This window comes from Duganella guangzhouensis (assembly GCF_009674535.1).
Classification (GTDB): domain Bacteria; phylum Pseudomonadota; class Gammaproteobacteria; order Burkholderiales; family Burkholderiaceae_D; genus Rugamonas; species Rugamonas guangzhouensis.
On sequence record NZ_WKJK01000026.1, the window covers coordinates 1 to 57,671 of the forward strand.

The following is a 57,671-nucleotide window of genomic DNA, read 5'->3' on the forward strand; positions in this document are numbered from 1 at the left end:
TTTGAAGCAGCTCCATCTGGAACTGAAAGAACTCGGCTATGAAGGGTCATACGACCGCGTGGCGGCGTTTGCCAGGCAGTGGAAGGCGGGTCAATTGGAATGGGTCAATTCTGCGAGCAAACGAACAGGTATTTCCCCTGATGCAATCTCTTCATACCACGCGGCGTTATACGCATGATGGGCATCGCCATAGAACCCGCCTAAGCCAGCGCCGATACCCGGAAAGAGTCGACCATAGAATCCGGGGGCGCTATTCATCAAAAACTGAGCGGCAGCATCGTCGTGCCAGACGAGAAGCCTCACCATTACGGGATTTTTTTTCCTGGTGGTGATTTGCTTCAGCAGGTCTCCATAACGTGTTCCAGACTCGGCAGTTCCTCCACGCACAAGTACCATGCCTGGGTCAAATCCCCAAGTAATGATATCCACCGTATGTTCCGCGGCCGTGAGGTCATCGGAAATACGGTGGAAGACGTTTTCCCCGCAAATGATCGGTTCAAGCAAGTTGCCGTGACGCGGATCATAAACGGGATGCGGAACCTTGATGAACCACGGTTGGGCAAGACATTGACAAGGCGTCCCATTGCTCCGGTAGGTCAACTTTTGCTGATACAGCCCCTGATTGCCGTTCATATCGCCCATGCCAGTTCTCCTTTAGACCTTGGTATCGTTATGTGCTGGGTTCATCGTCATCGCTTGCTACGGGATTGGAACGCTGTCTGCTTTGCTCAAGCGAGACATGTTCCTCGGTGAGCGAACCTCCCTCGTTGACATAACCGTGATAACCAATGCTGGCACTGACTTCGTGTTGTTCCTCATGCGGATTTGCGGCGATGTCAAACCGATTGCCGTTCGGGAGTTCAATCTGGTATTCGGACTCCGCTTCCAGATCATGCTGGAAAGTCATATTGCCGTCGTCATCGAAACGTCCCTGCTTTGCCAACGCGCCGTCCTTGTACAGCTTGTATGGCAATCCAGCATTGGAGCGGCCACCTGCAGCTGGATGGCTGTTCAAATGAAAAGTACCGGCGCCATCCAGTTCCTGTTCAGAGGGCTGTATCTCGGCCATATCCATCGTCTTGGGCCCGGTGAAATGATGTTTTGCCGCATGCGAAACGATGTTGCCACCCGTTCCGAACTCGATACCACCTTGCGTGAATTTGGCATAGCTCCCGCCACCATTGATGGTGATTTCTTCCTCCGCGCTGATGTTGATGCTATTGGCTGTCTGAGTAATCTTGAGTTTCGCCAGAATGCTCACACTTTCCGCAAGCGCGCGAACATCGATATCGCCTCCAGCTGCGACAAGACGCATGCCAGCCTTGTGTGCGAACATCCTCAGCCCTTGTCGAACGCTGGCGAAGACGCTTCCCCCACTGGCGATGGACAGATCCTGTCCGGTGGTCAGCGCAGTATGTTTGTCGCTTGCCACGTGCGTACTGCCGCTGGTTGATGTCTCGATACCGCTGGGGCTTGCCAGCACCAGATGCGGTTTGCCAAGCTGCTTAAAATCCCCTTTCGCGCCACTCTGGATCTCTTTGTTCTGGGCCTTGACAACATCAGCCACCATTCCCTGTTCGCCCGCATCTTGCGCTTTCGCGCCTTGCGCCAGTTTTGCTAGCGTTGCGTGTTGATTCTGAGCGGCGTTCAAGCGCTGCAAAGTCTCGCTCAAATCCTTGATGGGTTTCGTTCCTGGTGCACGGCTTTCCGTAGTAATCAACATGCCTTTGTTCGCGCGCGCCACGCCCCAGGCAGTGGTGGCCAATTCCCAACCTTCGCCACGAGACGGGCCGGCGCCATGGGATCTTGGGCCGGTGATGAAGCCAAGATTCAGCTGCGACTCGTCATGGTCACTGGCCAGCTGTGCGCTGATCTGCCCTTCCGTATCATCCAGCCGCAACTGATTGGCGCGGCCGCCATTTATTTCGCGACTTTTGATGCCAGAGAGGTAGCGGTTGCCGGGAAGATTCCCGGCCTTGCTGAGTGCCGCGGGCTGCGCCTGTTCGTTATAGAGCTGGGCCACGATCACTGGTTTGTCCGGGTCCCCGCCAAGGAACGCGACCAGCACCTCGCTTCCTATTCGCGGAAGGCCAAGCGTGCCGGATTGCGCCATGGCGCCAGGGCCGTTGCCCGCCCAGTTGGTTGCTACACGTATCCAAGCAGAGTCAGTTTCGGTATCGGAAGCACCCACACCTGCGGCTTCCTCGTGGTCTGCAATACGGGTACTGGGAAATCGGATTTTTACACGGCCTAGCTGGTCGCAGTGAACTTCTTCGCCTTTCGGCCCAACAACGATGGCGCTTTGCATTTGTGCTTGCGGCACATCCACGCGCGGATCGAAGGCGGGAACGATGGGGACGCCGCGTCGTACTGCGGTGAACTGGATGTGCATGCGCAATGGGCCGGTGGCCACCTTGTCTGCGGAGTGCTCCAGCATTTGCTGTTCGGCTGCGCTATGTATCCACCGGCTGTGCTTGAACAGGCGTTCGACGCGGGCGGCTAGGGCTTTAGGCAGATTGTTCTGCGCCGTGACTTGCAGGCACGTTACGACAAAATCCCGCTCTTCAAGCGGATGCTGGTCCACTTCCGGATGCTCGGCCAACGTGAAGTATTCTCCAGCGCACAAATCGCGTACGCTGCCTTCGCCGTGGAAGCATTTGGATTCATAGTCATGCCGCTTCATGCGCAGCTGGCCGAGGCGAAGCAGATCTTCGTTGTCGTCGCCGGCGTGGGGGGACAGCACTTGGTAATCATCCAGCGTGGCGGCCAGTTCGTTGCCGTTGATGCCTTGGTCTACACTGCTGGTGACCTCCATCATCATGAAGTCCCGGCCCTGCGGATTCATGTAGTCCCAGCTATGGCGCGTGACCATGCCTGGCTGCAGACTGCGTACCGCGCTCCAGGAGGTGATGGTATCGCGCTCTTCGGTGGCGTTGTCGCGGTGGTAGCGGATAGTGCCGGCGACGTTCTGGCGCAGGCTGTCGGCGTTGTTGAACAGGACCAGCGTGTGCCCATTCTCGTCGGCGCGGATGTACCAGCCGATGCCGCGTCGCTTGAGCAGACGGCGGATGAAGGCGGCATCCGATTCGTTGTACTGCATGGTGAATTCGCGCTTGGGGTAGGTGCGCTGGCTGAACGCCTCGTCGGTCTCGTGCTTGAAGCAGATGCCCAGCACCGGGCTTTTCTGCCGCCATTCGTTGAGAATGCGCTGGACGATTTCCACCTCGTCCATATTGCGGAACACGCGTGTGTTGGTGCGCTTTTCCAGTATCGCCAATGCGTCGCGCAGTACCAGTTGGTAGCTTGCCAGGCCACCGTCGCTGTCGCCGGAGCTGGCTTCGGTGACGATGCCGCTGACGTGACGCAGGTCGCCGCGGTCGGTGACGAATTCCAGCGTAGCCGACACGGCGATCATCTGCTTCAAGGGTAGCTGGACGTTGGCGGAGACGCACAGCACACGGTATTCAATGCCGCCGCAGATGGCCTCCGATCCGAATACGCGTTGCGGTAGCAGCATGTCGTCATTAAAGCCGCCGGGCAGGTCGAGACGCAGTCGTATCGGCCGGTTGTCGGTGATAAGTTCCTTGGCCATGGCCATGAAGCCGAAGAAGTCGCTTTCCACATTCGCTCCTTAACAACGAGGTAGTCGACGCAGTATCAAGCCGCGCAAGCTTCACATCATGTCATCGCGGATTTTTCGATTCTTGAGCTTGCGCAATCTTAGGTATGCAGCAGATACATCAACTCAGCGCAGTCCCGCATGGCTGGTTCGCTGAGCAGCCTGGCATCGACACCCAATCTGCTGGTGCCGTTCAGGCTCACGCCGCGCATGTCCTGCGCGCGCTGGACCAGATGGATTTCCCAGGTCATGCCCACGCCGCAGTGCAGTTCCAGCATCGCCTGCAGATGTAGCGCACTGGTGTGGCCGGGCAGGAAGCGTTGATAGCGATCCTTGTCCAACGGGCCGATACGCAGGCGCGCGCGCTGGTCGCAGTTGTAGGTGCGAGCGCCGAGCATGATGCCGCCATCCAGATCGACATTGGCCTTACCTAACTGCGCCTGATCCTCCGCAGGCATTTCGCTCCACTCGCCCACCAGCTGCTGCACTTCGACCGGAACGCCGAAGTATTCGGAATACATGCCGGCCAGCTGCGGTGCGGAGACGGTGCGGCTGCGGATCTGCATGGCGTAGAAGGCCAGTGTTTCGCGGTCTATCATTTCGTCGCTGACGTGGGTGCCGGCCAGCGCGTTCAGCATGTCGAGGAATTCGTCTTCAATGCATTCCGGACGATGCCGCTGCCACGCTTCGTAAAACATCTCCACAGCGCGGTGCGACAGCATGTCCATGAAGGCGCGCGGGCCGCCGTCGTTATGGTCTCGCTCATGCCGCGCGATGCGTTCTGAGTAGTGCAGCGGCAGCGCGCCCTGGCTGCCCAGCAGGCCGATGAAGGCCGGCGTGATGCGCACGCCACTTTCATCAGCGCTGAGGTTTTCAATCTGATTCGGCGGGAAGCTCATCGCCAGCCGATTGCGGAAGCGCGCGTCATCCGGACGCCATTGCCGCACCAGCCGCACCGCCTGAAAGAATTCAAAGCGTTGCGGGTGCTCCAGCAGTTGGCCGATCAGGCCAGCGTCAATGCGCCGTTGCGAGGTGGGCATCGCAGCAGTTCCTTTCCGCTCACGTGGGACAGCACCACCAGCCGCGTAAAGCTGTTCAGATGCACGTGCAGCGCTAGCAGGTGATCCAGTATCTGCGCGAACGCGTGGACGCCCACGCCGGCATACGCCTCTTCGTCCAGCGACACCCGCACCTCGATGCCGCGCAGGTAGGCGTTACCTTGCGCCTGTCGTATCCACGCCGTGGCCGGATGGTGCGACAGTGCGGTGATACCGTCGATCAGCCGTTGCGACACCATGCTGTCCTGCTGCGCGTACAGCCGCAGCATGGCGGTCAACGCCGGCAGTCCCTCCTGCGTCAGCGAGCGATGATTCAACGCCAGATGCGCGATCAAGCCCCATTGCCGCCGGCCTTCGTTGGCCAGGCGGTACGACAGCGTCGGCCGCTGCAGCATGCGGATGGGGAAGTTGCCAACCGGGCTTTCAGTACTCAGATCGCCGGCGGCACGGCCGTACTGCAGACCATGCGGCAGATTGCGATTGGTGCAGGTGAGTCGTACCGAGGCGGTGCCGCTGTCGCTGCGTAGCGGCGAAAAGTCGCGGTCCACCAGCGTGAGCGAATATTCGTGGCCGGCGGCCATCAGGTCTTCGCGCTCGGCCAGCCAGTATTGGCCTTTTCTGCTTTCCGCTTCGCCATGACGCAGCGAGTAGTAGGGAAAGAATTCCGTCACCGCGCTACCCTCGGCGGTTTTGCGCACCATCTGCACGCTGTCGATGCTGTAGATGTCGCTGGCGCCACCGGGCATTTCGTCGGCCATCAGCGGATAGCTGCTGCGGGTGTGGGTGACGCGGATCGGCGTGGCCGGTTGCGGGAACAGGTTGACGATGGGTGTGCAGCCCAGTAGCAGATTGTCAGCGCCAAGTGTTCGGAGGATGCGCGCGACCGGCATGTCGGGACGTACGTCACGCAGCAGCAGGCGTAAGGTCAACTGCGTACAGCCTTGCGGGCAGGCAGCGATCAAAGCGGCGAGGTCGATGTCGACGAAATCGAATTTCTCGGGGAAGGCGAAGTATTCGCTCAGCAGCCGATAGGCGCCGTGTTCGGATGGTGCGGCGGGCAGCAGCGCTTCGTCCGCAGACAGGCCGGCGGGCGACAGCGGAACGCGCTCCAGCATGCACCACTGGCCATCGGCTTCCACGCAGGCGCAAGCGGTTTGCATGAACATCGCGTCGCGCAGGGCGGCGCGCAGCGACGCTTCGCCGTCGATATAGACACGTAGCGTGGGCAAACCGATGGCGTCCAGGCCGCGCACGGCGGCGGTACTGGCGATGTTGATGCTGATGGCGGCGCCGGCATCCAGCGGCAGCGTCAATGTGGGCGGTGTTTGCGGATAGGGTTCGAAGCGCACCGCGCTGATAGTGAGCGGCGCCACCACCGTATCGTAGACCGTACGGAAGCGGCAGGTCACGGCGCCCTGCCCCAGGGCTTTCAGCGTCGCACCGCGCGGCAGCACGCTGGTGGTGCTGATTTCGTTGGCACGGGCATCACTGTAATCGAGGCGTGCGATCGAGCAGGAAGGAATCGGGCGCAGATAATGAGGATACAACATGCCCAACAGCGCTTCGGTGAAGTGGGCGTAACCATCATCAAGCAAGCGCGCGACGCGGGCGTTGAGGAAGGCGGAGGACTGAATCAGGCGTTCAACGTGGGGATCGGCGCAGGTTTCGCCGCGCATCTGCAGGCTACCGGCGAGCTTGGGATAGCGTCCCGCAAACTCGGCGCCGGCGCGCCGCAGCAGGCTCAACTCGCGCTCATAGTAGGGCAGCAGTTTTTCCATCGGTGGCATCCCTCGGGAAGCACGGCCCGGAACGGGCAGCGCGAGTTCCCGATGATGTCACGATGCGTTGCTCACTTCTTGAGCTTACGCAACTAGCCAGTGATGCGATCCCAGCCCTCTTTCACCGCCGCCTTGAACTTGTCCCAGGTCGATTGCGGGTACTGCTTTTCCCAGCTGCTGCGCAGTTCCGGCTCGACATCATTCCATTCCTTGTCGCGGTAGCCGGGATTGCCGGCCAGCGACTGGGCGTGGCGGTAGGCCGGATCAAACTCCTGGTAGGTGCCGCCGGTGTACGACAGCGTCTTTTCCCAGTGCGAGCGGAAGTAGTCGTCGTCGGCCTGGTCGTCATTGCCGCGCAGGATGCGCAGCGTGTCTTCGTTGGCCTCGCCCTTCGGGTAGATGCGCATGCCGCTGCGCTGCACGGTGTTCTGGATGTCGGCCACCGCCTCGGCCGCCGGCGGCACGGTGCCGCTGGTCACCGAACCGCGCTGCAGCGAGCCCGGTGCCTGCACCACCTGTTCGGAGCGCGCGAACACCACCGCGTCCTCGCGCGGGCGGATGCCGTGCTGTTCCGGCGCGCTGTGCTGGGCCGCGCCCACGCTGGTCTGCAGCAGGCCGGCACGCAGCACGTCGGCCGCGCCCCAGCCGCTGGCGCGCCACATGGTTTCGTGTTCGTCGATGTCGATCGGGTTGAAGTCTTCGATCAGGTCGGCGGCGCGCTCGGCCGCGTCCAGCGTGGCGGTTTCCAGCGCCAGCACGGTGTGGCCGCGGTTCAGCGCTTCGGCGTACACGTGCTGGTCGGCGTGGTCTCGCCCTATCATCTGGCTGAACATCTGCTTGATGGTGCCGAGGATGGATTCGTCGTCGTTGATGCGCGCAGTGCCCGCCACGCTGCCTGAATCGTGGACCTTGATGCTGTCGCTGTCATAGCCATGGTGGATCAGTTCGTCCTTGGCATGGTTGGCCTCGGCTCGGGTTTCAAATACGGCTGCCAGAGTGTGGGTCATGATGTGCTCCTGGAGAAAGACGTATGGGTCGGTGATCGGCTCAGTCTACGGTGTTGGCCACGAATCCAGCGCCCGCTTGCCCGGGGGAAAACTCGACAGGACGGTGGCGGCGGCTACACCGGTAGCATGCCACAAATTGCGGCCGATTCCCGTGCGTAGTGCCACATAGCCGCACGCTATAATGCAACTCATGCGATCTCTTCTTACCTATCTACCGCTGTTGATGTCCCTGTATGCCGCCGCCGCGCTGGCCGCGCAGGGGGAGCTGGTCATGCTGGCGCCGGTCGATCAGGCGATGCCGATCGCGCGCATCCAGAATGGCGCCATCGCCGGCGGCATCGTCAAGGATTTTGGCGACGCGCTGGCGCAGCGCCTGGGCCGCCGCGCGGTCTATCTGAGCGCCGACAGCCCGGAAGTGACGCCAGCGCTCAGCAGCGGCCGCGCCGATGCGATGTGCTATGTGATGCCGTTCTGGATCGACGGCGACTACAACTGGAGCCCGCCGCTGTTCCCGGACGCCGAGATGATCGCCGCGCGCCACGACATGCCGCACCTGCGCTCGCTGAAGGACTTGCGCGACAAGCAGGTCGGCACGGTCACGCAATACCGCTACCAGCGCGTGGAGCTGGTGCTGGGCACGCGCTTTCGCCGCGTCGACGCGCCCAATATGGAGGCCAACATCCAGCAGATGCTGGCCGGTAAAGTGCCCTACACCATGATCAGCGAAGCCACGCTGAACTATCTGCACCGCGTGACGCCGGAGCTCAAGGTGCGCGCCGACCTGGTGTTCTCGGCCTACAAGGCGCAGTGCGCGTTCTCGCAGAAATCGGCGATTCCGTTTGCCGACATCAGCCGCGCCATCGACACGCTGGTCAAGGATGGCAGCGTGGACCAGATCCTGGCGCGCTACCGCTAGCATTTCACATTCGGAAATTTTTGACCTGGATCAATGTTTCCGCTGCGCCGCATCAATAGACTTCCCTACGTTACTTAACGACGACAAAGAGGGAAGTAAAATGAGTAAGTCTGTAGCAGCAGTCCTGGCAGCCCTGACCCTGATGAGCGGCAGCGCGTTTGCCGAAGAAAGCCCGTGGCTGGTGCGCGTGCGCGCCGTGCACATCGACACCGCCGACAAATCCGACCCGGTGGGCGGCACCGGCGCCGCCGACCGCATCCACGTCAGCAACAAGACCATACCGGATGTCGACATCTCCTACTTCTTCACGCCCAACATCGCGACCGAGCTGGTGCTGACCTATCCGCAAAAGCACGACGTCACGCTGGACGGCACCAGCATCGGCAGCATCAAGCACCTGCCGCCAACGCTGACGGTGCAATACCATTTCATGCCGGAAGCCACGTTCCGTCCGTACGTCGGCGCCGGCATCAACTACACCACCTTCTCCAAGGTCAACCTGCTGGGCGGCGCGGCCAGCCTGGAGCATGACAGCTTCGGCCTGGCGCTGCAGGCTGGTGCCGACGTCGCGATCGACAAGCACTGGTCGCTCAACTTCGACATCAAAAAAGTGCAGATCCGCAGCGACGTGCTGGCTGGCGGCGCCAAGATCAGCCGGGTAAAAGTCGATCCAGTCTTGCTGGGCGTGGGTATCGGCTACCGCTTCTAGGGCGTGGCCGGGCGCGTGGGGCGCTATAATGTTTCCAGATCGATAGCAACGAATGGATAGCCCCATGCGCAAGATTGCGATACTCCTGATGCCCCTGCTGCTGGCCGCCTGCGTGGATGACTCCGCGTCCTACTATGCGGACGGGCCGGTTGGCAATCATGCGCTGACCATCCACCGGGCGCAAAAGCATTTCTGGAGCAGCGAAAGCAAGGTCGAGCTGATCATGCAGCGCCTGCCCGACTGCCTGCGCCGCATCGAGCTGACCGAGATGCCGGCCGATGAAGTGGAAATCGAACTGCTATCCGGCGGCAACAATGTCTGGACCCTGCGCGCCGGGCAAGAAACGTGGCAAGTCGAAACCCAAACCTGCACCCAATATGCCGACGTCAAAGGCGATGGTGGCGAGCTGATGGGCGTATTCCGTCCCGACGGCGACAAATTCGTCTACGAAGCCGCCGTCATCGAAACCGTCCCCGCCGACACCAAATAAATCAGCGGAAACGCGACACCAGTGCCGCCAGGCGGGCGGCTTGTTCTTGCATGCTGCCGGCTGCTGCGGCGGCTTGTTCCACCAGCGCGGCATTTTGCTGTGTCACTGAATCCATTTCGGTGATCGCCATGTTGACGTGGCCGATGCCAGTGCTCTGCTCGCTGGAGGCGGCGCTGATGGCGGACATGATCTGCGTTACATTGGCCACGCTGGCCACCACCTGGTCCATGGTGGTGCCGGCCTCGGCCACCAGCGCGCTGCCGGCGCCGATGCTGTCCACCGAGGCGTTGATCAGTTCCTTGATCTCGCGCGCCGCCGCCGCCGACCGTTGCGCCAGGTTGCGCACTTCGGACGCCACCACCGCGAAACCACGCCCCTGCTCGCCCGCGCGTGCCGCTTCCACCGCCGCGTTCAGGGCCAGGATGTTGGTCTGGAACGCAATCCCATCGATAACGCTGATGATGTCGACAATCCGCGTCGCCGAGGCGTTGATGGTGTCCATGGTCTGCACCACCTGCGACACCACCTTGCCGCCGCGCGCGGCCACTTCGGACGCCGATTGCACCAGCCGGTTGGCCTGCAGCGCGTTGTCGGCGTTCTGGTTGACGGTCGAGGTCAGCTGTTCCATCGAGGCCGCCGTTTCTTCCAGCGAACTGGCCTGCGACTCGGTGCGCGCCGACAAGTCCATATTGCCGGAGGCGATTTCGCTCGACGCGGTGGCGATGGTGTCGGCGCTCAGGCGGATTTCACCGATGGTTGCCGCCAGCCGCTGCTGCATGGTCTGCACCGCGCGCAGGATGCTGCCGGTGTCGGCATCGTGGATCTTGACGTCGACACCGAGGTCGCCATCGGCAATCGCCTGGGTGATGGTGCGCACGTATTCGGGGTCGGCGCCAATGGTATGGCGCAAGCTCTTGTTGACCGTGCCAACGATCAGCCACAGCAGCGCGCACACCAGCGCCAGCCAGCCGGCCGAACTCAGCAGCGAGGCGCGGAAGGCGGCGTCAATATCATCGGTGTAGACACCGGTCACCACGTCCCAGTCCCACGGCGCGTAGTGCACCACGCGGCTCAGCTTGGGCACCGCTTCCTGCGAGCCCGGCCGCGACCAGTAGTAATTGACGAAGCCGCCGCCCTCGGGCAGCGCGCCGGTGGCGGCAATCGCGCGGTAGACGTAGGTGCCCTTGGGGTCTTTGAGGTCGACCAGATCCTTGCCATTGTTTTCCGGCTTGATCGGATGCATGACGGTGCGGGTGCCGCTGCTGATGGTGAAGTAGCCATCCTTGCCGTAGCGCAGGCCACGGATCAGATCCAGCGCCTGCTTTTGCGCCTCCTCCTTGCTCAGCGCGCCGGCGGTGGCCTTGTCGCCGTATTGCTTGACGATGTTCAGCACCAACTCGTCCAGATTGCGCAGGTCGGCGCTGCGCTCTTCAATGCGCACGGCGCGGGTCTGGAAGGTTTCGAACACAAAGATCGCGGTGATGCAGAGCAGACTGCAAATCAGCGGCACCCATAGCTTCTGCTTGAACGAGAGCTTGTTCATGGGAAGGTCTCCATATTGTTTTATGGAAATAAGCATACGCCCAAAACCCGCGCCATGCGCCATTCACCGCGCGTAAACGGCGGACGGGCGAGGTGATTCGACCTCGCCCGTCTGTAAATTACGACACTGACTTGCTTAATGGGTGTTGCTGTCCTGCGCTTGCTGCTTGGCGGCCAGTTGTTGCGCCTGGACGTCGGCGCTGCGGGTTTGCGACTGGCGGGCGGCCATGTAGGCGACATCCTGGTAAGCATCGTTGATGTCCAGCAGGCCGGCCTTGCGGGCGGCGATGACTTCGGCTTTCACCTGTTCACGGGTCAGGGTGCTGGTGCTGTTGTTGCGGAACGCCTGGTCGAAAGCGGCTTCGCTGGTATCGGCGGCAAAGGTGCTGCCGGCGGCAACGAACAGGGCGGCGGCGGCGAAAAGGGCTTTGGTGTTCATGGTGATGCTCCTCAAAGAAGTCTGCGATGAAGTCATCTTAGTATTAAAAAAGTTGATAAAAAAGCGCAATTATCGGCACAAACCCATCGGCAAATCCGATCCTTTCTGACTTGCTGTTCTAAAGCAACTAAATGTGTCAGAATTATGCTTTCATAATTTGCAACTCATTCGTGCCATGAAACTGTTCCTGACCACCGCGCTGCTGGCCTGGTGCGCCTGCGAGGCCCACGCGGGCGCGATCGATGGCGCCACGCTGCTGGAACAGATCGGCACGCTGGCGTCGGACGAGTTTGAAGGACGGGCGCCGGCCAGCAACGGCGAAACCGTCACCATCGAATATCTGCAGCAGCAATTCAAAAAACTGGGGCTGGAGCCGGGCAATCCGGATGGCAGCTATCTGCAGACCGTGCCGCTGGTCGGCATCTCCAGCCATCCCACGCTGAGCTACAGCGGCAAGGATGGCCAGCGCATCCAACTCAAGTTTGGCGACGACTACATCGCCTGGACCACGCGCGCCGAGCCGCAACTGGAAGTGGCCGATTCCGAACTGGTGTTTGTCGGCTACGGCATCCAGGCGCCGGAATACAAATGGGATGATTACAAGGGCGCCGACCTCAAAGGCAAGACGCTGGTCATGCTGATCAACGATCCGCCGGTGGCCGATCCCAAGCGGCCGCGCCAGCTGGACCCGGCTGTGTTCGGCGGTAACGCCATCACCTGGTATGGGCGCTGGAACTACAAATTCGACATCGCCGCCAAGCTGGGCGCGGCGGCGGTGCTGATCGTGCACGACACCAAGGCGGCCGGCTATCCGTACGAAGTGGTGGTCAATAGCTGGGGCCGGGAAAACTTCGCGCTGCACAGCAAGCAGCCCGATCCGCTGATGCCGGCGCTGGGCGGCTGGCTGCAGCACGAGCGCGCCAGCGAACTGTTCAAGGCGGCCGGACTGGATCTGCACGAACTGCAGCAGCAGGCCGCGTCGCGCGGCTTCAAACCGGTGCCGCTCGGAATCAAGCTCAACCTGTCAACGCTGAACGCGCTGCGGCCGATCGAATCGCACAACGTGGTGGCGCGCATTGCCGGCAGCGATCCGCAGCTGAAAAACGAAGTCGTGGTGTACAGCGCGCACTGGGACCATTTCGGCGTCGACGACAGCCTGCCGGGGCCGCGCACGCAGCAAATCTTCCACGGCGCGGTCGACAACGCCAGCGGCGTCGCCGGCCTGCTGCAGATCGCCCAGGCCTACAAAGCGCTGCCGACGCCGCCCAAGCGCAGCATCCTGTTCCTGGCCACCACCGCGCAGGAGCGCGGGCTGCTGGGGGCGCAATACTACGCGCGGCATCCGCTCTACCCGCTGAGCAAGACCGTGCTCAACATCAACATCGACGGCCTCAACCTGTGGGGCCGCAACCGCGAGGTTGGCCTCAGCGGCATGGGCAAATCGACGGCGGACGAGCTGGTGATCGCGGCGGCGGCCAAGCAAGGGCGCGTGGTCAAGCCCGACAGCAACGCCGGTTCCGGCAGCTACTACCGAGGCGACCAGATCGAATTTGCGCGGGCCGGCGTACCGACCATCTACCTGCGCAACAGCAGCGCCAAGCAGCTGAGCTACATCGCGCACCAGTACCACACCATCAACGACGTGGTCCAGCCCAACTGGAACACCGCCGGCGCGCTGGACGACCTGCACCTGCTATTCCAGGCCGGCTACCAGGCCGCCCAAGCCAAAGACGCGCCCCAGTGGAAACCCGGCGCCGAATTCCGCCGCTAATCCGGGGTCAATCCTCCCAAACCTACACGGGCTCTACCGTAGCGGAACGCTACGGTAGAGCCCGTGTAGGTTTGGGAGGATTGACCCCGGTTACAAAGCGTTGAGGAGGGCTGTGGTGTGGGGGCCGGTGGTGGTGTTCAGCTTGGGGGCCAGCTTTTTGAGCTGGGCCTGGTTGCGCTGTTGGTGGGCGTCGGCGCCGGCGGCGTGGATGTCGGTCAGCAGGCCAGCGGCGGCGGCTTCGATGCGGGCGCTGTCTTGCGGCGTCAGGTCGATCACGCTGCTCAGATAGGTGACGCCCCATTGCAGGCGGGTCGCCGGTCCTGTCGATGCTTGCCAGGCGCGGCTGTACCAGTCCAGCACACCGGCGCTGTCGCTACGGCGCTTGGCGCTGGCCGCCAGGCTCAGCATGAAGTAGTACGGGGAATGCGAACGTGGCAGTTCGGACAGCAGTAGTTGTTCGGCTTGCGCCGCCAGGCCGGCGTCGTTCAGCGCGCTGACGGCGGTGTTGACCAGGGTGTGGCGCTGGTAGGGATCGCTGGCTTCGGCCAGGGCTTCTTCTACCCGGGCGCGTACCTGCTCTTGCAAGCCTTGCGATGGCGCCAGCAGGCGCGCCAGCCGCATTTGCAGCCGTACCGCCATCAGGCGATCGGAGGCGCTTAGCCAGAAGTCGTCGGCCCATTGTGCGGCCAAACGGCCCAGCGCGGCCGCTAGTTCTTCGCGCCGGCTGGCGATTTTGATCAGGATCAAGCCGCTGTTGTTGAAGATGTCCAGGTTGGCCCGCGCCAGCCGCGCGTCGCTCAGCAGCGCCAGCAGGCTGTCGCCATCGGCCTGGCCGGCGGCCAGTGCGGCGTGCAGGTTCAAACGCGCGGCGGCGTCCGATGCGCCTGCGCTGGCTGCGGTGGATGCCAGCGCGGCCAAGGTCGGCGCCAGCGCGCGTTGGCCCAGCAACTGGCCTTCGTCGGTATCCCAGGAGTAGTGGCTCAGCAAGGACCATTCGGCGGCGCTTAAAGCGCGGGTGCCGCTCAACGCGGCGTCCAGCGCGGCGGCGGCCGAGGAGCCGGCCGCGTGCACGGTCAGTGCGGTGTCGAAGGCGGCATCGAACAGTTCGCCATCCAGTTCGCACGGCAGGCGGGTGATTTCGCCGCCATCCGGCGTGTACAGCACCAGCGTCGGGTAGCTGCGCAGCCGCAAGCGCGCGGCCAGCGCCTGGGCGCAGGCACTATCGCCGTCGAGGTGGTAGCACAGCACGGCGTCGCTGCGGCGCGCGAAGTCGTCACGGGCGAAAAGGTCGCCCTTGACGCGGTTGCACGGCGGACACCATGCCGCGCCCCAGTACAGGAACAACGGACGCTGCTGCGCGCGCGCCTGCGCCAGTGCGGCGTCCAGCTCGCCGCTCAGCCATGCGATTGCCGCCATCGTCCTTTAATCCCTGGCCAGCGCCAGGAATTCGGTGCGCATCGCCAGGTTGGGCTGCAGTTCGCCCAGCATGGCGGAGGTGACAGTTTCTTCGCCCGGGGTGCGGATGCCGCGGCTCTCCATGCACAGGTGGCGGCATTTGACGACCACGCCCACCGCTTTCGGTTCCAGCACTTCCATCAGCGCGTTGGCGATTTGCATGGTCATGCGTTCCTGCACCTGCAGGCGCTTGGAGAAGCAGTCGACCAGGCGGGTCAGCTTGGACAGGCCGACGATTTTGCCATTCGGGATGTAGCCGATGGTGGCTTTGCCGAAGAACGGCGCCAGGTGGTGCTCGCAGTGGCTGTACACCGGGATGTTGCGCACGATGATGAATTCGTTGTACTGCTCGGCGCCGTCTTCAAACGCCTTCAGCAGGTCGACCGGATTCTGGCCATAGCCCGAGGTCCAGTGTTCCCACGCCTTGGCCACGCGCTTCGGGGTTTCCAGCAGGCCCGGACGATCCGGGTCTTCGCCTATGCTGGCGATCAGTCGGCGCCAGTCGTTTTCGGTAAATTCTTGGGACATGATGAAAGACCTTTTTTTAATTTGCCCGACAGTATATCGGACCTGACCGCCTACCGCTTGGGCCGGTGGGCATCGATCAGCCGCGCCGCGATCGAGACCTGGACCGGCAGGTCGGGCCATTCGTCATCCACGCCAAACCAGCGGGCGTCGGCAATTTCGCTCGGATCGATGCGGATTTCGCCGTCCAGGTAGTCGGCGGTATAGGCAATCATCAGGGAATGCGGGAACGGCCACGACTGGCTGCCGAAGTATTGCAGATTGTGCACCCGCAAGCCAACCTCCTCGAACACTTCGCGGTGGATCGCTTCTTCCACCGATTCGCCGGCCTCCAGGAAGCCGGCCAGCGCGGTGTAGCGCTTGTACGGCGAGTTGGTGTGCATGGCCAGCAGCACTTGCTCCCCCTTGCGCACCAGCACCATCATGGCCGGCGAGATGCGCGGATAGGCGCTGTGCCCGCAATGCGGGCATTTGTAGCAGCGCTCGCCCTCGACCCGCTGCAGCGCGGTGGCGCAGACGCCGCAATAACGATGGGTGCGCGCCCATTCGGCGATCTGGACGGCGCGCCCGGCCAGGCCGAGAAAACCGTCATCCACCGCACCGAACAGGCTGCGCAGGCCGTGATAGCTTAGGTCGGCCGCCGGCAGCTCCGGCTGCTCCACCCATGCAACTTGGTAATACCGCCCCTCCCACATGCCGAGCGGGTGAATCTGTTCCGGCGCCAGCTTGAGCGCCGCCAGTTCCGTTGCCGTGGGTAAATTAAGTGTAGTGTTGCGTAAAAGCAACTCAGCACGATGGAACACAAACGTCAGCGGATCGGGGTGATCCAGCGGCCGTATCGCCGGCTGAAAGGTGGCGGGAGTTTGCAGCATAGCCGTAGGAATAAAGGGTTAATGCGATACAGCATCTTACAGTGTTTCCGGATTAGTTATTTTTCAGCTCCGGATTAATGACCGGCGGATGACAAAATGAGCGCTAAGTCATTGTTTTCAGGCCAAGAATTGGCACCCTTTTAACCCGTTTTTTTACTGGTTCACTCCGAATGGCGGTACTATATATTTCCGCTGGGAGATATTTAATATGGCAACTACGATTACCGACCTGACTACCGATCAAATCCAGGCGCTGACCAATGCGCAGGTTACGGCCCTGACCACGGCGGATGCCGCGGCCATGACCACGCTGCAAATGTCGGTGCTCAGCCCCGATCAGTTAAGCGCCCTCGGTACGGCGCAGTTGCGTGCGTTAAGCACTCCCACGCTGCAAGCGATCAGCACGCTGCAGCTCAGCACAGGACTTTCCACCAAGCAAGTCGCAGCGCTGACCACCGGCCAGTTCGCCAGCCTGACCACCAGCCAGCTGACCGCCGGCCTGAATTCCGATCAGTTCAGCGCGCTGACCACCGCCCAGCTCAGCATGCTGACGCTGGCGCAGATGGGCATCATTGAAACCCAGGACATCGCCGCGCTGCGCACCGCCCAGCTGGTGTCGCTGAGCCCGGACCTGATCCACGTGATGAAGACCCAGCAGATCCAGGCCCTCACCACCGCCCAGACCGCCGCACTGAAGACCAGCCAGATCGTCGCCTTCACCACCGCCCAGGTCGCCAGCCTGACCACCGACGACGTCAACGCACTCACCACGCAGCAGCTGAACACGCTGGACGCCAGCCAGCTGGCGGCCCTGAGCGCCAGCCAGATCGCCGCGCTGAGCAGCAAGCAGACCACCGGCCTGTCGACGATTCAGATCGGCCTGCTCGGCACCAGCCAGATCGCCGCCCTCGGCAGCGACGGCTTCAGCCTGCTGAAGACCAGCCAGATCGCCGCCCTGACCAACCAGCAGTTCAAGGCACTCAATAGCGACCAGATCATCGCCCTCACCACCGCCCAGGCGGTGGCGCTGACGCCGGCCCAGCTGTCGCAAATGTCGGCCGCCCAGCTGGCGGCGATGGAGCTGGTGGACCTGGCCGCGCTGAAGAGCCAGCAGATCCAGGTACTCGGCACCGATGCCACCGCCGCGCTCGGCACCGCCCAGGTGGCGGCGCTGACCACGGCCCAGATCACCTTCCTGCTGAACACCCAGCTGCAGTCGCTCAATAGCGACCAGATCGTGGCGCTCAGCACCCAGCAGGCCGCCGCGCTGACCACGATCCAGATCCAGGCGCTCAGCAACAGCCAGCTGGCCGCGATGGAAACCATCGACGTCGCCGCCCTCAAAACCTCGCAGCTGAACGCGCTCAGCAACAGCCAGCTGAACGCGCTGGGCACGGCCCAGATCGTCGCATTGACCACCCAGCAAGCCACCAACCTCAGCGTCGCGCTGGTGGGCGCGCTCAGCACCGCCCAGGTGGCGGCGCTGGAACTGGCCGACCTGGTGGCGCTGAAATCGCAGCAAATCGCCGCCCTCAGCACCGGCGGCATCGCCGCGCTGAGCACCGATCAGGTGGCCACGCTGACCACGCAACAGATCGCCGCGCTGACCGCAACCCAGTTGACGACCCTCAGCACCAACCAGATCGTCGCCCTCAGTCCGCAACAAGCGGCGGCGCTGACCACGCTGCAGATGCAATCGCTCAGCAACAGCCAACTGGCGGCAATCGAGCTGGTCGATCTGGCCGCGCTGAAGACGTCGCAGCTGAACGCCCTGAACAGCAGCCAGCTGAACGCGCTGGGCACGGCCCAGATCGTCGCGCTGACCACCCAGCAAGCCACCAACCTGAGCGTCGCGCTGGTGGGCGCGCTCAGCACCGCCCAGGTGGCGGCGCTGGAACTGGCCGACCTGGTCGCGCTGAAATCGCAGCAGATCGCCGCGCTCAGCAGCGCCGGCGTGGCCGCGCTCGGCACCGACCAGATCGCCGCGCTGACCACGCAACAAGTGGCCGCGCTGCAAAGCGTCCAGTTGGCCGCGCTCAGCACCGACCAGATCGCCGTGCTGTCGGTCGCGCAAGCCTATGCGCTGGGCACCGCCCAGGTGGCATTGCTGTCGACCGCGCAAGTGGCCGCGCTGACCATCGCCAGCCTGGCCGGCCTGAAAACCTCGCAGATCGCCGCCCTGGGCAGCGCCGCCATCGCCGCCCTCACCAGCGACCAGATCGTCGCGCTGACCACCGCCCAGGCCGGCGCACTGAGCTCGCTGCAACTGGCCGCGCTCAGCAGCACCCAACTGGCGGCGCTGGAACTGGTCGACCTGGCCGCGCTGAAAACCGCCCAGCTGGGTGGCCTCAGCACCGCCAATGTGGCCGCCCTCAGCACCGACCAGATCGCCGCGCTGACCACCGCCCAGACGTCGACCCTGGCCACGCGCCAGCTGGCCGCGTTGAGCACCGACCAGATCGTTGCGCTGACCACGGCCCAGGCCACCACGCTGACCACGGCGGAAGTCGCCGCGCTCAGCACCGACCAGATCGCCGCGCTGGAAGTGCGCGACCTGGCCGTCTTCAAGACCGCCCAGATTACCGCCCTCAGCACCGCCCAGCTGGTGGCGCTGGGCACCGCCCAGATCGGCGGCCTGAGCTCGCAGCAAGTCGCCGCGCTGACCATCCAGCAAGTGGCCGCGCTCAGCAGCGACCAGGTGCTGGCGATGCAATCGGCCGCGCTGGCCGCGCTCAAATCGCAGCAGGTAGCCGCGCTCAGCAACGCCAACGTCAACATCCTCAGCACCGCGCAAGTGGCGGCGCTGAGCACCGCCGTGCTGAATTCGTTCACCACCGCCCAGATCGCCTCGCTGACCACCGACCAGATTGTTGCCCTCGGCACGCTGCAGGCCAGCACGCTGGCCACGCGCTCGATCGCCGCGCTGACTTCGGACCAGATCAACGCGCTGGAAGTGACGGATCTGGCCGCGCTGAAAACCGCGCAAATCGCCGCCCTCAGCACCGCCCAGTTGAGCGCGCTGAACAGCGCGCAAATCATCGGCCTGGGCACCCAGCAGGTGGCCGCGCTCAGCACCGCGCAAGTGGCCGCGCTCAGCACCGACCAGGTGTCCGTGATGGAAACCCGCGACCTCGCCGCGCTGAATTCGCTGCAGGCGGCCGCGCTCGGCAACAATGCCGTGGCCGCGCTGACCACCACCCAGATCGCCGCGCTGACCACCACCGTGCTGAGCAACCTCGGCACCGCCCAGATTGCCGCGCTGACCAGCGACCAGATCGTCGCGCTGACCACCGCGCAAACCAGCCTGCTGGCGACGCGCCAGATCGCCGCGCTCGGCAGCGACCAGCTGAACGCACTGGAATCGCGCGACTTTGCCGCGCTGAAGTCGCAGCAGATCGCCGCCCTCGGCACCAACCAAGTGAGCGCGCTCGGCACCACCCAGACCGCCGCGCTGACGTCGCAACAAGTGGCCGCCCTGAGCGTCCAGCAAGTCGCGACGCTGGACGCCGGCCAGTTGGCCGCGCTGCAGACCGCCGCCCTGGCCGCGCTGCAAACCCGCCAGGTGATCGCGCTGACCACCGACGCCGTGGCCGCCCTCACCACCACGCAATTCGCGGCGCTGAGCTCCACCGTGCTGAGTTCGCTCACCACGGCCCAGATCGCCGCACTGAGCACCGACCAGATCGTCGCGCTGACCACCGCCCAGGGCGGCATGCTGAGCACGCGCGACATCGCCGCGCTGTCGACCGATCAGCTGAACGCGCTGGAAACGCGCGACCTGGCGGCACTGAAAACCGCGCAGATCGCCGCCATCGGCAGCGCCCAGTTGAGCGCGCTGGCCACCGGCCAGATCGCCGCCTTCGCCAGCCAGCAAGTGGCCGCGCTGACCAGCCAGCAGCTGGCGGCGCTGACCGCCGGCCAACTGGCCGCGCTGCCGAGCGCCAGCCTGGCCGCGCTGCAATCGCAACAAGTGGGTTCGCTCAGCACCGACGCCATCGCCGCCCTCACCACCGCCCAGATCGCCGCGCTGACCACCTCCGTGCTGAGCAACCTGAGCACGCTGCAAGTGAGCGCGCTCGGCACCGACCAGATCGTCGCCATCACCACCGCCCAGGCCGCCGCACTGGCGACGCGTGAAATCGCCGCGCTCAATAGCGACCAGATCGCCGCGCTGCAGACCGCCGACTTTGCCGCCCTGAAAACCAGCCAGACCGTGGCGCTGGGCACCAGCCAGATCGCCGCCCTCACCACCGCCCAGGCGGCGGTGCTGACCTCGCTGCAGGCCGCCAATCTGAGCACCCAGCAAGTGGCCGCGCTCAGCAGCGACCAGACCGCCGCGCTGCAAACCGCCGCGCTGGCCGCGCTGCAATCGCGCCAGGTCATCGCCCTCAACAGCGACGCCGTGGCCGCCCTCACCACCACCCAGGTGGCCAGCCTGACCACCAGCGTGCTGGCCTCGCTGACCACCGCCCAGGCCGCCGCGCTGAACTCGGACCAGATCGTCGCGCTGACCACGCTGCAAGTCGGCGTGCTGACCACGCGCGACCTGGCCGCGCTGTCCACCAACCAGGTGGCGGCGCTGGAAACCAACGACTTCGCCGCGCTGAAAACCGCGCAAATCACCGCGCTCACCTCGGACCAGATCGCCGCGCTCACCACCGCCCAGATCGTCGCGCTGACCACCGCCCAGGCCGCCGCGCTGACCCAGGTGCAGCTGAACGCGCTGACCACCGACCAGCTGGCCGCGATGGAAACCCAGGACTTTGCCGCGCTGCGCACCAGCCAGCTGCTGGGCCTGGGCACCAAGACCATCGCCCTGCTGACGCCGGTCCAATTGGCGTCGCTGAAAACCGAACAGATCGCACAATTCAGCTCGGAGCAGATCCAGGTGCTGAGCAGCGCCCAGCTGCAGGCGCTGACCACGCTGCAAGTGAACGCCCTCAGCACCGCCCAGGTCGGCTACCTGCTGACCCAGCAAGTGGCGGTGTTGACCACCGCCGACTGGGCCGCGCTGAAAACCAGTCAGTTGAACGCGCTCAGCACCACCCAGCTGGCCGCCGTCACCAGCGACCAGATCGTGGCGCTGACCACGCTGCAAGCTTCCAATCTCAGCACGCGCCAGGTGGCCGCGCTGTCCAGCGACCAGTTGAACGCGCTGCAAACCGTGGACCTGACCGCGCTGACCACGACCCAGGTGCTGGCCCTGTCCAGCGACCAGTTGGTCGCGCTGGACACCAGCCAGCTGGCGGCACTGGCCACGCGCCAGCTGGCCGCGCTGAGCACCGCGCAAGTGCAGGCGCTGAGCACCGACCAGATCGTCGCGCTGACCACCGCGCAAGCCAACAACCTGGCCACCCAGCAGATCGCCGCGCTGTCCAGCGACCAGTTGCAAGCGTTTGAAACAATCGACCTGGCTGCGCTCAGCACGCGCCAGTTGAGCGCGCTGTCCAGCGACCAGCTGGATGCGCTCAGCACCGACCAGATCGTCGCGCTGAGCTCGCAACAAATCAACAGCCTGAGCTCGCGCCAGCTGGCATCGCTGACCACCGACCAGATCGCCGCGATTGAAACCCGTGACGTGCTGGCGCTGCAAACGGCGCAAGTGGCCGCGCTCGGCAGCGACAGCCTGAACGCGCTCAGCAGCAATCAGTTGCTGGCACTGAACTCGGCCCAGCTGGCCGCGATCGGCACCGCCACGCTGCGCGCGCTCGGCACCGAACAGATCGCCGCGCTGAACTCGGTCCAGGTCAGCCTGCTGCTGACCCAGCAGATCGCCGCGTTCGGCAGCGACCAGTTGGCCGCGCTCGGCACGCTGGACCTGTCGGCGCTGCGCACCGCGCAAGTGGCGGCGCTGGACACCGCCCAGATCGCCAGCCTCGGCACCGATCAAGTGGTGGCGCTGACCACCCAGCAAGTGGCCGCGCTCAGCAGCCGTCAATTGGCCGCGTTCGGCAGCGATCAGCTGCAGGCGCTGGAAACGCGCGACCTGGTCGCGCTGCAAACCCTGCAGATCGCCAGCCTCGGCAGCAACAGCCTGAACGCGCTCAGCAGCAACCAGTTCCAGGCCCTGACCACCGCTCAGCTGGCCGCGCTGAGCACCGCCCAGTTGCGCGCGCTCGATACCGACCACATCGTTGCACTCAGCACGCTGCAAGCCGGCGCGCTGACCACCGCCCTGATCGCCGCGTTGAGCAGCGACCAGCTGGCGGCGCTGGAAACCATCGACCTGGCCCAGCTTAAAACCCAGCAACTGGCCGCGCTCAGCACCGCGCAAGTCAGCCTGCTCAGCACCGACCAGATCGTCGCGCTGGGCACCCAGCAGTTCGCCGCGCTCAACAGCAAACAGCTGGGCGCGCTTGGCAGCGACCAGGCGGCCGCGATCGAAACCCGCGATGTCGTGATGCTGCAGACCAGCCAGATCGTCGGCCTGGGATCGGACAGCCTGAACGCGTTCGGCAGCGACCAGGTGCGCGCGCTGACCTCGGCCCAGGTGGCCGCGCTCAGCACCAGCCAGGTGCACGCGCTGGGCACCGACCAGATCGCCGCGCTGAGCAGCCTGCAGACACCTAATCTGACCACCGCGCAAATCAGCGTGCTGACCAGCGACCAGCTGGCCGCGCTGCCGACGGTCGACCTGGCCGTGCTGAAAACGGCGCAGGTGGCCGCGCTCAGCACCACCCAGATCAGCCAGCTCAGCACCGACCAGATCGTCGCGCTGACCACCCAGCAGATCGCCAACCTGAGCAGCAAGCAAATCGCCGCCCTCAGCAGCGACCAGATCGCCGCGATTGAAACCCGCGACATCATCGCGCTGCCGACCGCGCAGATCGCCGGCCTGAATGCCAGCAGCCTGAACGCGCTGGGCACGGCGCTGTTCCAGGCCCTCACCACCGCCCAGATCGCCGCGCTGAGCACCAGCCAGCTGCGCGCGCTGGACACCAGCCAGATCATCGCCCTGACCACGCTGCAAGCCGGCGCCCTGACCAGCAACCAGGTCGGCGCGCTCACCAGCGACCAGTTGGCGGTCTTTGAAACCAACGACCTGGCTCAGCTCAAAACCCAGCAACTGGCCGCGCTCAGCACCCTGCAGATCAGCCTGCTCAGCACCGACCAGATCGTTGCGCTCGGCACCCAGCAATACCAGGGCTTGAGCAGCAAGCAACTGGGCGCGCTGACCAGCGACCAGTTTGTCGCGCTGGAAACCCGCGACCTGGCCGTGCTCAGCACCGCGCAGATCGCCGGCCTCAGCGTCGCCGACCTCAGCCTGCTCAGCACCAAACAGCTGGCGGCGCTGTCGCTGGCCCAGCTGACGGCGTTCAGCACGGCGCAGATCCGCGCGCTTGGCACCGACCAGATCGTCGCCCTCAGCACCGCGCAAGCCAACAGCCTGACCACCGCGCAAATGGCCGCCCTCACCAGCGACCAGGTGGCCGCGCTGGAAACCGTCGACCTGAGCGCGATGAAATCGTCGCAGGTGGCGGCACTCAGCACCGACCAGATCGGCGTACTGAGCACGGCGCACATCGTCGCCCTGACCTCGCAGCAGCTGGCCGGCCTCAGCACCAAACAGCTGGCCGCCTTCGACACCGACCAGATCGCCGCGATTGAAACCCGCGACCTGATCGCGCTACAGAGCGCGCAGATCGCCAGCCTCAGCACCATCGACCTCAACGCCCTGACCACCCAGCAAATGCTGGCGCTGACCACGCTGCAACTGAGCGCCATCGGCAGCGCCCAGTTCGGCGCGCTGGACACCGCCCACATCGCCGCGCTGAGCTCGACCCAGGTCAGCTTCCTGCTGGCGGCCCAGGTTGGCGCGCTGAGCAGCGACCAGTTGGCCGTGCTGAGCACCGCCGACATCGCCGCCCTCAAAACCCAGCACATCGCCGCCCTCAGCACCGCCCAGATCAGCGAACTGAGCACCACGCAAATCGTCGCCCTGGTATCGCAACAGCTGAACGCGATGAGCAGCCGCCAGCTGGCCGCCCTCAGCACCGACCAGATCGCCGCGATTGAAACCCGCGACCTGACGCTGATGCTGAGCGCCCAGATCGGCAGCCTGGCCAGCGACAGCCTGGCCGCGCTGACCACCGCCCAGGTGCAAGCCTTGACCACCGCCCAGCTGTCGGCGCTGGGCACCAGCCAGTTCCGCGCCTTCGACAGCGCCCAGATCGCCGCCCTCAGCACCCAGCAGGCAAACAGCCTCAGCGTGACCCAGCTGGCCGCGCTCAGCAGCGACCAGTTGCGCGCGATCAGCACGCTCGACCTGTCGATCCTGAAAACCAGCCAGTTGGCCGCCCTCGGCACGGCCCAGATCAGCCAGCTGACCTCGGCCCAGATCGTCGGCCTGACCACGGCGCAGTACACCAATCTGAGCACCCAGCAAGTTGCCGCGCTGACCACCGACCAGCTGGTCGCGCTGGAAGTGATCGACCTGGCCGCGCTCAAATCAGCCCAGCTGAACGCGCTGGGCAGCGAGGGCTTGAACGTGCTCAGCACCACCCAGCTGCAGGGGCTGACCACCTACCAGCTGAACACGCTCACCAGCGCCAACCTGCAAAGCCTGTCGACCCGCTACATCGCCGCGCTGACCGCCACCCAGGCCACGCTGCTGGCAACCGCGCAGATCCCGCTGTTGACCAGCACCCAGCTGGGCGCGCTGCCGACCGACCTGCTGACGCTGATGACCACCCAGCAGATCGCCGCGCTGAGCAGCGTCCAGGTGGCCGAGCTGAGCACCGCGCAAGTGGTGGCGCTGAACACCGCCCAAGTCGGCAATCTCGGCACCCAGCAAGTGGCCGCCCTGACCAGCGACCAGCTGAACGCGATGGAAACGCGCGATCTGGCGATGCTGAAAACCACCCAGATCGCCGCGCTGTCGACCAGCGCCATCGCCAACCTCAGCACCTTCCAGGCCGAGCGCCTGGGCAGTCAGCAAGTCGGCGCCCTGACCACCGCCCAGATCGTGGCGCTGGGCACGGCACAACTGCGCACCTTCGCCACGGCCGACATCAGCCAGCTGAAGACGCAGCAAATCAGCAATCTCAGCAGCGACCAGCTGAACGCCCTGTTGAGCGAGCAATTCCGCGTGCTCAATTCGACCCAGCTGGGCGCGTTGGGCACCACCCAGTTCCAAGCGCTGGGCAGCACCCAGATCGCCGCGCTGACCACGCTGCAAGCCACCTTCCTCAGCAGCGACCAGTTGCAGGCGCTGACCGCCAGCCAGCTGGCGGCGCTGGAAACCGAAGATCTGACCGCGCTGAAGACCGCCCAGATCGCGGTGCTGGAAACCAGCCAGATCGCCCTGCTCAGCAGCGACCAGATCGTGGCCTTGAACACCGCCCAGGTCACCAGCCTCAGCACCAGCCAGCTGAGCGCCTTCAGCAGCAGCCAAATCCAGGCGCTGGAAACCCGCGACCTGGCCGCGCTGAAAACCGCCACCCTGCAAGCGCTGAGCAGCGCCTGGCTGGACGCCATCAGCACCAGCCAGCTGCAAACCATGACCACGGCCCAGTTGGCCGGGCTGACCACGGCCCAGCTCAACAGCCTGCTGACCGCGCAGTTCGCCGCGCTGACCACGCTGCAAATGAGCAACCTGGCCACCACCCAGATCGCCAGCCTGGCCAGCACCCAATTGGCCGCGCTGACCTCGGATGAACTGGGCGCGCTGAAAACCGCGCAGATCAACGCCCTCGGCACCGCCCAGATCGTACAGCTGCGCACCGACCAGATCGCCGCGCTGAAACCGAGCCAGGTCGGCTCGATGTCGACCACCCAGCTGGCCTCGTTGAGCTCGACCCAGGTGGCGGCACTGAGCACCGCCGACTTTGCCGTGCTCAGCACCGCTCAACTGGCCGCGCTGGGCAATCTGGGCAATCTCAGTACCGACCAGATCCAGGCCCTCACCACGGCCCAGATCGCCGGCCTGACGACCACCCAGATCGCCAGCCTGAACACCGCGCAAATCGTCGCCCTGACCACGCAGCAAGCCGGCGCGCTCAACACCGACGATATCGCCACGCTGAGCAGCAGCCAGCTGCAGGCGCTGGAATTGGTCGACCTGGCCGCGCTGAAAACCGCGCAGGTGACCGCCCTGACCAGCGGCCAGATCGGCCAACTGTCCAGCGACCAGATCCAGGCGCTGACCAGCAACCAGTTCGGCGCCCTCCTGACCCAGCAGATCGCCGCCTTCAGCACCGCCCAGATCCAGGCCGTGCTGACCCAGGACATCGCCGCACTGAAGACCGCGCAAATGGCGGCGCTCAGCAGCGACCAGCTGCAGGCGCTGGTGCTGGAACAGGTGCAGGCGCTGTTTGCCTCGCAGCTGAACGCACTCAGCAGCGCGCAACTGCAAGCCTTGACCACCGACCAGATCGTCGAACTGAGCACCCAGCAGTTCGCCAACCTCAGCACCACCCAGATCGCCGCGCTCAGCACGGCGCAACTGCGCGTGATCGAGCTGGACGACTTTGCCGCGCTGAAAACTGCGCAGATCGCCGTCCTCAGCACCAATCAGATCCAGGCCCTGACCTGGGAGCGCTTCCTGGTGCTGACCACCGCGCAGGCGCAGGCGCTGAGCAGCGACCAGCTGAACGCACTGACCAGCGACCAGTTGCGCACCCTGGCCACCGACGACCTGGCCGCGCTGAGCACCACCCAGATCGCCAGCCTCAGCAGCACTCAACTGAACACCCTGTTCGATTACCAGTTGCAGAGCCTGGGATCGGCCCAGCTGGGCGCGCTGACCAGCACCCAGTTGCAGGCGCTGAGCAGCGACCAGATCATCAACCTCAGCACGCAGCAGTTCGGCATGCTGACCACGGCCCAGATCGCGCTGCTGACCACCGCGCAGCTGAGCAACATCGAGCTGCAAGACCTGGCCGCGCTGAAGACCACGCAAATCCAGGCGCTCACCAGCACGCAGCTGAACGCGCTGTCGGCCGACCGCATCGCCGCCCTGACCACGCAACAAGTGCAGGCACTGACCACCGTCCAACTGAGCACGCTCAGCACCGACCAGGTGCAGGGTCTGGAAACCGACGACCTCAACGCGCTGAAGAGCAACCAGTTGCAATCGCTCAGCAGCACCCAGCTGAACGCGCTGAGCGCCGGCCAGGTACAAGGCCTGAGCTCGACCCAGCTGAACAGCCTGAGCACGGCGCAATTCCACGCCCTGGGCAGCGATCAGATCATCGATCTCAGCACCATCCAGATCACCCAGCTGGCCACCGCCCAGCTGGCCGCGCTCAGCTCCAGCCAGCTGGCCGCGCTGGAACTGGAAGACCTGGCGGCGCTGCTGACCAGCCAGCTCGCATCGCTGACCACGCTGCAGATCAGCGAACTCGACCTGGCCCACATCGGCGCCCTGACCACGCTGCAAGCCAGCGCGCTGGCCACCGTCCAGCTGGCCGCACTGAGCACCAGCCAGTTCCAGGCGCTCGGCACCGACGCGCTGGAAGCGCTGAAAACCGCGCAGATCGCCGCGCTGACCACCGCCCAGCTGGCGTCGCTGACCAACACCCAGCTGCAGCACCTGAGCAGCGACCAGATCGAAGCGCTGACCTCGACCCAGGCACGCGCGCTGACCACCAGCCAGATCGCGGCCCTGACCTCGACCCAGCTGGACGGCATGAGCACGCGCGCCGTGAGCGCGTTGAGCAGCAGCCAGATCGCCGCCATCAGCACCGACAACTTCACCACCCTGGGCACGGCGCAGATTGCCGCGCTGAGCGCCAGCCAGTTCGGCGCCATCACCACGGTGCAGATCGTGGCGCTCAGCAGTGACCAGGCCGCCTCGCTGAGCACGGCGCAGATCGCCGCGCTGACCAGCGCCCAGCTGGACGCGCTGGAAACCCGCGACCTGATCGCGCTGAAAACCACGCAAATCGCCGCCATCACCACCGCCAACGTAGCGGCGCTGACCACCGACCTGCTGGCCGCGCTGACCACCGTCCAGGTGTCCAGCCTCGGCAGCGACCAGATCGCCGCGCTGCAAGCCGGCCAGGTGGCGGCGTTGACCAGCGACCAGGTCGTCACGCTGAACTCGGCACAGATCGCCGCCATCGGCACCGACCAGATCGGCTCGCTGAGCACCGACGACTTCGTCGCGCTGCGCAGCAACCAGCTGGCCGCGCTCAGCACCGCGCAGTTCGCCGCGCTGAGCAGCGATCAGTTGAACGCGCTGTCGACCAGCGCCTTCACCGCGCTGACCACGGCCATGCTGAATTCGCTGACCGCCAGTCAGTTCGCCCAGTTGAACACGGCGCAAATCGGCGCCCTCACCTCGACCCAGGCCGGCGCGTTGAGCACCGACCAGCTGCAAGCGCTGACGACCGACCAGTTCGCCGTGCTGAACACCAGCGCGGTGCGCAACCTGAGTTCCGACCAGATCGGCGTGCTGACGCTCGACCAGATCGTCGCGCTGAGCACGCTGCAAGTGCGGGCGCTGACCAGCACCCAGCTGGGCGGCCTGCTGAGCGACCAGATCGCCGCGCTGGAAACCATCGACCTGGCGGCGCTGACCACCGCCCAGTTCAACCTGCTGAGCAGCGACCAGCTGCAAGCGCTGCTGACCGGCCAGTTCGCGTCGCTGTCGACCGCGCAAATCAGCACCCTGACCACCGACCAGCTGAGCGCCGGCATCAACACCGACCAGATCGTCGCATTGACCACCGCGCAGGCAGCGGCACTGTCCACCAAGCAGGTGGCGGCGCTGACCACCGACCAGATCGGCGCGCTGGAAACCATCGACCTGGCCTCGCTCAGCACCAAGCAAATCGTCGCCCTCACCAGCGACCAGATCGCCGCGCTGAGCAGCGATCAGCTGAACGCGCTGACCACGGCTGAATTCGCCGCGCTGAGCACCGCGCAGCTGAGCCTGGGCCTGAGCACCGACCAGCTGATCGCGCTGGACAGCAACCATCTCAACGCACTGAGCACCAGCCAGCTGGTGTACGGCCTGAGCGCGGCGGCGATTGCCGCCCTCACCACCGACCAGATCGCCGCGCTGCGCACCGCGCTGCTGAGCGCGCTGGCCTCGGCCCAGGTGGCGGCGCTGACCAGCGACCAGATCATCGCGCTGAGCACCGCCCAGGCCGCCAGCCTGAGCACCCAGCAAGTGGCCGCGCTGACCACCGACCAGGTGGCGGCGCTGGAAACCATCGACCTGGCCGCGCTGAGCACCAAACAGATCGTCGCCATCGGCAGCGATCAGGTCGCCGCGCTCAGCAGCGACCAGCTGAACGCACTGACCACCGCCGAATTCGCCGCGCTGACCACCGCGCAGCTGAGCCTGGGTCTGAGCAGTGCCCAGCTGGCATCACTGGACAGCAACCACATCAGCGCCTTCACCACCAACCAGCTGGTGTACGGCCTGAGCGTGGCGGCCATCGCCGCCCTCACCACGGACCAGATCGCCGCGCTGCGCACCGCGCAGACCAGCGCGCTGGCGACGCTGCAAATCCAGGCCCTGAGCAGCGACCAGATCGTGGCGCTGACCAGCGACCAGGCCGCCACGCTGACCACCCAGCAAGTGGCGGCGCTGAGCGCGACCCAGGTGGCCGCGCTGGAAACCGTCGACCTGTCCGCCTTCAGCACCAAACAGATGGTGGCGCTGAGTAACGACCAGGTCGCCGCGCTGACCACCGACCAGTTGAACGGCCTCACCACCGCCGAGTTCGCAGCGCTGACCACCGCGCAGCTGAGCAACGGCCTGAGCGTGACCCAACTGGCCGCGCTGGACAGCAACCACATCAGCGCGCTGAGCACCGCGCAACTGGTGTACGGCATCAGCGCCAACGTCGCCTCGCTCACCACCGACCAGATCGCCGCGCTGCGCACCGCGCAAACCAGCGCGCTGGCGACGCTGCAACTGCAAGCCTTGACCACCGACCAGATCGTGGCGCTGAGCACCGACCAGGCCTCCACCCTCAGCACCCAGCAGATCGCGGCGCTGACCGACAGCCAGTTGGGCGCCATCGAAACCGTCGACATCAACGCCCTCAGCACCCGTCAGCTGAACGCGCTCAGCGCGGCCCAGCTCGGCGTACTGGGGACCCAGCAGCTGAACGCGCTGGGCACCACCCAGTTCGCCACGCTGGGCACCAGCCAGCTGGCCAACGGCCTGAACGCGACCCAGGCCGCCGCGCTCGATAGCGACCACATCGCCGCGTTGACCACCGCCCAGATCGCCTACGGCATCAGCCTGGGCGCGCTGGCCGCGCTCACCAGCGACCAGATCCAGGCGCTGCGCACCGCGCAAATCGTCGCCCTGACCACGCTGCAGGCGCAATCGCTCAGCACCGACCAGATCGCCGCATTGCTGCCGGCGCAGATGACCGGCCTGTCGACCAACCAGATGCCGGTGCTGACCGCCGACCAGCTGGCCGCGATGAGCACCGACCAGATCGCCGCGCTGGACACCCAGGACGTTGGCGCGCTGAGCGCCGGCCAGTTCATCGGCCTGTCCACCGCACAAACGGTGGCGCTGACCACGGCGCAGATCCGCGGCCTCAAAACCGCCCAGATCGCCGCCATCGACGGCACCCAGATCGGCGTCTTCACCAATGACCAGCTGCAAGCGCTGAGCACCCAGCAAGCCGCCGCGCTCAGCGTGACGGCGGTGGTATCGCTGTCCACCGACCAGCTGGGCGTGCTGACCACGGCCGACGTCGCCGCGCTGGGCACGCTGCAGATCGCCAGCCTGGCGGTCAACCAGCTGGGCGGCCTCAACACCGACCAGATCCAGGCGCTGACCAGCGCCCAACTGGGCGCGATGACCGCCGATCAGCTGTACGCCTTCAGCACCAGCCAGATCGCCGCGCTGCGCACCACCCAGGTCGGCTACCTGACCACCACCCAGCTGGCGGCGCTGTCCAACAGCCAGGTGCAGGCACTGACCACCGACCAGATCGCCTCGATCAAGCTGAGCCAGATCACCGCGCTGACCATCGACCAGATCGGCGTACTCGGTTCCGACCAGCTGCAAGCGCTGACCACGGCGCAGATCCAGACCCTGTCGATCACCCAGCTGACCGCGCTGACCAGCACCCAGGCCAGCGAACTGACCACCACCCAGATCGCGGCGCTGAAGAACTCGCAGTTGGGCGCGCTCGACGCGACCCAGATCTACGGCTTCAGCACCGACCAGCTGGCCGCGCTGAGCACCAGCCAGCTCGGTTCGCTGACCAACGCCCAGATCGGCTACCTGTCGACCGACCAGATCGCCGGCTTGACCACCGACCAGATCGCCGGCCTGAAAACCAGCCAGCTGATCGTGTTCACCAACACCCAGCTGCAAGCGTTGACCACCACCCAGGTCGGCGCGCTGGCCACCGCCGGCCTCACCTCGCTGACCGTGGCGCAGGCCGACGCCTTCAGCGCCGCCCAAGTGGCGGCGATGACGGTGACCCAGACCATGGCGCTGAACTCGTCGTCGATCAACTACGCCACCCCGCTGATCCTCGACCTGAATGGCGACGGCGTACAAACCCAGAGCATCACCGCCGGCGTGCAGTTTGATATCAACGCCGATGGCCAGAAAGTGGCCACCGGCTGGGTCGACAGCAACGACGGCCTGCTGGCCATGGACCGCAACGGCGACGGCGTCATCAACGACGGTAGCGAACTGTTCGGCAGCGCCACCAAGCTGGCCGACGGCAGCACCGCCAAAGACGGCTACGCCGCGCTGGCCGCGCTGGACACCAACGGCGACGGCGTCATCGACGCCAAAGACGACGCCTTCAGCGCACTGCGTGTGTGGGTCGACAGCAACTCCGATGGCATCAGCGAAACTGGCGAACTGAAAACGCTGGACCAGCTGGGCATCGCCTCGATCAGCGTCAAAGCCACCGCCACGCTGACCCAGCAGAACGGCAACATCATCGGCCTGACCTCGACCTACAGCAGCACCGACGGCAGCGTGCACACCAGTGCCGACGCCTGGTTCCTGGCGCAAAGCACAACGTCCACTGCCACGTTGCAACAGCAAGTCAGCAGCCTGAGTGCCGCCATGACCAGCTTTGCCACCGCGGTAGCGACCAGTGCGGCACAAACGCAACAAACGCTGACGCCATCGGCCGAAGCGCACGCTGCCGCCGCGCCGGGCGCCACCTTGGCCGACGCCCTCAAGCAATACCAGCACGCCCAAGGCTTGCAAGGCGCCACCGCCACACTGACCGGCAAACAAAGCTTCGACGAGCACACCAGCAGCAACTGGTTCGCCGTACCGAAGCGCTAAAAAACCGGCGCAAAACCCGGGGGCTATCCTCCCAATCACACACGAGCTGAACCGCTACACGGTTCAGCTCGTGTGTGATTGGGAGGATTGACCCCGGATTTGGGTCTTGCTCCAGAGCCAAAAGTTGCCCCTCGTCCTGCTACAAAAAGGTATGATAGGGCTCGGACTGATTCAACTTTATGCTCTGCTATGACCCCACAAGCACCTGCAGCACCCGCCCCCACCGATAACAGCCCACTGGGCTCCATCATGGCGATGGCCGCCAGGGGCCAGTTGGCGATCGCCGATCTGTTCGGCGCCGCCGCCGTCCTGCAGGAAAGCGGCCAGCTTCCCGCCGCCATCGCCCTGTATCGCGCCTGGATCGATCACACGCCGTCGCCGCTGGTGTATGCGGCCTGCTTCAACCTGGCGGTGGTGCTGTCCTCCGCCGGCGACGATACTGGCGCCGAAGCGGTGCTGCGCAAGGCGATCGCGCAAAATCCGCATTTCGTCGAAGCCCGTCTGAATCTCGGCACGCTGCTGGAACGCACCGGCCGCGCGGACCTGGCGCTGGCGACCTGGAAGGCCATCCTGTCCGACCCGATCGAACCGGATGTCAAGTCCAACCACCAGCTCTACATCCAGACCCTGAACAATCTGGGCCGCCTGCTGGAAATCCAGAAGCGCTACCCGGAAGCCGAAGCGATGCTGGCCAACAGCCTGCGCGTCGATCCGCAACAGGCCAATGTGATGACGCACTGGGTCCACCTGCGCCAGAAGCAGTGCGAATGGCCGATCTACAGCGGCCTGGAACACATCTCGGTCGCCACCATGATGGAAGGCACCTCGGCGCTGGCCATGCTCAGCGCCTCCGCCGATCCGGCCCAGCAGCTGGCCGCCGCGCGCCGCTTCGTCTCCGAGAAAATCAACGCCGCCGTGGCGCCGCTGACCGGCCAGCATGGCTACGGCCACCAGCGCCTGCGCATCGGCTATCTGTCGTCGGACTTCTGCTCGCACGCGGTGTCGATCCTGACCGCCGAGCTGTATGAGCTGCACGACCGCAGCAAGTTCGAGGTCTACGCCTTCAGCTGGAGCCGCGAGGACGGTTCGCCGATCCGCGCCCGCGTGGTCAAGGCCATGGACCACTACATCCGCATCGACAAGATGAACGACGAGCAGGCCGCGCGCACCATCCGTGCCCACGAAATCGACATCCTGGTCGACCTGCACGGCCTGACCCTGGGCGCGCGCCCGCAGATCCTGGCCTACCGCCCGGCGCCGGTGCAGCTGACCTATCTCGGCTTCCCCGGCAGCACCGGCCTACCCGGCGTCGATTACGTGATCTCGGACGATTTCCTGATCACGCCCGAAATGGAGCCCTTCTTCACCGAGAAGCCGCTGCACCTGCCGGACTGCTTCCAGATCAACGACCGCCAGCGCGCCATCGCGCCGACGCCTACCCGCGCCTCGGTCAACCTGCCGGAAGACGCTTTCGTCTTCTGCTCGTTCAATAACAACTTCAAGTTCACGCCCGACCTGTTCGCGGTGTGGATGAACATCCTGCGCCGCGTGCCGAACAGCGTGCTGTGGCTGGTGGCCGATTATCCGGAAGTGCGCGAGAACCTGTGGCGCCACGCCGAGCAGGCCGGCATCGACCGCAAGCGCATCCTGTTCAACACCCGCGCGGTGCCGGCCGAATACCTGGCGCGCTACCAGCTGGCCGACCTGTTCCTGGACACCTTCCCGTTCAACGCCGGCACCACCGCCAGCGACGCGCTGTGGGCCGGCCTGCCGCTGCTGACCTGCTCCGGCCAGACCTTCTCGTCGCGCATGGCGGGCAGCCTGCTGCGCGCGGTCGATCTGCCGCAGCTGATCACCTTCAATTTCGAAGATTACGAAGAGAAAGCGGTGGAACTGGCCGCCAACCCGCAGCGCATCGCCGCGATGAAACGCCAGCTGATCGCCAACCGCATGACTTGCGCGCTGTTCGACAGCCCGCGCTTCGTGCGCAATATGGAGGCGGCGCTGCAGAAGGTGGCCAAGCCGGCCGCGCCGCGCCTGGCCGCGCCGGCGCACGCGGTGCATCCGCAGGAGCCGTCGCAGCCGGTCGAACCGGTGCGCATCGACCAGATCCCGATCGTTACCGTGTCCTACAACGCGCCGGACCTGATCGAGGCGCTGCTGCGCACCCTGCGTCAGTTCTACACCAACCGCGTGTACGTGATCGACGGTTCGAATCCGGACGTGGCCGAGAATATCCGCGCCATCACCGATCAATACGACAACGTCGAGTTCATCCCGTTCGGTTACAACATCCATCATGGTCCCGGCCTGTCGTGGGCGATCAACCATCTGGGCCTGTCGGGCGAGGTGCTGTTCCTCGACTCCGATGTCGAGATCCTGAAAGCCGGCTTCCTGGAATCGCTCCATCAGCATCTGCGCCCCGGCATGTACGGCGTCGGCAATGTGCAGCGCGTGAACGAGCAGGGTTACGACCAGCCGCAGGACGGTGCGGTGCGCTACCTGCACCCGGCCTGCATGCTGACCAATATCGAGGTGGTGCGCCAGTGGCCGATGCCGATCAAGCACGGCGCGCCGCTGATCCCGGCCATGCTGGCGATCCACGCCGCCGGTGCCCATCACCTGATCGACATCGTGCAGTGGGTGCACGAGGACTTCGCGCAGGAACCCAAGCGCCACTTCATCAAGCATGACTGGCAGGGCACCGTGATCCGCACCGGCGGCTATCACTACGATCTGCCTAGCGCCACCACCACCGTCAATGCCGACCTGCTGCACTTCATGCCGCTGGATGCGCGCAAGATCGTGGAAGTGGGCTGCAAGGACGGCACCTTCGCCAAGGCCTACAAGCAGCGCAACCCTATCGTCAACTACACCGGCATCGAGGCCGATCCAGCGCAGGCGCAGGCCGCGCGCCCGCATTGCGACTTCGTGTTCAACGACGATATCGAACATGCCGGCCCGGATTTCTGGGACCATGTGCGCAACGCCGATTGCTGGGTGATGGACGAAACCCTGGAACAGATGGACGATCCGTGGGACATGCTGCAAAAGATCCGCACCAATATCGCCCCCGGCGGCAAGATCGTGGTCACGATCCGCAACTTCCAGCACTGGGGCATCCAGGCGCGCCTCAACGCCGGCGATCTGCGTTACGGCAGCAGCGGCCTGGAAAAGCACCGCAAGCGCATCTTCACGCGCGGCGCCATGCTGGAGATGCTGCAGCTGTCGGGCTTCCAGATCAGCGGCGGCAGCGCCCGCATCATCGACGAACCGGCGCGCGAGAAGTATCTGCCGGCGATCCGCCTGATGGCGGGTGCCAGCGGCATCGATCCGGTGGTGGCGGTGGAAGACGCGCTGCCATGGCAGTACATCATGACCGCGGTCGCGGCTTAATCAGCATTTACGGACCTTTAGATGATCTATCCAAAAGTCAGCATCATTATCCCGTCGTACAAACCGCAGCATTTCGAGATGTGTTTGCGCTCGGCCATCGGCCAGACCTATTCCAACACCGAGATCCTGGTCAGCGACAACTGCCCGACCGAGGAAATCCGCGACGTCTGCGCGCGCTATGCCGGCAATGGCGTGATCTACCAGCGCTCCAGCGTCTACCGCGAGCAGAACGTCAATGCCGCGCTGGCCGGCGCCAAGGGCGAGTACATCAAGCCGCTGTTCGACGACGACCTGCTGCACCCGTTTTGCATCGAGCGCATGGTGGCCGCGATTCATACCCGCGCCGACATCGAGATGGTGTTCTCGGCCTCGCAGGTGATCAACGCCGACAACGAACGCATCGAAACCCGCCGCCCGTATGAAGCCAGTGGCACCCTGAGCGGCCACGATGTGCATCGCCGTTCGGTGCTGCGCATGGAGAATTTCATCGGCGAGTTCACCACCATCCTGTTCCGCCGCCAGAAGATGTGGGACATCGGCCTGCACCGCCTGTTCAAGATGGGCGACCACGATTTCCAGACCGGCCTGGCCGACCTGATCGCATATCTGAACCTGTGCAAGGACGCTTCGATGTTCTACATCGACGAGGAGTTGACCTACTTCCGCAAGGACCCGCGCCTGCAGTCGAACTCCAACCCGACCTCGAATCCCTTCTTCGGCAACTGCTTCTCGGATTACATCGACCTGCTGCGCGTGTCGCACGACGCCGGCGTGATCAGCACCGAGGAATACCTGTCGATGCATGGCCAGGTGGAGGGCGTAACGGCCAACCTCAATCACTACTTCCCGCAGATCGGCGAAGCGCGCCAGCGCTACCTGACCAAGCTGGCGGGACTGGTGCCTGCGGGAGACGGCAATGTCAACGCTTGATAACTGCCGGCTGATCGACCTGCCCAAGTTCCACGACCCGCGCGGCAATCTGTCGGTGATCGAGGGCGGGCAGCACGTCCCGTTCGACATCAAGCGCGTGTACTACCTGTACGACGTGCCGGGCGGTTCCTCGCGCGCCGGCCATGGCCACCTGGAGCTGCAGCAGTTCTTCATCGCCATGTCCGGCAGCTTCGACATCATTGTCGACGATGGCTACAATCGCAAAAAAATCCACCTCAACCGGTCCTACTACGGTCTGTACGTGCCGGGCATGATGTGGCGCGAGGTGGAGAACTTCTCGTCGGGCGGCGTGTGCCTGGTGCTGGCCTCGACCCACTACGACCCATCCGACTACTATTTCGACTACGACGAATTCGTGCAGGCGGCGCGCCGCCATCATCCCGAATAAAGCACCATGAAGAACGCTCAACTCACCAGCTTTTACGAACGTTTCGGCGCCGGCGACGGCGTGTTCTATCTCGGCCACGCCTCGGTGCTGGCGGTTTTGGGCGGCAAGAAGATCCTGTTCGACCCGATCGTGCTGTCCAAGCCTTACGGCAACGCCTGGGTGTTCTACCCGCAGCAGATCATCGATCCACGCTGGTACGAAGTGGACGCGGTGGTGGTATCGCACATCCATCAGGACCACTATGACCTGCACTTCCTGCGCGAGCTGAAGCCGGACGTGAAGATCTTCATCGTCGGCGAGCGCCCCAGCTTCGAAGCCGACATCCGCGAAAAGGCCGGCCGCGCAGTGACCGTGCTGCCGCCGGAAACCGAAAACGAGATTTTCCCCGGCGTGAAACTGTACGCGGTCAATCACGAGACCAATGGTATCGATTCCTCGGCCATCGTCTACAACGAACGCTTCTGCGTCTACCACGGCAACGACAACTACCTGCAGCCGGAGTCGATGCGCAAGTTCACGCGGATTAATCCGCACATCAACGTCGCCTGCATCCCGTACGCCTACATTCACTGGTATCCGTTCCTGATGGAGTACGACGACGATGCGCATGGCAAGGCGCACAAGGAACGCGAGCGCGCGCGCCTGGTCAACCACTACATGGACGACTTCCTCAACAACGTCGAGATCCTGAATCCGGACGTGGCGGTCCCGTTCGGCGCCAACCTGCTGATCGACGACGGCAATATGCGCTCGGAGATCAACCTGGCGGTGCAAACGCCGGTCGAATTGACCGACTACGCGCGCCGCGCGCGTCCGGACACCGGCCAGCGCGTGCAACCGATGCTGGCCGGCGATTACTACGGCCTCGGTCCGAATGGCGCCGAGATGACCATCGCCCGCAGCTACGACGCGGAAGAATACCGCGACGAGGCGCAGCTGTTCCTGGCCGCGCGTCCGCAGAAGAGCGCCAGCGTGGACGGCCCGGCGGTCGACCTCCCGCAATTCCTGCATGACCTGAACGCGCGGCTGGCAGGCTGCGGCGCGCCGATCGACAACATCGTGCGCATGGACCTGGACTATCGCGGTGGCCGCGTGCAGATCGAAATCGACTGTCTGAATTATCAGGCGCGCGCGGTCGACCAGTTCACGGACGGCCGTCCGTTCCACCACTTCAAACTGGACCAGGTAGCGTCGTCCGACTGGCTGAATGGCGACCGCTTCGAAGAAATCATCGGCACCCGCCGCTTCACCGTCAAGCGCGTGCCGGACCTGTATCTGCCGGATCTTCTGCGTCTGCTGAATACGGTGTTTTAAACCATAGGATTCATCATGAGCGTTCCCTTCCTCGACCTCAAAGCAATCAACCTGGCGCAAGGCGCCGAACTGGAAGCCGCCTTCAAGCGCGTGCTGAACTCCGGCTGGTACATCCTGGGCGCCGAAACCGCCGCCTTCGAAGCCAGCTTCGCCGAATACTGCGGCAGCGCGCACGGCATCGGCGTCGCCAACGGCCTGGATGCGATCTTCCTGATCCTGAAAGGCTATGGCATCGGCCCCGGCGACGAAGTGATCGTCCCATCCAACACCTTCATCGCCACCTGGCTGGCGGTCAGCCACTGCGGCGCCAAGCCGGTGCCGGTGGAGCCGGTGGAAGGCACTTACAACCTCGATCCGGCAAAAGTGGAAGCGGCTGTTACCGCCAACACCAAAGCCATCATCGCGGTGCACCTGTATGGCCAGCCGGCCGACATGGCGCCGCTGAAGGAGATCGCCAAACGGCGCGGCCTGAAGCTGATTGAAGACGCGGCGCAGGCACACGGCGCGCGTTATCACGGCGGTGTCGCTGGCCAGTTGGGCGACGCGGCGGCCTTCAGCTTCTACCCCGGTAAAAATCTCGGCGCGCTGGGCGACGGCGGTGCCGTCACCACCAGCGACGACGCGCTGGCGGAACGCATCCGCACCTATCGTAACTACGGCTCCAAGATCAAGTACTACAACGACGTCCCCGGCTACAACTCGCGCCTGGACGAACTGCAGGCCGCGCTGCTGGCGGTGAAACTCACCACGCTGGACGCCGGCAACGAACAACGCCGCGCGGTAGCTGCCTATTACCAACAGCACCTGGCCGGCATCGACGGCCTGACGCTGCCGGTGATTCCATCGTGGGCTGAACCGGTATGGCATCTGTACGTGGTGCGTCACGCGCAGCGCGACCGCCTGGCCAAGAAACTGGCGGAAAAACAGATCGGCACCATCGTGCATTATCCGGTGCCACCGCATCTGCAGCCGGCGTATGCCGACATGGGCTACAAGGAAGGCGACTTCCCGATTGCGGAAGCGATCCACCGCGAGGTACTGAGCCTGCCGGTATCGCCGACCATGACGCTGGATGATGCGGCCGAAGTGGTGGCGGGTGTGAAAGCCGCGCTGGCGGAGCTGGCAGGTTAAAAATGAGTACCCCGCAGTTCCGCAAGCCGCGCGCAGTGCGCGGCCGGCAGCTGGTCTTCCGCGACGCCGCCGTGGCCGACGCGGAATTCATCCTGGCCTTGCGCACGGATGAAAAGAAAGGCGAATTCCTGTCCGCCACCGCACCCGACGTGCAAGCGCAGCGTGATTGGCTGGCGCGCTACGCGACGGACGATCAGCAGATCTACTTCATCATTTGCAAACTGGATGGCACGCCGGTTGGCACCGTACGGCTGTACGACCAGCGCGGTGACTCGTTCTGCTGGGGATCGTGGATCAAAAGCGATGGCGCGCCGAGCGGCTTCGGCGTCGAGTCGGCGCTGATGGTGTACGACTTCGCGCTGCAAATCGGCTTTCAGCGTTCGCACTTCGACGTCCGCAAAGGCAATACATCCGTCATCCAGTTCCACGAACGCCTCGGCGCCGTGCAAGTAGGCGAGACCGACGACGATAACCTCTACGAAATGAGCAACGCCGCCATCAAGACAGCGCTGCAACACTACCGCAAATACCTGCCCGACGGCGCGGCCATCGAGTTCTGATTACTCGCGGCGGATTTTTTTCTGGCGCGCGCTGTGCAGCGGACCTTCGGCCAGCACTACTTTCGCCGGCACCTTGAACGGCGCCAGATGCGCCAGACATTCGTGGCGAATGCGCTTCTTCAGGCTTTCCACCGTCTCCGGCGTGTTGACCACGATCTTGGCGACCACGATGTTACCGAGCAGCGCGTGCTTCTCGCCAAACACCGCCACGTCCTGCACGTTATCCATCTCCAGGATCACGCTCTCAACTTCGGACGGATAGACCTTCTGCCCAGCCACGTTGATCAGATCCGTCACGCGGCCCAGGATGCGGAAGTAATCGCCATCCACCTCCACCTGATCCTGCGTGTTGAACCAGCCATCCGCATCAAACTCGGACGGCGCATTGAGATAACCCACCATCGCGTACTGCGATTTAATCCACAACACGCCATCCACCACCTTGGTCTGGAAGCCTTCGCCACCAACGCGCACCCACAGCGAACCATCCTCGCGCGACTGCGAACGCAGCACGCCTACCTCGGACAAGCCATAGGTCTGCAGCAGATCCACACCAGGGAACTGCGCGCGCACGCGATCCAGCGTCGATTGCGGCATCACTTCGGTGCCGTAGGTGATGCGCTTCAACGACGACAGGTCGTACTTGTTCTGCAAATGCGACGCCATCATCAACGTCAGGAACGACGGCGTGGCCGGCAGCAGCTCCACCTTGTACTTCTCGATCGCGGCGCAGATATTGGCCACCGAACGGTCGGCCACCGTCACCACCGTGCCCAGGCTGGAGGTGATCGCCAGAATGGTGTTAATGCCGCCGAAATGGTCGATCATCAGGAACGGTATCGCAACAACCGGGCTACGCTGCTTGCGGAACTTCTCCGCCACCTGGTTGAAGTCGTGCAGAATGCCTTTCGGCTTGCCGGTCGAACCGGACGAGAACAGCACCATGCCGGGCGTGCCGCGCTGGCGGAATTCGTTCAGCAGCGCGTTATCGCTCTTCAGGCCACGATGGGTGATGGTGGCGTCGCGGCCGGCCGCGTCAAACTCCACATACCATTCGCAGCCGGAGACGGCCAGCGCCACCGATTCTTCCACCACAGAGGTGCGGGTCAGCGGAATCACGATGCTGCCATTGCGGCCCAGCGCCATGATCATGCAGAACACTTCCGGCGAATAGTCGCCCAGTATCACCACAGTGTCGCCACGCTGGATGCCGGCGCTCTGCACGCGCTGGTAAAAGTCATCTATCGATGCGACCACGCCGCCGTAGCTGACTTCACGGCCTTCGTGGATGAAGGCGATGCGCTCGGGCGCGGTCTGGAATCGTTCGATCAGCCATTCCATGGTCAGACTCCCAGGTCGTTCAGCACCAGCTTGATCAGTTTGTAGGAGGTGATGTTACCGGCGTCTTCGTCGGGAATGGTCACCTTGAATTCCTCTTCCAGCGCCAGCACCAGGTTCATATGGCGCAGCGAGTCCCAGGTCGGCACATTGTCCATGCTGGAGTCTTCGTTGATCGTGGCAGCATCCACGTTCAGCATGGTGGCCATTACTTGTTTCAGTGCGTCTTCATTCAACATAAGTCATCTCTATCCATGGATTGGGGGGAGCGGCGAAATCCGCCGCGGCGATGGCGTATCTTTGCACGCCTTCGCTGTTTGTTTCGTGCAGGGTCATGCCCAGACGGGCGTAGAAGTCCTGCACTTGTGCGTTCTTTGCGCTCGGGATGAATTCCGCGCGCAGTTCGGTGCAGCCGCGCTGCACCGCGTCGGCGACGATGCGCGGCCAGATGCCGGTTTCGACGCCACGGCCGATGACGCGGCAGCTCATCAAAAAGTTTTCGACGTTGGCGGTGGCGCCTTCGTAGTGAATCACCGCCACGCCGGTCAGGCCGGCATTGCCGAATTTGTCGCTGACCACCAGCGAGTAGACGGCATGCGTGTCACTGTCCATCATCTGCTCGATCTCTGCCACGCTGTAGCGGCGCGTGGTGAGGTTGAACTGGTTGGACTTCTGCGACAGTTCGCTGATGCGGCCCGCGCTGGCGCGCGCGTTGCGCGTCAGTTCGACCTTGAGTTCCAGCGATGCCAGGTATTCTTCCTGCGAGCTGAATTGCGCTTTCAGTTCTTCGGCGCCGGCGCGCTGGCGGTATTGCTCGGTTTTGCCTTTGCTGTCGGCGGCGATGCCGCCGGCCAGGAACAGCGATTTGATCTCGGCCACCACGCGCGGATAGTCGGACAGCGTGGTCGGCACCTGCACGGTTTTCACCATCGGCAGTTGCTGGCGCACGGCTTCGCATTCGAACGAGGAGTCGTCCAGGAAGATGATGCTGTCCAGGCCCACGTTGAGCTCTTTTGCCAACGCGCGCAGGTTGGATGGCTTGTCTTCCCAGTTGACCTTTTTGACGACGATCTGCGCGTCCTTTAGAACCATGTCGGGATGCTTGCTCAACACTTCGTCGACGTCGGCCGGGTTGTTCTTGGTGACCAGCGCCAGCAGGATGCCCTGGCGTTCCAGCGCGGCGAATTCCTGCTGCATGCGCCAGAAGATGTTGCCGGGGTAGTCGTACGGTCCGAGCTTGATGCCGTTCAGCAGATCCTCGCCGATCACGCCGCCCCACAGGGTGTTGTCGCAATCCAGCGCCAGCACTTTATAGAAATGAGCGCCGAAGCCGCGCGCGGCGGCGGCGATGCGGCGCGCCAGTTCGTTCATGTAGACGCCGGTGTACGGGGCTTTGCTGCGGAAGTAAAAGCGCGCGTCGAACGCGGCGTTCTGGCCGACTGTGCGCACGATGTCTTCGGTGTCCAGCACACGGATGTTCGCGTACGCGGCGGCTTCCTCGCGCAGCGCGGCGTTGAAGCGCGCCAGCACCAGCGTGACAGCATCCTGCCCGCTAGCCTCGGTGGCGCTGCCCATGCGGTGGAAGGTGCCCAGGTAGATCGTTGGCACGGCGCGCGCTTTGTCGAACACCATGCGGTAGCGCTGGCGGATTTCGGCTTCCTTGGCATCGATGATGGCCGGGTCCAGGCTTTCCAGCTGGGCTTCGAATGATGGCAGCAGGTTGTCGAAGAATGGCAGCAGCACGATTTGCTCGACGCCTGCTTGCGTGAACAGGTCGATGTCACCGATTGGATCGTCGTAATTGCCGGCCACCAGATCGATCTTCGCGCCATTCAGCAGGCCGTGCTTGCGCAGGTAGATGTTCAGCAGGTCGACCGTGGCGGAAGATGACACGCCGATCTTCACCGTGCGCGGTTGCGCTTCCTTCTCCAGCGTGTTGACGGCCTGCGTCAGCTGCATCATCGTGCTGTCTGGCTTCGCCAGCACCGCCAGCGCGGCGTCGCGTGGCGAAACAGCCGGCGGGGCGGCGGATTCCGCCGGCGAGGTCGACGCCATCGCTGGCGTGGTGCCGCTGGCCGGGGCCGATGGTGTCGCCGTCGTCGGATTGGTCGCGCTCATCGCATCGCCATCCCGCCGTTGACGGCGATGGTGTCGCCGGTGATGAAGCCGGCGTCGTCGGACACGAGGTAGGCTACGGCGGCGGCAACGTCGGTCGGCTTGGCCAGGCGACGCAATGGCGTCTGGCGCGCGATCATCAGCTGCGCTTTTTCCGGAATATCGCCAATCAGCGTGGTTTCGCACATCCCTGGCGACACGCAGTTCACTGTGATGCCCTGCGGCCCCAGCTCGGCGGCCATGTAATTGGAGAACACCTGCAACGCCCCCTTGGCCATCGCGTATCCAGTCCACGTAACGGACGGCGGACCATCCAGCACCTGCGACGTAATGTTCACAATGCGGCCCCATTTGCGCGCGCCCATCTCCGGCACCACCGCGCTGGTCATCAGGAACGCGCCTTTTACTTGCACGTCCATCTGCTGCTGCACATCGTCCCAGCCGGTCGCACCAAACGGCTTCGGATTGATGCGCGGCGACGCGTTATTCACCAGCACACTGACCGCGCCAAACGCCTTCACCGCCGCCGCAAACAGCGCCTGCGCGCCCGCCTCGGTGGCGATATCCGCCTGCACCGCCAACGCCCGCCCGCGACGGCCCACGCCAGCCGCAGCGGCGCCGCCGGCCACCGCCGCACTGGCGGCCGAGTTGATCTCCGCAACGATTTGCGCCGCGCGATCCGCCTGGCCGCGATAATTCACCACCACATCAAAGCCATCCGCCGCCAGCCGCTGACAAATCGCCTTGCCGATGCCGCCGGCACCGCCGGTCACAATCGCCACGCGCGGGCGCGCATCGACAGCGGGTGCCGCCTCCGGCTCCGCCGCCACCAGCACCTTCACCTTGCCGACACCGGTCAAGATCAACTGCTGGTTCTGATTCACGATCCGCGTATCCAGCTCCAGCAAACGCTCGCGCTCATGCTTCTTCACCACCGTCGCGCTGATGGTCAGCACATCGCCCAAGCGCACCGGCAGCAGAAACTCCATATTCTGCGACACCCACAGCGCACCCGTGCCAGGCAGCTTGGTCCCGATCACCGTCGAGATGAACGAAGCGCCCAGCATGCCATGCACCACGATATCCTTGAACGCCGTGGTCTCCGCATAAGCGCGATCCACGTGCAGCGGATTATCATCGCCCGTCATCTCGACGAACTTGCGCACGTCGGCTTCGGTAATGTGCTTGGTCAGCGTCTGCGTCTCGCCAACCTGAATCGCATCAAAGTCCTTGAACATCACGCCGCCTTCCGCACCGGCATATGCCAGCGCCACACCGAAGCACCAAAGTTAAAGCCCGCGCCCACGGCAGCCAGCACCACCAGCTGACCATCCTTCATCAGCCCCTTGGATACCGCCTCGCTCAGCGCGATCCCCACAGAAGCCGCGCCGGTATTGCCGATCTCCTGCACATTGGTGAACGTCTTCTCCATGCCATAACCCATCTTGCGAACCACATACTCAATCATGTTCAGATTCGCCTGATGGAACACCAGGAACTCCACCTCTTTAGGATCGATACCGCTCTTGGCGCACGCCTTGCGGATCACCGTCGGCAGATGCGTAATCGCCTGCTTCCAGGTCGCGATACCATTCATCTCCATGTAATCGACCGCAGGGTCCCAGGCGCGGTCCTTGGAACCGAAGCTGGAACCACCGCCGCGCATACGCACCGCCTCAAAGTTCGAGCTATCGGTATGGAAGGCCGACGCCATGATGCCCTTGCCCTTCTCGGTGCGCGTCAGCACCGCCGCGCCAGCGCCATCGCTCATGTAAATCGCCGAGCTCACGTCCGCGCGGTTGATGTAGCGCGAATTCAGCTCCACGCCAATCACCAGCGCATTGCGCACAGTCGGGTCAACCAGCATGCGGTCCGACGCCACCGTCAAGCCGGTGACAAAGCCGGCGCAATTGGCCTGCACGTCAAAGATCTGCGCGTGCGGCGCCTTCAGCAGCATCTGCACCTTGGCCGACACCGGCGGGAAAATATAATCACCCGAGAACGTGCACACCACGATCAGGTCCACCTCATCGGCCGGAATGCCCGCCATGTCGAGCGCGTTCTGCGCCGCCTTGGCCGCGTAATCCGACGCCGAGTCCTCCGGCCGCGCCAGATAACGGCGCTTGATGCCGGTCTTCTCCATGATCCATTCCGGACCGACTTCCAGATTCGCGCACAGCGTCTCGTTATCCTCGATCAGGTCGGGCAAATGGTGGCCAACGCCGGCGATGGCGACGCCGCTATCGATAGTCATAGTTCTACAGCCTTCGTTTCAGTGGAATGGGACAAGCCCAGGAATTCAAGCAGCGCGCGATTGGTCGCGCGCACTTCCGCGCCGCTGGCGCAACCGCCATGGCCCGGATAGACAATGCGCTCGGCCGTCAACATCGGCCACAGCGCCAGGATGGATTGCTTCAGGATTTCGGGTTGCTCACCCGGCAGATGCGACAGGCCCACGCCGCGCGTGTAAATCGTATCGCCGGTGAACAGCGCGCTGCCCAATTCAATGATGCACGACCCCGGCGTATGACCGGGCGCGCCATGAAACGTCAGCGCATGGCCAGCGACATCAATGGATTCGCCACTGGCCACCGCCGTCACCTCGGTCGGCTGCTCAATGCGCGACGCCAGCTTGAAGGCCATCAGCAAAAAGTTGGACGCCTTCAGCAGCTTACGGTCGGCGCCATGCAGATACACCGGCACGCCGTGCTTCTTCTGGAAGAACGCGGCCGAACCGGCATGATCGAAATGGCCGTGGGTGCAGAACACGGCGGTCGGCGTCAGCGCCAGCTCCTGCATCGCCGCATCGATGGCGGCCGGATCGAGCCCGCCGTCGATCAGCACACAGCGGCCATCGCCGATGCCGCAAATATAGGCATTGGAAGGGAATTCGCCGCTGGTCACTCGCCAAACGTCGCCGCCGCCCCAGTGACCGACCGGCGCCAGCATGTTAGTTGACTCCACCCAGGAACACAGTCTGCGCCGTGATCTGCGCCGAACGCTCGGCGGCGAAGAAGTCGATCACGTTGAGAATATCGTCTTCCTTCGACATGCGCGGCACCGGCAGGCCGGCGATGATGGCATCGATCTTGTCGCGCGGGAGCTGCGCCAGCATATCGCTTTCAATCGCGTTGATGCCCAGCGTATTGCAGGTCACGTTCATGGTCGCGAACTCCTTGGCCATGACGTTGGCCAGCGTCGACAAACCGGCCTTGCAGGCGGCGTACATCGAATCGCCGATCGGCTCCAGCGACGCCGCCATCGAACCGATGTTGATGATGCGGCCCCACTTCCGCTTGCGCATCATCTTGGCCGCTTCGCGCGACACCATGAAGGGTCCCAGCAAATTCACGTTGACCATCGCCTGCGCGGCGGCCGGCGGCATGATCATCGAATACTGCGAGGTCAGCACGGCGGCGTTGTTCACCACGATCTGGATCGAATCGGTCACCTGCTTCAGCGCCGCGAAGCCCTTGATGACGGACTCGGTGTCACCCACGTCCACCTCGAAGTGGTGGTAGTTGGGATGATCGATCGAACCGGCGCCACGGGCAAAGCCAATCACCTTGTCGGCGCCGTTGTTCAGGAAGTGCTCGGCGATGGCCTTGCCGACGCCACGACGGCTGCCGGTCACCAACACCACCTTGCCCGCGTACAGACCTTCGCTCATCATCAGCCCTCGTTCACCAGGATCATGATGTAGTTGAGCAGGGTCTGCACGTCATCGAACGGCGAGATTTCCTGGCTCATGGCGCGGTCGTCGGTCAGGCTGATGCTGCGGCCCAGCGCGGTCGACACATCACCTTCGACGTCCACGATCACCGACACCAGCGCCAGCGAATCCAGCGTGGCGTTGGGTCCGAACAGTGGCGTGGTCGGGCCGGCTTCGAACTTCTCGTCGTCGCCCAGTTCGTCGTTCAGGTTCTGCAAAGCGCGCAGAATGATTTCCAGCACATTCTCTTTAGTCAACATCAAAATCTTCCTTGGGGGGTTATGCGTTCAAGCGTGGGCGCGGCGGGCGGCAGTGATCAGGGCGTTCATGCGGGGATAGGAAACGCTGCGGGCTTCGTCCACCAGCAGACCGAGAATCACGGCGTCCTGCCATTTGCCGTCGATGAAGTAATGGCTGCGCATGCGGCCCTCTTCCTTCATGCCCAGATACTTCTGCCACTTCACCATCAGCGGATTGCCGGAGGCAACGGTGCCGTGCAGGCGGATCAGGTCCAGCTGATCGAAGGCGAATTCGTACAGCAGCTTCATCGCCTCGACCGCCGCCGGCACGCCTTTGGCGGCTTCCTCGTCACCGATCAGGAAACGGCCGGTTTCGGCGTGACGATTGACCTTGTTGATGCCGACCAGCGACAGCATGCCGATGGCGCGGCCATCCTTCAATTCGATGATGAAATTATATTCGGAGCCCGGACGGCTCGCAATCCAGGCGGCCTGCTGTTCGACCGTGGCGGCGCCGGCGTTGAGCAGGCGGGCGCGGTCGGCCTGGCGCCAGGCGAAAGTCTGGGCGGCGTCGTCGACGCGCATCATGCGCAGCGTGACAAATTCACCTTCCAGTTTGACTGTATCGTTCACGTAAGCTCCGCAGTATCGGCATGTTGTTAATGCGGACAAACTTTACCATAAGCGCAGGGGCTTGCGGTCCGGAAAACAGGGGTGTGTTGACCGCTCTGTCTTTTTACCCACAAGGGGCGGTTGTGCACGGTACAATCGGCGCATCTTATTCCGCAAGGCAGCTTGAATGGACAATCCGCGCGCACCAGCATCGACCCCGTCCCTGGACGATTGGCGCCGCGCGGCCGCCCGCTCCGCGCCCGGCGGCGATGCCGCGCGCCTGGATACCCCGCAGGCCGACGATATCACGCTGAAAGCCCTGTACACGGCGGCCGACCTGGATGGTCTGCCGCACACCGACACCTTGCCCGGCTTCGCGCCCTTTGTGCGCGGGCCGCAAGCCACCATGTACGCGGCGCGGCCGTGGACCATCCGCCAGTACGCCGGCTTTTCCACCGCCGCCGAATCCAACGCCTTCTATCGCCGCACGCTGGCCGGCGGCGGCCAGGGCGTGTCGGTGGCGTTCGACCTGGCCACCCATCGCGGCTACGATTCCGACCATCCGCGCGTCAAGGGCGATGTCGGCAAGGCCGGCGTGGCGGTCGATTCGGTCGAGGACATGAAGATCCTGTTCGACGGCATCGCGCTCGACAAGGTATCGGTATCGATGACCATGAATGGCGCGGTGCTGCCGGTATTGGCCGGCTACATTGTCGCCGCCGAGGAGTCGGGCGTGGCGCCGGAACAACTGTCCGGTACCATACAGAACGACATCCTGAAGGAATTCATGGTGCGGAATACGTACATCTATCCGCCCGAGCCATCGATGCGCATCGTCGCCGACATCATTGCCTACACGGCACAGCACATGCCGAAGTTCAATTCGGTGTCGATTTCCGGCTATCACATGCAGGAAGCCGGCGCCACGCCGGCGCTGGAGCTGGGCCTGACGCTGGCCGACGGCATGGAATACGTGCGCACCGCCATCAACAAGGGCATGGACGTGGATGACTTTGCCGGCCGGCTGTCGTTCTTCTTTGGCGTCGGCATGAACTTCTATCTGGAAGTGGCCAAGCTGCGCGCGGCGCGCCTGCTGTGGTGCCGCATCATGCAGGACTTTGGCGCCAAGTCGCAGAAATCGCTGATGCTGCGCACCCACTGCCAGACTTCCGGCTGGTCGCTGACGGTGCAAGACCCCTACAACAACGTGGTGCGCACCACGGTGGAGGCGATGGCGGCGGTGTTTGGCGGCACCCAGTCGCTGCACACCAACTCGCTGGACGAGGCGATCGCGCTGCCGTCCGAGTTTGCGGCGCGCATCGCCCGCAACACCCAGTTGATTTTGCAGGAGGAGACCCAGATCACCAACGTCATCGATCCATGGGCCGGTTCCTACATGATGGAAAAGCTGACCCAGGATGTAGCCGATCAGGCCTGGGCCATCATCCAGGAAGTGGAGCAGATGGGCGGCATGACGCAGGCCGTGGGCTCGGGCTGGGCCAAGCTGAAGATCGAGGCGGCGGCGGCGGTCAAGCAGGCGCGCATCGATTCCGGAAAGGATGTGATCGTGGGCGTCAACAAATACCAGAGCGGCATTGAGGATCAGGTCGAGGCGCGCGAGATCGACAACACGGCGGTGCGCGAGCAGCAGATCGCGCGGCTGGCGGCGATCCGCGCCGCGCGTGATCAGGATGCGGTTGGCGCCGCGCTGGCCGAACTGGGCGTGGCGGCGTACGAAGGCCATGGCAATCTGCTGGAGCTGGCGGTGCGCGCCACCCGTCTGCGCGCCACCGTGGGCGAGATTTCGGATGCGCTGGAACAGGCGTGGGGACGGCATCGCGCCACCAGCCAGAGCGTGTCCGGCGTGTACGCGGCCGGTTTGGCCGATGACGAAAACTGGACACGTTTGCGCGCCGAAGTCGAACAGTTCGCGGTCGAACAGGGACGCCGGCCGCGCATCATGGTCGCCAAGCTGGGGCAGGATGGGCATGACCGTGGCGCGCGCGTGGTCGGTTCGGCGTTTGCCGATCTGGGCTTCGACGTCGACCTCGGGCCGCTGTTCCAGACGCCGCAGGAAGCCGCGCGCCAGGCCATCGAGAACGATGTGCACGCGGTCGGCATCTCCACACTGGCCGCCGGCCACAAGACGCTGGTGCCGGAATTGATTGCCGCCTTGCGCGAGCAGGGCGCGGACGACATCATCGTGTTCGTCGGCGGCGTGGTGCCGACGCAGGACCATGGCTTCCTGTACCAGGCTGGCGTCAAAGGCATCTTCGGCCCCGGCACGCCGATCCCGCAGTGCGCGGCCGAAGTGCTGCAGCAAGTGCGCGAAGCATTGGGCGTTGCCGACGCGGTGGACACCACACTGCACGGCCCGGCCACCGCGCTCTCTGGCGCCGATCAGGCGCTGCCGCTCACGGCCGCCGCCCGCACCGGCGCAGACCGCGCCTCGCCGTCCGCAGGGGCCGGCACCGCGACCCGCGCCTGATGGCCATCGAGCCTGACGACGACGCTCTCGCCACCGCCCTGCTGGCGCGGCAACGGCGCGCGCTGGCCAAAGCCATCACCCTGGTCGAATCGGCCCGCCCCGATCACCGGCTACGCGCCCAATCCCTGCTGGACCGCCTTTTGCCGCACACCGGCAACGCCCTGCGCATCGGCATCAGCGGCGTGCCCGGCGTCGGCAAATCGACCTTTATCGAAACCTTCGGCATGTACCTGCTGGAGCAAGGTCTGCGCGTCGCTGTGCTGGCGGTCGACCCCTCCTCCCCGCTGACCGGCGGCTCCATCCTGGGCGACAAAACCCGCATGGAACAGCTGTCGCAACAGGAAAACGCCTACATCCGCCCCTCCCCCGCGCGCGGCGCGCTGGGCGGCGTCGGCCACCAGAGCCGCGAAGCCATGCTGCTGTGCGAAGCGGCCGGCTTCGACATCATCATCGTTGAAACGGTCGGCGTCGGCCAAAGCGAAACCGCAGTCGCCGCCATGTGCGACGTGTTCCTGTTGCTGCAACTGCCCAACGCCGGCGACGAACTGCAAGGCATCAAAAAAGGCATCCTCGAACTGGCCGACCTGGTGGTCTACAACAAAACCGACCTTGACCCGCGCGCCGCCGCCATCGCCGCCGGCCAGATGCGCAGCGCCTTGCACATGCTGCGCCCCGCCTCGCCGCACTGGCAAGTGCCGGTACTACAGGCCAGCGCCACCAGCGGCGACGGCATCGCCGAAATCTGGGCCACGCTGCAAAACTACCGCCGCCTGATGCAGCAAGCCGGCGCCTTCGACGAGCGCCGCAAGCAGCAGGCACAGGCCTGGATGTGGCAGCTGATCGAAGCCGGCCTGCAGGAACGCTTCCGCCATCATCCCGCCATCCAGGCCGCGTTGCCGCAAGCGCTGCGACAAGCCGCCGACGGCACCGTCAATCCCGCTACCTTGGCGGCGCTGCTGCTGGACGCGTTCCAGCGGTAGGCGCCAGCGGCGGCGCCTTCTTCAGCCGCTTGCCGGCGATCTGCACCCAAGCACCGTCCACCAGTTGATACTCCGCTTGCTGTACTGAATAACCAATGCCGCCGCGCTCGATGGCCAGATGAATGCAATCGGCGCCGACCTGGCCCGACTTCAGCCGGCGCATGGGAACAGACGCGTCGACAATCGCGTCGGAGGCATTAAATTTGCCGCCGATATCCGAGATGCCACCGGTACCGACCACCGACCGTTCCAGCAAATCCTGCACCTGCGCCGGCAAATCATTCAGCGACGCCAGCTCCCTGGCCTGGGCGATTTCACAGTGCGTGTCCTGCGCATACGCCGGAGCGGCAAAAACTGCCGCCAACATCATCATTCGAAATTTTCGAACATAGCTCATAAATTTTTCCGCTTTTTGTTGTTGTCGAGCTCACGCATAATTCATTTCAACGGAGCGCGAACAACGCTTAATACCAATCGAAATTATTGAATCTCAGGAGAATACATCATGCCAACCTCCATCGCCCAACCAGGTCCAACCCTGCTGAACCCAGTCAACCACACCCTGATCATGATCGATCACCAGTCGCAGATGTCGTTTGCCACCAAGTCGATCGACCCGGTCCAGCTGCGTAACAACGTCGCCCTGGTGGCCAAGGCCGCCAAAGAATTCAAGGTGCCGACCATCCTGACCACGGTTGCCGAAAAATCGTTCTCCGGCCCGATCTTCAACGAAATCAAGGAAGTGTTCCCGGACGAAGTCGCGATTGATCGTACCACCATGAACACCTGGGAAGACGCACGCATCGCTGAACGCGTCAACGCCATCGGCAAGGACAAAATCGTGCTGGCCGGCCTGTGGACTTCGGTATGCATCGTGGGTCCGGCACTGTCGGCGCTGGACCAGGGCTTTGAAGTCTACGTCATCACCGACGCCAGCGGCGACGTCTCCGACGAAGCTCATGAACGCGCCGTGCAGCGCATGGTGCAAGCCGGTGCCCGCCCGATGACCTCGCTGCAATACCTGCTCGAACTGCAGCGCGACTGGGCCCGTGGCGAGACCTACAACGAAACCGTCGCCACCTCGATCGCCCACGGCGGCGGCTATGGTCTCGGCCTGATCTACGCCAAAACCATGTTCAACGCCGCTGAAGGCCACTAAGCCCGGCGCGCCAACCGCTCGCGCAGGAACTCGATGAAGCGCTGCGTTTTCGCCGGCAGCAAGCGGGTTTCTGTGATCGCGTAGACATTGGTCGGCGTCCCATACCAGTCCGGCAGGATGCGTTGCAGCCTGCCGGACGCCACTTCATCCGCCACTATTTCCTCCGGCATCAGTATCACGCCCCTATCCAGTGTCGCCAGGCGGCGTATCATCCCCACACTGTTCAGATTGAAACGCCCCGCCACCGGCACCGTCGCACTGCGCTGACCATCACTCAGATGCCATGCGCCAGCGCGCAGGATGCCCAGGCACTCGTGCCGCGCCAGCGCCTCCGGCTCGCCCGGTACGCCGCAGCGCTTCAAGTAGACCGGCGACGCGTAAACGTATGGCGTCAGCGATGCCAGTGGCCGCGCGATCAGCTGCGAATCGGCCAACTCGCCGATGCGGATCGCCACATCAAACGGCTCGCTCACCAGATCCACCCGGCGCGGCGTCAGATCGAAATCGAAGGTGATGCCGGGATATAGCTCCGCAAACTCCGCAATCAGCGGCGCCAGATAGGTGACCGCGAAATCCACCGGCAGCGAGGCGCGCAGCACGCCGCTGGGCTGCGCCAGCATCTCGCCCAGTTGCTCATGCGCCAGCCGCGCCTCGTCGACGATGCGCTTGCAGCGCTCGAAATAGATCTGCCCGGCCTCGGTCAGCTCGATGCGGCGCGTGGTGCGGTGCAGCAGCCGCAGGCCGATCGCCTTTTCCAGCCCACTGATGCGCCGCGACAGCGTGGAGTTCGGCATGCCCAGCGCCTCGGCCGCGCTGCGGAAACCCTTGGCCTTCACCACCTCCACAAACAGTGCCATGTCATTCAGCAGCTCCATCCGATTGCTCCATCAATGGATCAAAGTTATCCATCCTACCGGATTTATCCCGCCTCGGAAGCAAAAGATAATGCCTCCATCGCAATCACGGACAACATCATGAAGCTCGCCCATCACATCACCTGGCGCCCTGCCGAGTCGCCGGCGGCGGCCGCCGCCGGCCAACGCATCGCCATCATCGGCGGCACCGGCGGCATCGGCCGCGCGCTCAGCCGTCACCTTGCATCGCTGGGCGCTCGCGTCGTCGTGGTGGGCCAGACCTTCCGCGACCATGGCACGCCCGGCGTTGACTTCATCCAGGCCGATCTCAGTCTGATGAGCGAAGCGCGCCGCGTGGCCACCGCGCTGCCAGCCGAAACCCTGGACATGCTGATTTTCACCACCGGCATCTTCGCCGCGCCGCAACGACAGGAAACCGCCGAGGGCATCGAGCGCGATCTGGCCGTCAGCTATCTGAATCGACTGGTGATGCTACGCGCGCTGGTACCGCGCCTCGGCAAGCAGACCGCCGCCCGGCCACGCGTGTTTATCATGGGCTACCCCGGCGCAGGCAACGCCGGCAGCGCCGACGACCTCAACGCCGAACGCGGCTACAAAGCCATGCCGGCCCATATGAACACTGTGGCCGGCAATGAAATGCTGGTGCTCGACGCCGCGCGTCAATATCGCCAGGCCGTGTTCTTCGGCCTCAACCCCGGCCTCATCAAGACCAATATCCGCGACAACTTCTTCGGCAAGGACACGCTGAAGTCGCGTCTGGCCGAATGGTTGATTGGCCTGCTGATGCCAAATGCCGATGACTACGCGCGCCGCATCACGCCGCTGCTGCTTTCGCCCGATATCGCCCAGCACAGCGGCGCCATGTTCAACAACAAAGGGCGGGCCATCCTGCCGTCAGAAGGCTTGACCAAAGAGCACATCCATCAATTCATGGCCGCTTCCACCGCGCTGATCGGCCGTACTCTCAAGGACACCGCAATGAACCAAGCATTTGAACCGGTCCAACTGGGCCGTTATACCCTGAACAACCGCCTGGTGATGGCGCCGATGACCCGTTCGCGCGCCCAGCACGACGGCACGCCCGGCGCGCTGGCGGCCGAATACTATGGCCAGCGCGCCGGTGTCGGCCTGATCGTCACCGAAGGCACGCAGCCATCCGATGACGGCCAGGGCTACCTGACCACGCCCGGCATTTACACCGACGCCCACGTGGCCGGCTGGCGCAAGGTCAGCAACGCGGTGCACGCCAAAGGCGGCCGCATCTTCATCCAGCTGATGCACGCTGGCCGCATGTCGCATCCGGATAACACGCCGCATCACCGCCAGGGCGTGGCACCATCGGCCATTGCCCCCGGCGCGCCGATGTTCACCGCCATCGGCATGCAGGACATTCCGACGCCGCGCGCGCTCAGCACCGGCGAGATACGCCAGACCGTACAGGACTTCCGCCTGGCCGCGCGCCGCGCCATCGAAGCCGGCGCCGATGGTGTGGAAATCCATGGTGCCAACGCCTATCTGATCCAGCAATTCTTCGCCCCCAGCGCCAACAGCCGCGACGATGAATACGGCGGCTCGATTGCAAACCGCGCCCGCTTCGCGATCGAAGTGACGCAAGCGATTGCCGCTGAAATCGGCGCCGACCGCACCGCGATCCGGCTGTCGCCCGGCACCACCCTGTGGGGCATCGACGAAGGAGCGGAAGGGCCGGCGCTGTACCGCCATCTGGTGACAGAACTAAACCGGCTGGGCCTGGCCTATCTGCACATCATGCACCAGGGCGACGAGCCGCTGCTGGCCGATATCCGCCAGCTGTGGCAGGGTACGCTCATGCTGAACCGTCCGGGCCGCCCGCGCGACCAGATCGGCGCCGACCTCGCCAGCGGCCTGGCCGAGCTGGAATCTTATGGCCAGATGGTGCTCGCCAATCCGGATTTCGTGACGCGCCTGCAAACCGGCGCCGCCATGAACGAGGCCAACCGCAATGCCTATTTCGGCGGCACGGCACAGGGTTACACCGACTATCCGGCGCTGGCCGCTTAAGGAGCGGCGGCCTGCGCTGGATGGCGGCCGTCCTCTGCAATCCCAATTTTAAGGAGCTTCTTCATGAGCTGTCACTTTGCGTCAAAATCCAGCAATGCCTCATAGTGCTCGCGCAGCTCCCTCGCAAGCTCATCAAAAGTGAAGCAACGCAGATTTCGGCTGTTGATCACAGTGTGTCTTCTTCGCCATTCAAAACGTTGCATCAAGCCCGCTTGCTTCAGAAAATGGTCACGGCCAATGATAAGGACACCGAGATATTCAATCTTCGGTGCCCCAAAGTGCTCTTCGATTTTGCTAGTCCGATGGTAATCGTCCAGACGGAAGTACCAGTCCACGATCTGACTGAAGCCATGCTCGAATGTGCGTGACCATTGATAGCTTTGGCTCGATTTTCCCGCTGTCTTGATCGAAAATATGCTGTTCCTTTTCGCATGTTCAAATTCCACGAACAGGAACTTCGAGCCTGTTTTGTCGGCAATCGCAAAATCCGCATAAAACTCTTGCATAATGGAGCAGCCAGGCAAGTAGGCCGCCGCCGCAATACCATCGAAAAGCGCTCTGGACATCAAAAGCACCAGATTGGGTCTGGCATTAAAAAATTGCTGCAACCCGCGTGGTCCGGCCTCATCCAAACACGGCTGCTCCGCCAGCAATGCATCTAGCGCAACGAGATCTGCGCCAAGCTGCGGCAAATTCAGTCGGGCACTGACCAAGGCAAGCACTACGACTCCTCTGGTTTCAGCATGATGTCCATGACGCGGACCTTGCCTTCATATCGCTGAAACACTAAAAAATGATCATGTTCCTCAGCCAGGAAAACATTAGGCCGGCGTGGCGATGGTGCAGGAGGAGTACTAAAGGGGTTATCGCCGACGGCAAGAGCATGCAGAATCTCTTCGAGCCGCTCCTTCCACTCCCCCTTAGCCAGATCTCGCGAAATTTCTGCCCTTAACGACAATTCAAGTTGCATGGCGTTCTCCTTCATACGCACGGTGCGGTTCCGAGCCAGACAATCAGTCTATACCCGAGAACCCCACGCCGTTTGGGACAACGCAAACGTGTTCAGGGCTGCCGATGCGCTCGCCCTTTAGTCGAACGACAGCGAATTAAAGAAGCGGTCCTTGAACTTCATCGACGCTGCTTCATACTCCTTCTCCGTTACGATACCCAGCATGAACGAGCCGCCTGGCACGCGAAACCAAAGGCCGTGGGTAATCCGTTCACCATTCTTGCCGACGTAATAGACCGATTCCGCACCTTTGAACATGGATCTGCCCGCAGGGTTATCTTCATAGGTGTGGTCGACAGCAATCCCTATGCTGGACTCCGGCCCTGATCGTTCAAATACCGCCAGATAAACCGAACCATATTGATCCTTGCCGCGCACCATAAAGCCCGGTTCGCCCGGCCCCGCCTTCGTAATGTCCTCGAACTCACCCGGCATATCGATGGCAAAACCACCCTCGGCTGAATGCGCGCGATACCAGCCATCCGCCTCGGGTGTCGACGCATTCATGGCATGACCAGCGGTCACATATTGATGGCGTGGAGTGAAAGACGGCGCGGGTTCGCTAACCGGCTGCATGTAGAAAAATTGCCGACCACGACCGGCCACCATTTGTGTGCCATAAAAGCGCATCCGCTTGCCGGTCAACTGCTTGGCAGCTGCGCCACTCAACTGTTGGTCAGCATTAAGGAAACAGCTCGGCCGCAAGGTCACCGTGAACAGACGCGGCGACTGGCCCACCTCATACAGCATCTTCACGTTTTCAACCGTCACATTGAAACGTGCCGCCTCGCCAACTGCCTGTGAAATCACCACAACGTCGGCCTCGAATACCCACTCTGCCTTGTCCGCTGCGACCTGCGCGGATGTCACGAGGCTGGAACACTGATCCTGAGCTTGCGCCGCCGATGCAAGAAACAACGCTGCATAGAACAATCGAAAATTTCGA

Annotated in this window: 39 protein-coding genes and 1 pseudogene (1 of these 40 running past the window's edge); 16 read left to right on the top strand and 24 right to left on the bottom strand. The window is 63.9% G+C overall.

The features are described from left to right. Positions 1–90: 90 nt before the first annotated feature. From GJ699_RS30725 to GJ699_RS30745, 5 genes are all read right to left on the bottom strand, one after another. On the bottom strand, positions 91–642 hold the full coding sequence (locus GJ699_RS30725; protein ID WP_154383237.1) for a hypothetical protein: 552 nt from the start codon (positions 640–642) through the stop codon (positions 91–93). Between the two features lie 28 nt (positions 643–670). Next, entirely contained in the window at positions 671–3,622 is a 2,952-nt protein-coding gene (locus GJ699_RS30730; protein WP_371867720.1) for a type VI secretion system Vgr family protein, read from the bottom strand. A 98-nt stretch (positions 3,623–3,720) separates the two neighbouring features. Further along, the gene (gene tssG, locus GJ699_RS30735) at positions 3,721–4,659 is read right to left on the bottom strand and encodes a type VI secretion system baseplate subunit TssG (protein ID WP_154383238.1); all 939 of its coding nucleotides are present in this window, start codon (positions 4,657–4,659) and stop codon (positions 3,721–3,723) included. Further along, complete coding sequence (gene tssF, locus GJ699_RS30740; protein ID WP_154383239.1) at positions 4,623–6,455, bottom strand: type VI secretion system baseplate subunit TssF; 1,833 nt, start codon at positions 6,453–6,455, stop codon at positions 4,623–4,625. Before tssF ends, tssG begins: the two co-directional genes overlap by 37 nt. 92 nt (positions 6,456–6,547) lie before the next feature. Beyond that, positions 6,548–7,462, bottom strand: a complete 915-nt coding sequence (locus GJ699_RS30745; protein ID WP_154383240.1) for a hypothetical protein — start codon at positions 7,460–7,462, stop codon at positions 6,548–6,550. Between the two features lie 190 nt (positions 7,463–7,652). On the opposite strand from GJ699_RS30745, the gene GJ699_RS30750 reads away from it, so the two are divergent. The 3 genes from GJ699_RS30750 to GJ699_RS30760 all read left to right on the top strand — a co-directional run bounded on the left by GJ699_RS30750 (position 7,653) and on the right by GJ699_RS30760 (position 9,577). Further along, positions 7,653–8,378, top strand: a complete 726-nt coding sequence (locus GJ699_RS30750; RefSeq protein WP_154383241.1) for a substrate-binding periplasmic protein — start codon at positions 7,653–7,655, stop codon at positions 8,376–8,378. A 100-nt stretch (positions 8,379–8,478) separates the two neighbouring features. After that, the gene (locus GJ699_RS30755; RefSeq protein ID WP_154383242.1) at positions 8,479–9,087 is read left to right on the top strand and encodes an OmpW/AlkL family protein; all 609 of its coding nucleotides are present in this window, start codon (positions 8,479–8,481) and stop codon (positions 9,085–9,087) included. A 64-nt stretch (positions 9,088–9,151) separates the two neighbouring features. Then, positions 9,152–9,577: a YdgH/BhsA/McbA family protein gene (locus GJ699_RS30760; protein ID WP_154383243.1), complete on the top strand. Its 426-nt coding sequence runs from the start codon at positions 9,152–9,154 to the stop codon at positions 9,575–9,577. A 1-nt stretch (position 9,578) separates the two neighbouring features. Here the strand turns inward: GJ699_RS30760 and GJ699_RS30765 are convergent, their stop codons facing one another. Both GJ699_RS30765 and GJ699_RS30770 read right to left on the bottom strand, forming a co-directional pair. Beyond that, on the bottom strand, positions 9,579–11,120 hold the full coding sequence (locus GJ699_RS30765) for a methyl-accepting chemotaxis protein (RefSeq protein ID WP_154383244.1): 1,542 nt from the start codon (positions 11,118–11,120) through the stop codon (positions 9,579–9,581). A 135-nt stretch (positions 11,121–11,255) separates the two neighbouring features. Continuing rightward, on the bottom strand, positions 11,256–11,558 hold the full coding sequence (locus GJ699_RS30770; RefSeq protein ID WP_195763686.1) for a DUF4148 domain-containing protein: 303 nt from the start codon (positions 11,556–11,558) through the stop codon (positions 11,256–11,258). Between the two features lie 175 nt (positions 11,559–11,733). Here GJ699_RS30770 and GJ699_RS30775 point away from each other — a divergent pair, with 175 nt between their 5' ends. Further along, positions 11,734–13,329 (top strand): M28 family peptidase, encoded by a 1,596-nt coding sequence (locus GJ699_RS30775; protein WP_154383246.1) that lies wholly within the window; start codon positions 11,734–11,736, stop codon positions 13,327–13,329. 90 nt (positions 13,330–13,419) lie between these two features. On the opposite strand, the gene GJ699_RS30780 is transcribed toward GJ699_RS30775, so the two are convergent. From GJ699_RS30780 to nudC, 3 genes are read right to left on the bottom strand one after another with little or no spacing between them, the layout of a single operon-like run. After that, positions 13,420–14,745: a thioredoxin family protein gene (locus GJ699_RS30780; protein ID WP_154383247.1), complete on the bottom strand. Its 1,326-nt coding sequence runs from the start codon at positions 14,743–14,745 to the stop codon at positions 13,420–13,422. Positions 14,746–14,751: 6 nt separating this feature from the next. Continuing rightward, the gene (gene folE / locus GJ699_RS30785; RefSeq protein ID WP_154383248.1) at positions 14,752–15,312 is read right to left on the bottom strand and encodes a GTP cyclohydrolase I FolE; all 561 of its coding nucleotides are present in this window, start codon (positions 15,310–15,312) and stop codon (positions 14,752–14,754) included. Between the two features lie 50 nt (positions 15,313–15,362). Further along, positions 15,363–16,181: an NAD(+) diphosphatase gene (nudC, locus tag GJ699_RS30790; protein WP_154383249.1), complete on the bottom strand. Its 819-nt coding sequence runs from the start codon at positions 16,179–16,181 to the stop codon at positions 15,363–15,365. A gap of 208 nt (positions 16,182–16,389) precedes the next feature. Here nudC and GJ699_RS30795 point away from each other — a divergent pair, with 208 nt between their 5' ends. From GJ699_RS30795 to GJ699_RS30825, 7 genes are all read left to right on the top strand, one after another. After that, positions 16,390–32,418, top strand: coding sequence for an SPM autocatalytic domain-containing protein (locus GJ699_RS30795; protein ID WP_154383250.1), 16,029 nt, complete (start codon positions 16,390–16,392; stop codon positions 32,416–32,418). Between the two features lie 189 nt (positions 32,419–32,607). Then, positions 32,608–35,814 carry an O-linked N-acetylglucosamine transferase family protein gene (locus GJ699_RS30800; RefSeq protein ID WP_154383251.1) on the top strand — a complete coding sequence of 1,069 codons (3,207 nt, stop codon included), beginning with the start codon at positions 32,608–32,610 and terminating at the stop codon, positions 35,812–35,814. Between the two features lie 21 nt (positions 35,815–35,835). After that, positions 35,836–36,744, top strand: coding sequence for a glycosyltransferase family 2 protein (locus GJ699_RS30805; RefSeq protein ID WP_154383252.1), 909 nt, complete (start codon positions 35,836–35,838; stop codon positions 36,742–36,744). Further along, positions 36,731–37,153 carry a sugar 3,4-ketoisomerase gene (locus GJ699_RS30810; RefSeq protein ID WP_154383253.1) on the top strand — a complete coding sequence of 141 codons (423 nt, stop codon included), beginning with the start codon at positions 36,731–36,733 and terminating at the stop codon, positions 37,151–37,153. The genes GJ699_RS30805 and GJ699_RS30810 overlap by 14 nt, the downstream gene beginning before the upstream one ends. A 6-nt stretch (positions 37,154–37,159) precedes the next feature. Further along, positions 37,160–38,467 (top strand): MBL fold metallo-hydrolase, encoded by a 1,308-nt coding sequence (locus tag GJ699_RS30815; RefSeq protein WP_154383254.1) that lies wholly within the window; start codon positions 37,160–37,162, stop codon positions 38,465–38,467. A 15-nt stretch (positions 38,468–38,482) separates the two neighbouring features. After that, entirely contained in the window at positions 38,483–39,598 is a 1,116-nt protein-coding gene (locus tag GJ699_RS30820) for a DegT/DnrJ/EryC1/StrS family aminotransferase (RefSeq protein ID WP_154383255.1), read from the top strand. A gap of 2 nt (positions 39,599–39,600) precedes the next feature. Further along, entirely contained in the window at positions 39,601–40,158 is a 558-nt protein-coding gene (locus tag GJ699_RS30825) for a GNAT family N-acetyltransferase (protein WP_154383256.1), read from the top strand. On the opposite strand, the gene GJ699_RS30830 is transcribed toward GJ699_RS30825, so the two are convergent. The 9 genes from GJ699_RS30830 to GJ699_RS30870 are packed head-to-tail and all read right to left on the bottom strand — an operon-like array spanning position 40,159 to position 48,195. After that, entirely contained in the window at positions 40,159–41,499 is a 1,341-nt protein-coding gene (locus GJ699_RS30830) for a class I adenylate-forming enzyme family protein (RefSeq protein WP_195763687.1), read from the bottom strand. A 2-nt stretch (positions 41,500–41,501) separates the two neighbouring features. Continuing rightward, a complete protein-coding gene (locus GJ699_RS30835; protein ID WP_154383258.1) occupies positions 41,502–41,735 on the bottom strand; it encodes an acyl carrier protein in 234 nt (77 codons plus the stop codon). Then, positions 41,725–43,614: an HAD-IIIC family phosphatase gene (locus tag GJ699_RS30840; RefSeq protein WP_229262379.1), complete on the bottom strand. Its 1,890-nt coding sequence runs from the start codon at positions 43,612–43,614 to the stop codon at positions 41,725–41,727. The genes GJ699_RS30835 and GJ699_RS30840 overlap by 11 nt, the downstream gene beginning before the upstream one ends. Continuing rightward, on the bottom strand, positions 43,611–44,885 hold the full coding sequence (locus GJ699_RS30845; RefSeq protein ID WP_371867721.1) for an SDR family oxidoreductase: 1,275 nt from the start codon (positions 44,883–44,885) through the stop codon (positions 43,611–43,613). Before GJ699_RS30845 ends, GJ699_RS30840 begins: the two co-directional genes overlap by 4 nt. Further along, the gene (locus GJ699_RS30850; RefSeq protein ID WP_154383259.1) at positions 44,849–45,865 is read right to left on the bottom strand and encodes a 3-oxoacyl-ACP synthase III family protein; all 1,017 of its coding nucleotides are present in this window, start codon (positions 45,863–45,865) and stop codon (positions 44,849–44,851) included. Before GJ699_RS30850 ends, GJ699_RS30845 begins: the two co-directional genes overlap by 37 nt. Beyond that, positions 45,862–46,560 carry an MBL fold metallo-hydrolase gene (locus GJ699_RS30855; RefSeq protein WP_154383260.1) on the bottom strand — a complete coding sequence of 233 codons (699 nt, stop codon included), beginning with the start codon at positions 46,558–46,560 and terminating at the stop codon, positions 45,862–45,864. Before GJ699_RS30855 ends, GJ699_RS30850 begins: the two co-directional genes overlap by 4 nt. 1 nt (position 46,561) lies before the next feature. Beyond that, positions 46,562–47,284 (bottom strand): SDR family NAD(P)-dependent oxidoreductase, encoded by a 723-nt coding sequence (locus GJ699_RS30860; protein ID WP_229262380.1) that lies wholly within the window; start codon positions 47,282–47,284, stop codon positions 46,562–46,564. Beyond that, the gene (locus GJ699_RS30865) at positions 47,284–47,583 is read right to left on the bottom strand and encodes a hypothetical protein (RefSeq protein ID WP_154383261.1); all 300 of its coding nucleotides are present in this window, start codon (positions 47,581–47,583) and stop codon (positions 47,284–47,286) included. The genes GJ699_RS30860 and GJ699_RS30865 overlap by 1 nt, the downstream gene beginning before the upstream one ends. Before the next feature lie 27 nt (positions 47,584–47,610). After that, positions 47,611–48,195, bottom strand: a complete 585-nt coding sequence (locus tag GJ699_RS30870; RefSeq protein WP_371867722.1) for a GNAT family N-acetyltransferase — start codon at positions 48,193–48,195, stop codon at positions 47,611–47,613. Positions 48,196–48,361: 166 nt separating this feature from the next. Here GJ699_RS30870 and scpA point away from each other — a divergent pair, with 166 nt between their 5' ends. Both scpA and meaB read left to right on the top strand, forming a co-directional pair. Further along, positions 48,362–50,662, top strand: coding sequence for a methylmalonyl-CoA mutase (scpA, locus tag GJ699_RS30875; protein WP_154383262.1), 2,301 nt, complete (start codon positions 48,362–48,364; stop codon positions 50,660–50,662). After that, entirely contained in the window at positions 50,662–51,642 is a 981-nt protein-coding gene (meaB, locus tag GJ699_RS30880) for a methylmalonyl Co-A mutase-associated GTPase MeaB (RefSeq protein WP_154383263.1), read from the top strand. The genes scpA and meaB overlap by 1 nt, the downstream gene beginning before the upstream one ends. On the opposite strand, the gene GJ699_RS30885 is transcribed toward meaB, so the two are convergent. Further along, positions 51,602–52,015, bottom strand: coding sequence for a hypothetical protein (locus GJ699_RS30885; protein WP_154383264.1), 414 nt, complete (start codon positions 52,013–52,015; stop codon positions 51,602–51,604). The two genes, meaB and GJ699_RS30885, sit on opposite strands and share 41 nt — an antisense overlap. 132 nt (positions 52,016–52,147) lie before the next feature. Here GJ699_RS30885 and GJ699_RS30890 point away from each other — a divergent pair, with 132 nt between their 5' ends. After that, positions 52,148–52,801, top strand: coding sequence for a hydrolase (locus tag GJ699_RS30890; RefSeq protein ID WP_154383265.1), 654 nt, complete (start codon positions 52,148–52,150; stop codon positions 52,799–52,801). On the opposite strand, the gene GJ699_RS30895 is transcribed toward GJ699_RS30890, so the two are convergent. Further along, positions 52,798–53,676, bottom strand: coding sequence for a LysR family transcriptional regulator (locus GJ699_RS30895; RefSeq protein ID WP_154383266.1), 879 nt, complete (start codon positions 53,674–53,676; stop codon positions 52,798–52,800). The two genes, GJ699_RS30890 and GJ699_RS30895, sit on opposite strands and share 4 nt — an antisense overlap. A 99-nt stretch (positions 53,677–53,775) precedes the next feature. Between GJ699_RS30895 and GJ699_RS30900 the strand changes: the two are divergent. After that, positions 53,776–54,639, top strand: a pseudogene (locus GJ699_RS30900) (SDR family NAD(P)-dependent oxidoreductase); the annotation flags it as partial. A 15-nt stretch (positions 54,640–54,654) separates the two neighbouring features. Continuing rightward, complete coding sequence (locus GJ699_RS30905; RefSeq protein WP_154383278.1) at positions 54,655–55,716, top strand: alkene reductase; 1,062 nt, start codon at positions 54,655–54,657, stop codon at positions 55,714–55,716. 71 nt (positions 55,717–55,787) lie between these two features. On the opposite strand, the gene GJ699_RS30910 is transcribed toward GJ699_RS30905, so the two are convergent. The 3 genes from GJ699_RS30910 to GJ699_RS30920 form a co-directional block, all read right to left on the bottom strand. Continuing rightward, positions 55,788–56,438, bottom strand: coding sequence for a Shedu immune nuclease family protein (locus tag GJ699_RS30910; protein ID WP_154383267.1), 651 nt, complete (start codon positions 56,436–56,438; stop codon positions 55,788–55,790). Beyond that, positions 56,438–56,686, bottom strand: coding sequence for a hypothetical protein (locus GJ699_RS30915; protein ID WP_154383268.1), 249 nt, complete (start codon positions 56,684–56,686; stop codon positions 56,438–56,440). Before GJ699_RS30915 ends, GJ699_RS30910 begins: the two co-directional genes overlap by 1 nt. 117 nt (positions 56,687–56,803) lie before the next feature. Further along, a protein-coding gene (locus GJ699_RS30920; protein ID WP_154383269.1) for a hypothetical protein crosses the window boundary here: on the bottom strand, positions 56,804–57,671 show its 3' portion. Its footprint extends 11 nt past the window's final position; the window shows 868 of its 879 coding nt (coding positions 12–879); its start codon lies beyond the right edge, outside the window — the gene reads right to left on this strand; it ends in the stop codon at positions 56,804–56,806.

What these genes read in the sequence shown, in the direction of transcription:
- GJ699_RS30725 (WP_154383237.1), bottom strand. Translation starts at nt 642, where the DNA reads ATGGGCGATATGAACGGCAATCAGGGGCTGTATCAGCAAAAGTTGACC.
- tssG (WP_154383238.1), bottom strand. Translation starts at nt 4,659, where the DNA reads ATGCCCACCTCGCAACGGCGCATTGACGCTGGCCTGATCGGCCAACTG.
- tssF (WP_154383239.1), bottom strand. Translation starts at nt 6,455, where the DNA reads ATGGAAAAACTGCTGCCCTACTATGAGCGCGAGTTGAGCCTGCTGCGG.
- GJ699_RS30745 (WP_154383240.1), bottom strand. Translation starts at nt 7,462, where the DNA reads ATGACCCACACTCTGGCAGCCGTATTTGAAACCCGAGCCGAGGCCAAC.
- GJ699_RS30750 (WP_154383241.1), top strand. Translation starts at nt 7,653, where the DNA reads ATGCGATCTCTTCTTACCTATCTACCGCTGTTGATGTCCCTGTATGCC.
- GJ699_RS30755 (WP_154383242.1), top strand. Translation starts at nt 8,479, where the DNA reads ATGAGTAAGTCTGTAGCAGCAGTCCTGGCAGCCCTGACCCTGATGAGC.
- GJ699_RS30760 (WP_154383243.1), top strand. Translation starts at nt 9,152, where the DNA reads ATGCGCAAGATTGCGATACTCCTGATGCCCCTGCTGCTGGCCGCCTGC.
- GJ699_RS30765 (WP_154383244.1), bottom strand. Translation starts at nt 11,120, where the DNA reads ATGAACAAGCTCTCGTTCAAGCAGAAGCTATGGGTGCCGCTGATTTGC.
- GJ699_RS30770 (WP_195763686.1), bottom strand. Translation starts at nt 11,558, where the DNA reads ATGAACACCAAAGCCCTTTTCGCCGCCGCCGCCCTGTTCGTTGCCGCC.
- GJ699_RS30775 (WP_154383246.1), top strand. Translation starts at nt 11,734, where the DNA reads ATGAAACTGTTCCTGACCACCGCGCTGCTGGCCTGGTGCGCCTGCGAG.
- GJ699_RS30780 (WP_154383247.1), bottom strand. Translation starts at nt 14,745, where the DNA reads ATGGCGGCAATCGCATGGCTGAGCGGCGAGCTGGACGCCGCACTGGCG.
- folE (WP_154383248.1), bottom strand. Translation starts at nt 15,312, where the DNA reads ATGTCCCAAGAATTTACCGAAAACGACTGGCGCCGACTGATCGCCAGC.
- nudC (WP_154383249.1), bottom strand. Translation starts at nt 16,181, where the DNA reads ATGCTGCAAACTCCCGCCACCTTTCAGCCGGCGATACGGCCGCTGGAT.
- GJ699_RS30795 (WP_154383250.1), top strand. Translation starts at nt 16,390, where the DNA reads ATGGCAACTACGATTACCGACCTGACTACCGATCAAATCCAGGCGCTG.
- GJ699_RS30800 (WP_154383251.1), top strand. Translation starts at nt 32,608, where the DNA reads ATGACCCCACAAGCACCTGCAGCACCCGCCCCCACCGATAACAGCCCA.
- GJ699_RS30805 (WP_154383252.1), top strand. Translation starts at nt 35,836, where the DNA reads ATGATCTATCCAAAAGTCAGCATCATTATCCCGTCGTACAAACCGCAG.
- GJ699_RS30810 (WP_154383253.1), top strand. Translation starts at nt 36,731, where the DNA reads ATGTCAACGCTTGATAACTGCCGGCTGATCGACCTGCCCAAGTTCCAC.
- GJ699_RS30815 (WP_154383254.1), top strand. Translation starts at nt 37,160, where the DNA reads ATGAAGAACGCTCAACTCACCAGCTTTTACGAACGTTTCGGCGCCGGC.
- GJ699_RS30820 (WP_154383255.1), top strand. Translation starts at nt 38,483, where the DNA reads ATGAGCGTTCCCTTCCTCGACCTCAAAGCAATCAACCTGGCGCAAGGC.
- GJ699_RS30825 (WP_154383256.1), top strand. Translation starts at nt 39,601, where the DNA reads ATGAGTACCCCGCAGTTCCGCAAGCCGCGCGCAGTGCGCGGCCGGCAG.
- GJ699_RS30830 (WP_195763687.1), bottom strand. Translation starts at nt 41,499, where the DNA reads ATGGAATGGCTGATCGAACGATTCCAGACCGCGCCCGAGCGCATCGCC.
- GJ699_RS30835 (WP_154383258.1), bottom strand. Translation starts at nt 41,735, where the DNA reads ATGTTGAATGAAGACGCACTGAAACAAGTAATGGCCACCATGCTGAAC.
- GJ699_RS30840 (WP_229262379.1), bottom strand. Translation starts at nt 43,614, where the DNA reads ATGAGCGCGACCAATCCGACGACGGCGACACCATCGGCCCCGGCCAGC.
- GJ699_RS30850 (WP_154383259.1), bottom strand. Translation starts at nt 45,865, where the DNA reads ATGACTATCGATAGCGGCGTCGCCATCGCCGGCGTTGGCCACCATTTG.
- GJ699_RS30855 (WP_154383260.1), bottom strand. Translation starts at nt 46,560, where the DNA reads ATGCTGGCGCCGGTCGGTCACTGGGGCGGCGGCGACGTTTGGCGAGTG.
- GJ699_RS30860 (WP_229262380.1), bottom strand. Translation starts at nt 47,284, where the DNA reads ATGATGAGCGAAGGTCTGTACGCGGGCAAGGTGGTGTTGGTGACCGGC.
- GJ699_RS30865 (WP_154383261.1), bottom strand. Translation starts at nt 47,583, where the DNA reads ATGTTGACTAAAGAGAATGTGCTGGAAATCATTCTGCGCGCTTTGCAG.
- scpA (WP_154383262.1), top strand. Translation starts at nt 48,362, where the DNA reads ATGGACAATCCGCGCGCACCAGCATCGACCCCGTCCCTGGACGATTGG.
- meaB (WP_154383263.1), top strand. Translation starts at nt 50,662, where the DNA reads ATGGCCATCGAGCCTGACGACGACGCTCTCGCCACCGCCCTGCTGGCG.
- GJ699_RS30885 (WP_154383264.1), bottom strand. Translation starts at nt 52,015, where the DNA reads ATGATGATGTTGGCGGCAGTTTTTGCCGCTCCGGCGTATGCGCAGGAC.
- GJ699_RS30890 (WP_154383265.1), top strand. Translation starts at nt 52,148, where the DNA reads ATGCCAACCTCCATCGCCCAACCAGGTCCAACCCTGCTGAACCCAGTC.
- GJ699_RS30895 (WP_154383266.1), bottom strand. Translation starts at nt 53,676, where the DNA reads ATGGAGCTGCTGAATGACATGGCACTGTTTGTGGAGGTGGTGAAGGCC.
- GJ699_RS30905 (WP_154383278.1), top strand. Translation starts at nt 54,655, where the DNA reads ATGAACCAAGCATTTGAACCGGTCCAACTGGGCCGTTATACCCTGAAC.
- GJ699_RS30915 (WP_154383268.1), bottom strand. Translation starts at nt 56,686, where the DNA reads ATGCAACTTGAATTGTCGTTAAGGGCAGAAATTTCGCGAGATCTGGCT.